General features: G+C 61.6%; 47 protein-coding genes and 1 pseudogene (1 of these 48 cut by a window edge). 40 read left to right on the forward strand and 8 right to left on the reverse strand.

Translation table 11 applies throughout. The annotated features are described in order from the left end of the window. The first annotated feature begins 14 nt into the window (after positions 1-14). Positions 15-677: a c-type cytochrome gene (locus RVM26_RS03170; RefSeq protein ID WP_498940743.1), complete on the forward strand. Its 663-nt coding sequence runs from the start codon at positions 15-17 to the stop codon at positions 675-677. Next, positions 674-1,693, forward strand: coding sequence for a c-type cytochrome (locus RVM26_RS03175; protein WP_167385723.1), 1,020 nt, complete (start codon positions 674-676; stop codon positions 1,691-1,693). Before RVM26_RS03170 ends, RVM26_RS03175 begins: the two co-directional genes overlap by 4 nt. 832 nt (positions 1,694-2,525) lie before the next feature. Here the strand turns inward: RVM26_RS03175 and dsbG are convergent. The 3 genes from dsbG to RVM26_RS03190 all read right to left on the reverse strand — a co-directional run bounded on the left by dsbG (position 2,526) and on the right by RVM26_RS03190 (position 6,053). Beyond that, positions 2,526-3,308 (reverse strand): thiol:disulfide interchange protein DsbG, encoded by a 783-nt coding sequence (dsbG, locus tag RVM26_RS03180; protein WP_498940745.1) that lies wholly within the window; start codon positions 3,306-3,308, stop codon positions 2,526-2,528. 64 nt (positions 3,309-3,372) lie between these two features. Next, entirely contained in the window at positions 3,373-4,188 is an 816-nt protein-coding gene (locus RVM26_RS03185; protein ID WP_287807771.1) for a TlpA family protein disulfide reductase, read from the reverse strand. A 101-nt stretch (positions 4,189-4,289) separates the two neighbouring features. Further along, the gene (locus RVM26_RS03190; protein WP_287807770.1) at positions 4,290-6,053 is read right to left on the reverse strand and encodes a sugar phosphorylase; all 1,764 of its coding nucleotides are present in this window, start codon (positions 6,051-6,053) and stop codon (positions 4,290-4,292) included. 281 nt (positions 6,054-6,334) lie between these two features. Between RVM26_RS03190 and nrdR the strand changes: the two genes are divergently transcribed. The 13 genes and pseudogenes from nrdR (at position 6,335) to RVM26_RS03255 (ending at position 23,370) form a co-directional block, all read left to right on the forward strand. Continuing rightward, positions 6,335-6,832, forward strand: coding sequence for a transcriptional regulator NrdR (nrdR, locus tag RVM26_RS03195; RefSeq protein WP_193461982.1), 498 nt, complete (start codon positions 6,335-6,337; stop codon positions 6,830-6,832). Then, positions 6,832-7,983, forward strand: a complete 1,152-nt coding sequence (gene ribD / locus RVM26_RS03200; protein ID WP_287807768.1) for a bifunctional diaminohydroxyphosphoribosylaminopyrimidine deaminase/5-amino-6-(5-phosphoribosylamino)uracil reductase RibD — start codon at positions 6,832-6,834, stop codon at positions 7,981-7,983. Before nrdR ends, ribD begins: the two co-directional genes overlap by 1 nt. A 72-nt stretch (positions 7,984-8,055) precedes the next feature. Further along, a complete protein-coding gene (gene ribBA / locus RVM26_RS03205) occupies positions 8,056-9,222 on the forward strand; it encodes a bifunctional 3,4-dihydroxy-2-butanone-4-phosphate synthase/GTP cyclohydrolase II (protein ID WP_287807766.1) in 1,167 nt (388 codons plus the stop codon). 4 nt (positions 9,223-9,226) lie between these two features. Continuing rightward, positions 9,227-9,715, forward strand: a complete 489-nt coding sequence (ribH, locus tag RVM26_RS03210; RefSeq protein ID WP_039183684.1) for a 6,7-dimethyl-8-ribityllumazine synthase — start codon at positions 9,227-9,229, stop codon at positions 9,713-9,715. Beyond that, positions 9,712-10,215 carry a transcription antitermination factor NusB gene (nusB, locus tag RVM26_RS03215; RefSeq protein ID WP_016913295.1) on the forward strand — a complete coding sequence of 168 codons (504 nt, stop codon included), beginning with the start codon at positions 9,712-9,714 and terminating at the stop codon, positions 10,213-10,215. The genes ribH and nusB overlap by 4 nt, the downstream gene beginning before the upstream one ends. A gap of 34 nt (positions 10,216-10,249) precedes the next feature. After that, on the forward strand, positions 10,250-11,227 hold the full coding sequence (gene thiL, locus RVM26_RS03220) for a thiamine-phosphate kinase (protein WP_287807762.1): 978 nt from the start codon (positions 10,250-10,252) through the stop codon (positions 11,225-11,227). Beyond that, positions 11,224-11,697 carry a phosphatidylglycerophosphatase A family protein gene (locus tag RVM26_RS03225; RefSeq protein ID WP_039183688.1) on the forward strand — a complete coding sequence of 158 codons (474 nt, stop codon included), beginning with the start codon at positions 11,224-11,226 and terminating at the stop codon, positions 11,695-11,697. The genes thiL and RVM26_RS03225 overlap by 4 nt, the downstream gene beginning before the upstream one ends. 55 nt (positions 11,698-11,752) lie before the next feature. Further along, positions 11,753-13,006: a YdgA family protein gene (locus RVM26_RS03230; protein ID WP_498940750.1), complete on the forward strand. Its 1,254-nt coding sequence runs from the start codon at positions 11,753-11,755 to the stop codon at positions 13,004-13,006. A gap of 149 nt (positions 13,007-13,155) precedes the next feature. Continuing rightward, positions 13,156-15,615, forward strand: a complete 2,460-nt coding sequence (gene lon / locus RVM26_RS03235; RefSeq protein WP_498940752.1) for an endopeptidase La — start codon at positions 13,156-13,158, stop codon at positions 15,613-15,615. Positions 15,616-15,789: 174 nt separating this feature from the next. Then, positions 15,790-17,933 (forward strand): annotated as a pseudogene (locus tag RVM26_RS03240) (methyl-accepting chemotaxis protein). 181 nt (positions 17,934-18,114) lie between these two features. Next, on the forward strand, positions 18,115-20,265 hold the full coding sequence (locus RVM26_RS03245) for a methyl-accepting chemotaxis protein (protein ID WP_498940754.1): 2,151 nt from the start codon (positions 18,115-18,117) through the stop codon (positions 20,263-20,265). A 130-nt stretch (positions 20,266-20,395) separates the two neighbouring features. Next, entirely contained in the window at positions 20,396-22,240 is a 1,845-nt protein-coding gene (gene ilvD, locus RVM26_RS03250; protein WP_287807751.1) for a dihydroxy-acid dehydratase, read from the forward strand. A gap of 74 nt (positions 22,241-22,314) precedes the next feature. Continuing rightward, a complete protein-coding gene (locus tag RVM26_RS03255; protein ID WP_498940756.1) occupies positions 22,315-23,370 on the forward strand; it encodes an oxidoreductase in 1,056 nt (351 codons plus the stop codon). An 896-nt stretch (positions 23,371-24,266) separates the two neighbouring features. Here the strand turns inward: RVM26_RS03255 and nudE are convergent. Further along, positions 24,267-24,881 carry an ADP compounds hydrolase NudE gene (gene nudE / locus RVM26_RS03260; protein ID WP_498940758.1) on the reverse strand — a complete coding sequence of 205 codons (615 nt, stop codon included), beginning with the start codon at positions 24,879-24,881 and terminating at the stop codon, positions 24,267-24,269. Positions 24,882-24,951: 70 nt separating this feature from the next. Here nudE and yrfG point away from each other — a divergent pair, with 70 nt between their 5' ends. The 10 genes from yrfG (at position 24,952) to rsd (ending at position 36,377) form a co-directional block, all read left to right on the forward strand. Continuing rightward, positions 24,952-25,599 carry an HAD family hydrolase gene (yrfG, locus tag RVM26_RS03265; protein WP_498940760.1) on the forward strand — a complete coding sequence of 216 codons (648 nt, stop codon included), beginning with the start codon at positions 24,952-24,954 and terminating at the stop codon, positions 25,597-25,599. Between the two features lie 79 nt (positions 25,600-25,678). After that, positions 25,679-26,068, forward strand: a complete 390-nt coding sequence (hslR, locus tag RVM26_RS03270; RefSeq protein WP_016913307.1) for a ribosome-associated heat shock protein Hsp15 — start codon at positions 25,679-25,681, stop codon at positions 26,066-26,068. A 54-nt stretch (positions 26,069-26,122) separates the two neighbouring features. Then, positions 26,123-26,998, forward strand: coding sequence for an Hsp33 family molecular chaperone HslO (gene hslO / locus RVM26_RS03275; protein WP_287807742.1), 876 nt, complete (start codon positions 26,123-26,125; stop codon positions 26,996-26,998). A 313-nt stretch (positions 26,999-27,311) separates the two neighbouring features. Next, entirely contained in the window at positions 27,312-28,868 is a 1,557-nt protein-coding gene (locus RVM26_RS03280) for a phosphoenolpyruvate carboxykinase (RefSeq protein WP_193461988.1), read from the forward strand. A 263-nt stretch (positions 28,869-29,131) separates the two neighbouring features. Beyond that, a complete protein-coding gene (gdhA, locus tag RVM26_RS03285) occupies positions 29,132-30,484 on the forward strand; it encodes a glutamate dehydrogenase (RefSeq protein WP_498940763.1) in 1,353 nt (450 codons plus the stop codon). A 134-nt stretch (positions 30,485-30,618) separates the two neighbouring features. Beyond that, positions 30,619-31,032, forward strand: a complete 414-nt coding sequence (rnk, locus tag RVM26_RS03290) for a GreA/GreB family elongation factor (RefSeq protein ID WP_498940765.1) — start codon at positions 30,619-30,621, stop codon at positions 31,030-31,032. An 89-nt stretch (positions 31,033-31,121) separates the two neighbouring features. Continuing rightward, positions 31,122-33,476, forward strand: a complete 2,355-nt coding sequence (locus tag RVM26_RS03295; protein WP_498941702.1) for a Tex family protein — start codon at positions 31,122-31,124, stop codon at positions 33,474-33,476. A gap of 138 nt (positions 33,477-33,614) precedes the next feature. Next, positions 33,615-35,255 (forward strand): glutamate--cysteine ligase, encoded by a 1,641-nt coding sequence (gene gshA, locus RVM26_RS03300; protein ID WP_498940767.1) that lies wholly within the window; start codon positions 33,615-33,617, stop codon positions 35,253-35,255. After that, positions 35,252-35,773, forward strand: a complete 522-nt coding sequence (locus tag RVM26_RS03305; protein ID WP_498940768.1) for a disulfide bond formation protein B — start codon at positions 35,252-35,254, stop codon at positions 35,771-35,773. Before gshA ends, RVM26_RS03305 begins: the two co-directional genes overlap by 4 nt. A 115-nt stretch (positions 35,774-35,888) precedes the next feature. Next, entirely contained in the window at positions 35,889-36,377 is a 489-nt protein-coding gene (gene rsd / locus RVM26_RS03310; protein WP_498940770.1) for a sigma D regulator, read from the forward strand. 273 nt (positions 36,378-36,650) lie between these two features. On the opposite strand, the gene RVM26_RS03315 is transcribed toward rsd, so the two are convergent. Further along, positions 36,651-39,734: an efflux RND transporter permease subunit gene (locus tag RVM26_RS03315; RefSeq protein ID WP_498940772.1), complete on the reverse strand. Its 3,084-nt coding sequence runs from the start codon at positions 39,732-39,734 to the stop codon at positions 36,651-36,653. After that, positions 39,718-40,809 carry an efflux RND transporter periplasmic adaptor subunit gene (locus RVM26_RS03320; protein ID WP_287807723.1) on the reverse strand — a complete coding sequence of 364 codons (1,092 nt, stop codon included), beginning with the start codon at positions 40,807-40,809 and terminating at the stop codon, positions 39,718-39,720. The genes RVM26_RS03315 and RVM26_RS03320 overlap by 17 nt, the downstream gene beginning before the upstream one ends. Before the next feature lie 201 nt (positions 40,810-41,010). Here RVM26_RS03320 and RVM26_RS03325 point away from each other — a divergent pair, with 201 nt between their 5' ends. The 3 genes from RVM26_RS03325 (at position 41,011) to RVM26_RS03335 (ending at position 42,807) form a co-directional block, all read left to right on the forward strand. Continuing rightward, positions 41,011-41,985 carry a malate dehydrogenase gene (locus RVM26_RS03325; protein WP_498940775.1) on the forward strand — a complete coding sequence of 325 codons (975 nt, stop codon included), beginning with the start codon at positions 41,011-41,013 and terminating at the stop codon, positions 41,983-41,985. A 230-nt stretch (positions 41,986-42,215) separates the two neighbouring features. Continuing rightward, a complete protein-coding gene (locus RVM26_RS03330; RefSeq protein ID WP_498940777.1) occupies positions 42,216-42,449 on the forward strand; it encodes a hypothetical protein in 234 nt (77 codons plus the stop codon). Then, positions 42,439-42,807 (forward strand): PIN domain-containing protein, encoded by a 369-nt coding sequence (locus RVM26_RS03335; protein WP_498940779.1) that lies wholly within the window; start codon positions 42,439-42,441, stop codon positions 42,805-42,807. Before RVM26_RS03330 ends, RVM26_RS03335 begins: the two co-directional genes overlap by 11 nt. Positions 42,808-43,088: 281 nt before the next feature. Here the strand turns inward: RVM26_RS03335 and RVM26_RS03340 are convergent, their stop codons facing one another. Beyond that, a complete protein-coding gene (locus RVM26_RS03340; RefSeq protein WP_287807717.1) occupies positions 43,089-43,745 on the reverse strand; it encodes a histidinol-phosphatase in 657 nt (218 codons plus the stop codon). Between the two features lie 163 nt (positions 43,746-43,908). Between RVM26_RS03340 and RVM26_RS03345 the strand changes: the two genes are divergently transcribed. Both RVM26_RS03345 and ptsP read left to right on the forward strand, forming a co-directional pair. Next, positions 43,909-44,403: an RNA pyrophosphohydrolase gene (locus RVM26_RS03345; protein WP_193462006.1), complete on the forward strand. Its 495-nt coding sequence runs from the start codon at positions 43,909-43,911 to the stop codon at positions 44,401-44,403. An 86-nt stretch (positions 44,404-44,489) separates the two neighbouring features. Beyond that, a complete protein-coding gene (gene ptsP, locus RVM26_RS03350) occupies positions 44,490-46,751 on the forward strand; it encodes a phosphoenolpyruvate--protein phosphotransferase (protein WP_498940782.1) in 2,262 nt (753 codons plus the stop codon). Here the strand turns inward: ptsP and RVM26_RS03355 are convergent. Continuing rightward, positions 46,748-47,521: an NRDE family protein gene (locus RVM26_RS03355; RefSeq protein ID WP_498940783.1), complete on the reverse strand. Its 774-nt coding sequence runs from the start codon at positions 47,519-47,521 to the stop codon at positions 46,748-46,750. The genes ptsP and RVM26_RS03355 overlap by 4 nt on opposite strands. A gap of 148 nt (positions 47,522-47,669) precedes the next feature. Here RVM26_RS03355 and RVM26_RS03360 point away from each other — a divergent pair, with 148 nt between their 5' ends. The 10 genes from RVM26_RS03360 to RVM26_RS03405 all read left to right on the forward strand — a co-directional run. Continuing rightward, positions 47,670-48,824, forward strand: coding sequence for a response regulator (locus RVM26_RS03360; protein WP_498940784.1), 1,155 nt, complete (start codon positions 47,670-47,672; stop codon positions 48,822-48,824). After that, positions 48,821-49,618 carry a sulfite exporter TauE/SafE family protein gene (locus RVM26_RS03365; RefSeq protein ID WP_498940785.1) on the forward strand — a complete coding sequence of 266 codons (798 nt, stop codon included), beginning with the start codon at positions 48,821-48,823 and terminating at the stop codon, positions 49,616-49,618. Before RVM26_RS03360 ends, RVM26_RS03365 begins: the two co-directional genes overlap by 4 nt. Positions 49,619-49,666: 48 nt before the next feature. Further along, complete coding sequence (lgt, locus tag RVM26_RS03370; protein ID WP_498940787.1) at positions 49,667-50,455, forward strand: prolipoprotein diacylglyceryl transferase; 789 nt, start codon at positions 49,667-49,669, stop codon at positions 50,453-50,455. A gap of 1,280 nt (positions 50,456-51,735) precedes the next feature. Further along, positions 51,736-52,581 (forward strand): thymidylate synthase, encoded by an 846-nt coding sequence (locus RVM26_RS03375; RefSeq protein ID WP_096923279.1) that lies wholly within the window; start codon positions 51,736-51,738, stop codon positions 52,579-52,581. Continuing rightward, positions 52,578-53,117: a dihydrofolate reductase gene (locus RVM26_RS03380; protein WP_498940790.1), complete on the forward strand. Its 540-nt coding sequence runs from the start codon at positions 52,578-52,580 to the stop codon at positions 53,115-53,117. The genes RVM26_RS03375 and RVM26_RS03380 overlap by 4 nt, the downstream gene beginning before the upstream one ends. 19 nt (positions 53,118-53,136) lie before the next feature. Beyond that, entirely contained in the window at positions 53,137-53,910 is a 774-nt protein-coding gene (locus RVM26_RS03385) for a ProQ/FINO family protein (RefSeq protein WP_498940792.1), read from the forward strand. A 263-nt stretch (positions 53,911-54,173) separates the two neighbouring features. After that, the gene (locus RVM26_RS03390; protein ID WP_498940794.1) at positions 54,174-55,211 is read left to right on the forward strand and encodes a porin; all 1,038 of its coding nucleotides are present in this window, start codon (positions 54,174-54,176) and stop codon (positions 55,209-55,211) included. Between the two features lie 381 nt (positions 55,212-55,592). Continuing rightward, positions 55,593-56,912, forward strand: coding sequence for an MATE family efflux transporter (locus RVM26_RS03395; protein ID WP_498940796.1), 1,320 nt, complete (start codon positions 55,593-55,595; stop codon positions 56,910-56,912). Between the two features lie 18 nt (positions 56,913-56,930). Next, a complete protein-coding gene (locus RVM26_RS03400; protein WP_498940798.1) occupies positions 56,931-57,605 on the forward strand; it encodes a WecB/TagA/CpsF family glycosyltransferase in 675 nt (224 codons plus the stop codon). Between the two features lie 3 nt (positions 57,606-57,608). After that, positions 57,609-57,671 carry the 5' end (the start) of a glycosyltransferase family 32 protein gene (locus tag RVM26_RS03405; RefSeq protein ID WP_193462017.1) on the forward strand. The gene runs 588 nt beyond the window's last position, so only the first 63 of its 651 coding nucleotides appear in the window; the start codon lies at positions 57,609-57,611; the stop codon falls past the right edge of the window.

Raw genomic sequence — 57,671 nt, forward strand, 5'->3', positions numbered from 1 at the left:
GCCAAGGGGGAAGAATGCCATACATCCAATCGACGCACGTCGGCCTGCTGGCGGGGGCCTGCCTGCTGGCAAGTGCTGCCATGGCCCAGACGGGAGACCCGGAACGGGGGCAAACCGCCGCCGCCACCTGTGTTGCCTGCCACCAGGCAGACGGCAGCGGCATGAACATTCCGGGCGGCGAGTCCTGGCCGCGCCTGGCGGGGCTGGATGCCGACTATCTGGCCAAGCAACTGCATGACTTTCAGTCCGGTGAGCGGCAAAACGCCACCATGCTGACCTTTGCCAACATGCTCAATGACCAGCAAATCGCCGATGTGGCTGCCTATTACAGCCAGCTGCCCGCGACACCAGGCCAAGGCGGCGACGTGGAAGACAGCCTGCTGGCGCGTGGCCAGCAGCTGGCCGAACGTGGCGACTGGAATGCCTACATCGTGTCGTGCCAGAGCTGCCATGGGCCCGGCGGCTACGGAGTGGGCAGCGACTTTCCCGGGATCGCCGGGCAGCATGCAGGCTATATCAGTGCCCAATTGCACGCATGGAAAAACGATACCCGTCATAACGATCCACAACATCTGATGGGCGCCGTGGCCAAGCGCATGAACGATGACGACATTGCCGCCGTCTCGGCCTGGTACGCCGCTCAACCCTCTCAACGCCAGCAGGAGGCTAGCCAATGATGACGCGTCCAACGACCTTGACGTTCACCTTGTCGGGCGGCCTGCTGGCCTCGGCAGCCGCGTTGGCGCTCTATGCAGGCGCGGTGTCGGCCCAGCAGCCGCGTGCCGATGACGCCCTGGACATGCTGGTCCACGAGCCGCCCACCATGGACGACCTGGAAGCCTCCGATCTGCACCCGGAGCTAAAGAAAGTCATTCGCTACGGCTACGACCTGTTCACGGATACCCAGCAGCTGCGCGGTGAGTACGTGTACAACGATATGAACTGCTCCAGCTGCCACCTGGGAGAAGGGCGTGTGCCGTTCAGCGCGCCGGTATGGGCCGCCGCCATCACGCTACCGGATTTTCGTGGCAAGAATCAGCACGTCAACAATCTGGAAGAGCGCATTGCCGGATGTTTTGCCTACTCCATGAACGGCACACCGCCGGCATATGGCAGCGATGAAATGCTGGCGTTGAGCGCCTACCACCAGTGGCTGGCCACGGGGGCGCCCATGTACCCCGACAAGCCCATCTATGGGCGAGGCTTTCCAGCCCCCGAGCATGAAGAAGCGCCCAGCTATGCCCGAGGGGAAACGGCCTACCTGGAAAATTGCGCTCTGTGCCATCAGTCCGACGGCTCAGGCCACTACGAAAACGGGGAATACGTCTTTCCACCGCCCTGGGGCGATGGCTCCAACAACTGGGGGGCCGGCATTGTTCGGGTGGAAACCATGGCAGGCTTCATCTATCAGAATATGCCGCTGGGCCAGCCACGCTCGCTCACCGGCCAGCAAGCCTGGGACATCGCCTATTACATCAGTAGTCAGGAGCGCCCCCAGGATCCACGCTACACCGGCGATATCGCCGAAACCGCCGAGCGCTTTGGCCCCACCTTCCACAACCGTTCGCTCTACGGCCACACCCGTGAGCATGACGGTCACGTCCTCGGCGACCACGACAACTACGGCGAAAACGGCAACATCCAACCTTGGAACGTCGGCGCCCCGCGTTTTCAGCACCTTTCGGAGGAGTAGCGGCTGTGTGGTGGGAGGTTGCCGCCAGTAACGATGAGGCCGCCGCCACGTTCGTTGGCTCCATCGGCAACGCTGGCGCGTTGCTTCGCGGGTGCGCTCCGCTTACGCCGCGCTACGGTATGTCGCCAACATCAATCCCAATACGTCACCACGTCAAATCGCGGCACCCCTGTAGCGCGGCGTAACGATTGAGCGAGAGCAACGAGCGAGTGAGGCACCCGCGGAGGCGGCGCCAGCCGCCCTGATGGTGCCACAGCACCCACAGCATCCTCGAATGACAACATACCACCGCCACCCCCGGTGCCCTCATCGGCAACGCTCTCGCGTTGCTTCGCGGGTGCGCTCCGCTTACGCCGCGCTACGGTATGCGCCCACATCACCCCGATACGTCACCACGTCAAATCGCGGCACCCCCGTAGCGCGGCGTAACGATTGAGCGAGAGCAACGAGCGAGTGAGGCACCCGCGGAGGCGGCGCCAGCCGCCTCGATGGCGCCACAGCACCCACAGCATCCTCGAATGACAACATGCCACCGCCACCCCCGGTGCCCTCATCGGCAACGCTCTCCGCGTTGCTTCGCGGGTGCGCTCCGCTTACACCGCGCTACGGTATGCGCCCACATCACCCCAATACGTCACCACGTTAAATCGCGGCACCCCTGTAGCGCGGCGTAACGATTGAGCGAGAGCAACGAGCGAAAGAGGCACCCGCAGCGGCGGCCCGGCGCGAAGGCGGCGCCAGCCGCCCCGGTGGCGCCGAAGTCATTACCCCAACACGAAATCTCTAAAAGCCACAGCCACGTTGGGCGTGGTGGCTAGTCTGGCCTCGATGCTCACGGTGCTTCGCTACCCATCATGTCCAGAAGGCGGGCTTCGTTGGGCATGCCCTGGATGCGGTCGATGCGTAGCAGGCCTGTGTCGGTTTCGCGTTGGTAGGCGCTGGTGGGGGTGGCGTACAGTCCCAGCTCATCGAAAAGCTGGTTATTGGCATAGACCTGTTCTTCGATATCGCGAGGTTGCGCACTGGCGCTCAGGGATTCGCCGTCGCTATGGCGGTGCAGGGCCTCGGCGGGGTCGTCGGCACCGAGGAGGGTGGCGGCGAGGGCGGGGCTATTCGGCGCCAGAATGCCTACCATGATGTGGCGTAACTGAACTTCGCCTGCTTCCACCCAAGGGCGCGTCTGTTGCCATAGCTGGCGGCAGTAAGGGCAGTTGGCGTCGGTGAAGGTGTAAATCACGCGGGGGGCGTCCGAGTTGCCGTCCTGAATCCAGTGGCTCTCTTCCAGCAGTTGCCAGGTTTCGGCTTCGAGCGGGACGCGCACATGTTCGTCCAGCTGCGCTTCGGTCAGGTCATTGCCCGCGCTGTCCATCAGTGTGCCGACAATGGCGTGTTCGCCGTCGGCGGTGAGGTAGATGGCCATGTCCTGGCCTTGCACGCTGGCACCATAGCCGCGCATGCCGCCGGGGGCCTCGAACTGCCCGTGAATGCTGATGCCTTGGTCGGCCAAGGCTTGCACCGGGGCGGGTAGAGCATCGGCCTGACTGGTAATGGCAAAGCCGCTCAGCGCAGCCAGCAGTGCCAGACGGCCCGTCTGAATGGGAAACATCCGTTGCATCACTTTATCCTCAAATAGGCCGCTATTGCGGCAGCGGGTAACTCATGATCACGCTGTAGAAGGCTCAACGAATACGTGATAGCCCATCGTTCAGGGTGGCCCGGGAAAGCTCGCCAAAATGGGTGCTGACCAATTGGCCCTGGGCGTCATAATAAAGCGTGGTGGGCATGGCATGGGCACCTGTCACTTGACCCAGCGCATTGCGCGGGTCTTGCCAGACGTTGTCGAGCTGAAAGCCATGTTCTGCCATGAAGCGGTTGATCTGTGGAAGACTCTCCCCCTGATTGACGAACACGAACGTCACGTCCTGCTCCTGCTGCTGAGCCGCTTCGAAGACCGGCATTTCGCGAATGCAGGGCGGGCACCAGCTGGCCCACAGGTTCACTACCATGGGTTGGCCCTGTTGCTGAGCCAGCTCCGGCAGGCTGATGGGAGTGTCTTCCAGGGTGCTGAGCGGGGTGGTGGGCAGCGGCCGGGTCTGCTGTTCGATGAGCAGGGTGCTGCCCAGCGTCACGCCCCACACCAGACCGCCGGTGAGCATGGCCGCGCCCAGCGGCGCGCGTTGACGCGGCGAGCGCCACAGTGCCCAGACGCCATACCCCATCCCGGCCAATGCACCGGCCAGCAGATCAAAACCACCGTCACGAATATCCAGCCGCGCGAGCAGGCCGTCGTATTCCCCCCAGTAACGCACGACGAACACCAGCCTGGCCGCCAGCAGGGCGACCATCAGCAGGGTAAACAGGGTGTCGCTGACCGAAACCTGCTGGCGCCTGCCCAGCAGGGCGCCTACCAACAGGGCGAGTAAGAAGGCAAAACCGATGATCAACTGATGCAGGCTGAACCCCATGGGGCCAATGGCCAGGCTTTGTTGCAACATAAACGCTCACGTATCCACCGTAGAATTGGATGGACAGTGTCGCAGGACAGGATTATTAAAGGATTATCTTGTCCTGTCCTGAGACGTTATGTCGCAAGGGGTCAGGCGTTAGCCACCAGCCAGAGCACGGCATAGGGAGGCAGGGGTGCCGGCGGGTGAAGCGAAGACGAGGTATCCAGCGGCTGCCAGGCGTGCTGCTGCAGCCGCTGAGTCAATGCCTCGCCGCCCTGGTCGAGGGCGACGCGGCGGTCGGTGACGTTGAACAGGGCCAGCAAGCGTCGGCCATTGGCCAGCGGGCCGCGCTCGATGGCCAGCAGCTCCGCGGGCGTGCTGATGACCTGCTGGGGAACGTTGGGATGAAAGCAGGGCTCCTGGCGGCGAAGGTCCAGCAGCCGACGCAGGGCATGGAAGACATCGTGGGTGGGGGTGGAGGGGCTTTCCAGCAGCAGCTCCAGTTCGTCCAGCGGCCAGCGACGCCGGTTGATGGAGCGCAGCCGACCGCTGCGCTCGACACCTTCGACATCGTTGAGCGTGCCGGTCAAGGTGTGCAGGTAAAGCGCAGGAATGCCTTGCAGGCTGAGCATGATGGCCTGACTGCACAGGAAGCGCGCAATTTGCCAAGGGTCGGGGCCGCGCCGGGTGCCGCGCATGGCCTCGAACCAGGTAATGTTGATTTCGTAGGGTGTGTCGCTGCCGTCCGGGTTGCTGCGCATGCTGACGAAACCACCGAAACGATGCATCAGCTCCAGCAGGGCGTCGCGTTCGTGATCCGGCAGCAGGCCCTCCAGCGGGCGCACCCCGATGCCGTCGTGGCTGGCGGTAAAGTTGAGGTAAGTGCAGTGTTCAGGCAGCACCGGCAGGCTGGCTAGCCAGCTTTGCAGCGTGCTGGCCTCCCCACGGGTGAGGGTGTGCAGCAGCAGCGGGGGCAGCGCGAACTGGTACACCATGTGCGCTTCGTCCGGCGGGCCTTCCGCCAGGCGTTCGAGGCCGAAATAGCTGATGTTTTCGGCATGGGGCACGTTGGTTTCGGTGATGATCAAGGTGCCGGGAGCGATCTCATCGACGATGGCGCGTAGCAGGCGTACCACAGTATGGGTTTCGGGCAGGTGAATACAGGCCGTGCCCAGCCGCTTCCATAGGAATGCCACGGCATCGAGGCGGATGATTCGCACTCCCTGCTGCAGGTAAAACAGCAGGATGCCGACGAATTCCAGCAGGACATCCGGATTCTCGAAATTCAGGTCGATCTGGTCTTCCGAAAACGTGGCCCACAGGTGGCGGGTGCCCCGGCGGGTGGAAACAGGCACGAGCAGCGGACTGCTGCGTGGCCGCGTGACCTGGGAAACATCAGTATCTGGGTCCACCTCGATAAAGTAATCCCGCCCCGGCAGGCTGCCGGTCAGATAATCCACGAACCACAGCGATTCGCGGGAAACATGGTTGAGCACCAGATCGCCCATCACGTCATAGTGGCTGGCCAGGTCACGAATATGCGACCAGTCCCCCAGTTCGGGGTTGACCTCCCGGTAATGGATGACCGAAAAACCGTCGTCGCTGCTCCAGGGGAAAAAGGGCAGCACGTGCACCCCGCTGATCGTCTCCCCCAGGTGGCGCTGCAGAAAGTGGTTCAGTACGCCCAGTGGGGGCGTGCCGTCTGCCACGATGGCGTCACCATAGCTGATGACCCACTGATCCTTTTCGCTCCATGTTGGTGCGCCGTCGCTGGGCGTGCCTGTGGAGGGGGCGGAGGGGAGTAGCGGCCGGAAGTGGGCCAAGTGCTGTTCGAGGCGTCGCTGTACCTCTCCTGCGCGCTCGCCGTACAGGTGGGTCAAGTAACGCTGTAGCCTGAGCTCAAATACCGTCATGGATGCCTCCCTTTCAATCAACCTTCGACAAACGCTGCAGCTTGTGTGCCAAATCGTTACAATATAGGTGAATAGTGTGCGAAATGACGTACAAGTCATGCCTCTGCCGCTTTTGCAGGCATGACAAGCGGTAATGGGACGGTTTACCCAACGATCCTGGGATGGATCTTAAAATAGCTTACAAAACAGTGGATACCTGGAGGCCCGCTGGCCTGGCGGGTATCCATGGGCTGACACGCTGAGCGCACTTGCAGGTGCGTACCGACAATAGGTTGACTGCCATGCATTGTCCTTTTTGTGGTGCAAACGATACACGAGTGACGGACTCACGCCTGGTGGCAGAAGGTGATCAGGTGCGTCGTCGCCGCCAGTGTGCAAGCTGCCACGAGCGCTTCACGACGTACGAAACGGCAGAGCTGATCATGCCCAGGGTGGTGAAGTCGGATGGCTCCCGGGAGACCTTCAATGAAGCCAAGCTGCGGGCAGGCATGTTGCGGGCGCTGGAAAAACGGCCAGTAAGTGCCGAAGCCATCGAGGCGGCCGTGGAGCGTATCCGTCAGACCTTGCGGGCACGAGGCGATCGAGAGGTGAATGCCCGTGAAGTGGGCGAGGCGGTGATGAAGGCGCTGCGTAGCCTGGATCAGGTGGCGTACATTCGCTTTGCATCGGTGTACCGCAAATTCCAGGATCTGGAAGAGTTTCGGGCTGAAATCGACCGGTTGGCTCAAGAGCCGGGTGACGATGCTTCCTCCGGTGCCGCCTCTTCCGAGGTCAAGTGATGAGCCTGTTCTCGATTGCCGACCACGGGTTCATGGCGCGCGCCTTGCAGTTGGCTCGCCAGGGCCTCTATACCACGGACCCCAACCCGCGCGTGGGGTGCGTCATCGTTCGCTATGATCGTTCGGCCGAGGGCCAGGTGGTGGGGGAAGGCTACCACCTGCGCGCCGGTGAGCCTCATGCCGAAGTGCATGCGTTGGCAGCCGCTGGGGAGCAGGCCCGGGGGGGCACGGCCTATGTGACGCTGGAGCCCTGTTCCCATACCGGGCGTACCGGCCCCTGTGCCGTGGCGCTGGCCAATGCCGGTGTCGGGCGCGTGGTGGTGGCCATGGAAGACCCCAATCCGCAAGTGAGTGGGCGGGGGATTGCCCACTTGAAGGCTGCCGGTATCGAGGTCCAGGTAGGCCTGCTGGAACAGGATGCTCGGGCGCTCAATCCTGGGTTCGTGTCGCGCATGCAGTCACGGCGACCGTTCGTGCGCTTGAAAATGGCGATGAGCCTCGATGGTCGAACGGCCATGGGATCGGGAGAGTCTCAGTGGATCACCGGCCCGCAGGCGCGCACCCAGGTGCAGCGCCTGCGAGCACGCTCCAGCGCGATTCTCAGTGGCGTGGAGTCCATGATCATGGACGATGCGCGGCTGACGGTGCGTGCCGAACAGCTGGCGCTGCCCCAGGCCGATGAGATCGTGCTGCGCCAACCGCTGCGGGTCATTCTGGATTCTCGGTTGCGGCTGCCGCTGGCGGCGGCCTGCCTGCGCGAGCCGGGGCGCACGCTGATCATCACCACCGACCAGCACAGCCCCGACAAGCGTCAGCGGCTGGAAGCGGCCGGTGCCGAGATCCAGGTCCTGCCCAGCGCCGCCGACGGGCGTGTCGAGCTTGCTGACATGCTGCGCTGGTTAGCCGATAATGAGCAGGTAAACGAGCTGTTGGTAGAGACCGGTGCGACGCTGGCCGGGGCGCTGCTGGATGCGCAGCTGGTCGATGAGTTGCAGCTGTTCGTCGCCCCCACGCTGCTGGGAGGCGACGCCCGCCCGCTGTTCGAGCTGCCAGGGATCACCCGAATGGCGGATCAAAAGCGCCTGGTGATCAAGGAGTCCCGCCAGGTAGGCCAGGACTGGCAGATTATCGCGACCCCGGTGATCGACTAGCGCAAGCGGCCATAGCAAGGTACCCTGACGCCCGAAATCGCATCCCATGCGACCACTTTTTTTGGAGATTCCATGGCGCACTCCGCTTCTGAGGGCCTGTCCCCTATCGCCGAGCTGGTAGAAGACATTCGCCAGGGCAAAATGGTGATCCTCATGGACGATGAGGATCGCGAAAACGAAGGCGATATCATCATGGCGGCCGAACTGGTCAAGCCAGAGCATATCAACTTCATGGCGCGTTACGCCTGCGGTCTGATCTGCATGCCCATGACCCGGGAACGCTGCGAGCAGCTCAACCTGCCGCTCATGGTGCGTGACAACGGGTCCGGTTTTGGCACCAAGTTCACGCTGTCCATCGAGGCGACCGAAGGCGTGACCACCGGCATCTCTGCCGCGGACCGTGCGCGTACGGTGCAGGCCGCCGCCGCACCCAATGCCAAGCCCACGGATATCGTGCAGCCGGGTCATATCTTTCCGCTGATGGCCGAGCCGGGTGGCGTACTGCGCCGGGCAGGGCACACCGAAGCGGCCTGCGACCTGGCGGCGCTGGCAGGGCTCGACCCCAGCGGTGTGATCTGTGAAATCATGAACGACGATGGCAGCATGGCGCGTCGTCCCGAGCTGGAAGCCTTCGCCAAGGCCCATGGCATCAAGATCGGCACCATTGCCGATTTGATCCACTACCGGATCGTCAACGAACAGACCGTCGATGCCATCGAGACCAGCCGTGTGTCCACGGTGCATGGCGAGCTGACGCTTCATGTGTTCCGTGACCGCATTCAGGGCGCTCACCACCTGGCGCTGGTGAAAGGCCAGCCCACCGCCGAGCAGCCCACCACGGTTCGTGTACACTTGGCCGATACGCTGCGCGACGTGCTGGGGCTGATGAAAGGCGAACAGTGCCGCTGGGATTCCCACCGCGCCCTGCGTGAAATCGCCGAAGCGCCCGCCGGTGTGTTCGTCCTGATCGATGACGGACGTCCGCATCAGGATCTCAAAGACCAGCTGGACATCTTCCTGGATCGGGTACGCCAACCGCGTACCAATGACTCGGACGGAGCCGGCAACTATTTAACCATTGGTACGGGTTCGCAAATTCTGCGCCATCTGGGCGTCGGCAAGATGCGGCTACTCAGCTCCCCGTGGAAATTCTCGGCGCTTTCCGGGTTCGATCTTGAAGTGGTCGAGCGCCTGGGGCCCAACGACACGGCGTATGAGCCAACTACTCAGCAGGAATAAATCGATGCAATCCCTTTCGCAAGTTGAAGGCACTTTTGTCGACGTAGATGGCCGTTATGTCATCGTGGTGGGGCGTTTCAACCACCATGTGGTCGATAGCCTGGTAGAAGGCGCAGTGGACAGCCTGACCCGCCACGGCGTCGATGCCGAGCAAATCCATATCGTGCACGTGCCGGGAGCCTGGGAACTGCCGTTGGCAGTCAAGCGCGTGCTCCGCGTCATGAAGCCGGATGCCGTCATCGCGCTGGGCGCGGTCATTCGTGGCGGCACGCCGCACTTCGAATACGTGGCGGGTGGCTGCAACACGGCCATCAATCACCTGCAGCTGGAGTTCGACACGCCGGTTGCCAACGGCGTGCTGACCGTGGAATCCATCGAACAGGCCATCGAACGAGCGGGCACCAAAGCAGGCAATAAAGGCACCGAAGCCGCCATGGCCGCCATGGAAATGGTATCGCTGCTGCGCGCACTGCCCGCAGGAGATGACCAATGAGCGAGCGACGTGAGCGCAAGTCCTCTGCGGCACAGCAGGGACGCCACGCCGCAAGGGAGTTGGCGGTACAAGGGTTATATCAATGGCACATGACCGGCAAATCGATCTCGACCATCGAAGCCGAGTTTCGTAGCCAGAAGGCGGACGACGACCTGGAAGACCACGAGAACTGGGTCAAGGTCATGGAAATCGCCGACAAAGCGCTGTTTCATGAGCTGCTGCATAACACGGTGCGCTTCAAAGCCGAGCTGGATCGTGACATTGCACCGCTGCTGGATCGTCGTCTGGAAGACCTGGACGCGGTAGAACTGGCCATTCTGCGCCTGGGCGCTTACGAGCTCTCGCGCCGCATGGAAGTGCCTTACCGCGTGGTCATTAACGAAGGCGTTGAGCTGGCAAAATCGTTTGGCGCCACCGACGGCCATAAGTACGTGAATGGCATTCTCGACAAGCTGGCCAACCGCTTGCGAAGTGCCGAAGTCAGCGCCCGCCGCTTGTAAGCGGGCGACCTGATCAAGCGTTTAAGGGGCCTTTGTGCTTGCCGAATTTGATTTGATTCGACGTTTCTTCATGTCGCCGCAGGAGGCGAAAGCGACGGATGGCGTTGCCCTGGGATGCGGCGATGACGCCACCTTACTGCTGCCCCAATCGGGGCAGCAGCTCGTGGTCAGTGTGGATACCTCCGTGGTAGACGTGCACTTTCCCCATGATGCGCCTGCCCATGCGGTCGGCCATCGCGCCCTGGCCGTGGCGCTCAGCGACCTGGCGGCCATGGGGGCACGCTCCCGCTGGTGCTTGATGGCGCTGACCCTCGACCAGCGTGCGTTCCCCGGCAGTGCGGCTGCCGAGGCATGGCTAACGGGCTATGCCGATGGCTTCCATGACCTGTGCCGTCGGCATGAGACCACGCTGGCGGGGGGCGATGTCACCGCAGGAGCGCTGAGCATTGCCGTGACGGTGATGGGAGAAGTGCCCTCCGGTGAAGCATTGACCCGCTCCGGGGCTCGTGCCGGCGATGTGATTGCCGTCACGGGCGCTTTGGGCGGTGGTGCGGGCGGGCTAGCGCTGTGGCAACAGGGTGAAAGAGACATGCAGCACCCGTTGCTCCAGCGCTATCTGTTGCCCCAGCCTCGCCTGGCGGCAGGTGTTGCCTTGCGTGGCCTGGCCAGCGCGGCGCTGGATATCTCCGATGGCCTGCTGGCGGATCTCACGCATCTTTGTGAGGCTTCCCAGGTGGGGGCTGCGCTGGAAGCAGAGCAACTGCCGCTGGCGGAAGGGCTGGAAGCCTGTCTGGGCGCGCAAGAAGCCCAGCGGGCAGCGCTTTCCGGAGGCGACGACTACGAGCTGCTGGTCACGCTCCCCCCGTCGCATGTTTCCCTGGCCAGGCAACGGCTGGCAGAGCAGGGGATCGCGCTCAGCGTGATTGGCCAGTGCACCGATACGCCTGGCATCACCGGCGTGGCGCCGTTGGCCGAGTCTGGCTGGCAGCACTTTCGTGGGGGTGTCCAATGAACCGTGCACCGGCCAGCGTCTGGCGACGCCCCACTCACTTCTTCGCCTTTGGCCTGGGGAGTGGCACCGTGCCCTGGGCGCCTGGCACCTTCGGCACGCTGGCGGCGATTCCCTTCTATTGGATGATGGCGGACCTGCCGCTGGTCTGGTATCTCAGTATCGTGTTCGTGGCCTTCATCGTCGGTGTCTGGCTATGCGATAAAACCTCCCATGACCTGGGGGTGCACGACCACTCCGGCATCGTCTGGGACGAGTTCGTCGGTTACTGGATCACCATGGCCGCCGTGCCCTTTTCCTGGGAAGCTGCCATCTGGGGGTTCATCGTCTTTCGTATTTTCGATGTGTTCAAGCCCTGGCCCATCCGTTGGGCCGACCGCCGAGTGGCGGGGGGCTTTGGCATCATGATCGACGACGTCATGGCAGGCATCTACGCTTGGAGTACCATGCACTTATGGTTCTGGCTCCACTAGTCGACGCCCGATAGCAGGCGCTGCGCTTTGTCAGGAGGCCATACAAGGAGATAGCATGCGCAAGGAACGTCTGATCGTGCCTATCCTCTCGGTGATTGCCGTGATATGGATGGTCGCGCAACTGCTATCGAGCATCCTGTTCGAACGGAGCCTGCGTCAGGCGCTGGAAGACCTGGAAGCCCGAGGTGAATGGCGGGTAGAGCGCCTGGATAGCCGTCAGGGCTGGTTGACCTCCCGTGGTCAGCTCGTGCTGTCGCCCTTGCTGGGCCGCCCCTGGCGGCTGGAGTTGACCTACCACGCCCGCCACGGCCTGCTCTCCACCGATGTGCAGGGCACGCTGTTGCCTCGCCTGGACAGCGTGCTGCAAAAGGCCGTGGGCGATGTATCTGCCCCCTCCGTGCCGCGCTGGCAGGGTCGCTATCAGACGCTGAGTGGTCGCACCGAGCTGCGTTTGGCGCTGGCGCCCTTCGTGATCCAGCAGAATGGTCGGGAACTGGATGTTCGGGGGGCTCGGGTTCGCCTGGAAGGCATGTTTGGCGATTGGCGCCTGCGGGGATTGTTCGACCAGTTGACGCTGACCGATGGCTTGTCTCAATTGACACTGGGACCCACCACCCTGGAAAGCCGCTATACCTACATCGACGATGCCTACCATTTCACCCAGCGTGACCACCTGCGCATCGACCGCCTGTCGATGCACTACCCCGCCTACGATATCCAGATCACCCCTCTGGATCTCTACAGCCAGATGACGCTGGATGAAACCGAGCTGAGCATTCAGGGAGAGCTGGTGCTGGGCGAGGTGCTGGTGCCCAGCGAAGCGCCGGAGACACCGCTGCTGAGCGGCCGTGTCGCGGCCGAACTGTCGCGGCTGAACGGTGATGCCGTGCGACAGGTGATCCGTCGGCTGCGCCAGGAAGCTGCCTGGGGGGATGCCGCGCTGCCCATGGCCGAAGGGCTGCTGGCGCGGCTGGAACCTGATCTGCTGCAAGTATTGAGCGACTCTCCGCGGCTCGATGTGACCACCATCGAGCTCGATAGCCCGCTGCTCGGCCTGCAAGTTGCCGCAGACGGGGCGCTGTTTTTCGACGGTCGACAGCTGGATAGATTGCGCGTCGTCTCGCTGAACAAGCCCGAGGAGCAAGCGCGCTGGCGGGCACGTATCGACGGCGACTTCATCTGGCACGACGCCCCTACCGTAGCGGCCCTGTGGCTGGGGTTGCCCCTCGGTACCCGGGAGCTGCAATTCGACGTGGTGCGCGGCGTCTGGCGCGTCAATGGTCGTCCCATGCCGACACTGTGGCCGTAACGTTCCACCAATAAGTACGCTGTCAAATGGCGCTCAGGGTTGAAGTTTTCCCTGGCTGCCCACATCCCAGTAACCATACGAAGCGGCGACAGTGGCAGGCAAACCGCTTGCTGGCCACTGCTGCTGGTTACTGTGGATGGGGAGGGCGCATGAGCGACCAGGATTACGACCGCGATCACGAACACCTCGATTGGCTCGCCGCAGGCGAGCATTCGGACCGTCACGAAGAACACCACAACGAAAACGACCACCGCTCGGATGGTGAGCGCACCCATTCACTGGTGCCTGCCAGCGACATGCTGCCCGAGCGCATCTATCTGCTGCCAATTCACAACCGCCCGTTCTTTCCCGCCCAGGTACAGCCTCTGGTGATCAATCGTGAGCGCTGGGAAGAGACCATGCGCCGCGTTGGCAATACGCCACATCACACCATTGGAGTAGCGTTCGTCGGAGAACAAGGGGTGCACTCCCTGGATCATGACGGCTTCCCCGAGATCGGAACGGCCGTCAAGGTGCACAAGCTGAAAAACGAAGAGCAGCAGATTCAGTTCATTGCTCAGGGCCTGCAGCGTTTCAAGATTCAGCGCTGGCTCTCCAAGGAACCGCCCTATCTGGTGGAAGTGACCTACCCGAAAGAGCCGGTCAATGCCGAAGATGAAGAAACCCGGGCCTACGCCATGGCGATCATCAACGGCATCAAGGAACTGCTGCCCATCAACCCGCTGTATGGGGAGGAGCTGAAGCACTACCTCAATCGATTCAGCCCCCATCAGCCTGGGCCGCTCACCGATTTTGCCGCGGCCATCACCTCGGCCAAAGGCCCTGAATTGCAGGACGTGCTGGCCACACTGCCCGTGGCGGAGCGCATGCACAAGGTGCTGCCGCTGCTGCGCAAGGAGATCGACGTTGCCCAGCTGCAAAGCGAAATCAGCGAGCAGGTCAACGCGCAGATGCAGGAGCGCCAGCGTGAATTCTTCCTGCGTGAACAGTTGAAGGTGATACAGCGTGAGCTGGGCATCTCCAAGGGCGACCGCGAGAACGACGTGGATACGTTCAGGAACCGTCTGGAGTCTCTGGTGGTGCCGGAGCGTGTTCAGGCCCGCATCGACGAAGAGCTCAACAAGCTCAGCGTGCTGGAAACCGGCTCGCCGGAGTATGGCACCACGCGCAACTATCTGGACTGGCTGACATCGCTGCCCTGGGGCGTCACCAGCCAGGACAAGCTGGACCTTGGCCATGCGCGCGCGGTGCTGGACCGAGACCACGATGGCCTGAAAGACGTCAAGGAGCGCATCATCGAGTTCCTGGCCGAAGGCACGTTCAAAGGCGATGTGGGGGGCTCCATCGTGCTGCTGGTGGGGCCGCCGGGGGTGGGCAAGACCTCCATCGGCCGCTCCATTGCCGAGGCGCTGGGGCGTGAGTTCTATCGTTTCTCGGTGGGTGGCATGCGCGACGAAGCCGAGATCAAAGGCCACCGACGCACCTACATCGGTGCCATGCCCGGCAAGCTGGTGCAGGCGTTCAAGGAAGTGGAGGTTGAAAACCCGGTCATCATGCTCGATGAGATCGACAAGCTGGGCCAGTCCTTCCAGGGCGACCCCGCCTCGGCGCTGCTCGAAGTGCTGGACCCCGAGCAGAACGTGGATTTTCTGGACCACTATCTGGACGTACGCATGGACCTCTCCAAGGTGCTGTTCGTGTGTACGGCCAATACCCTGGACAGCATCCCCGGCCCGCTGCTGGACCGCATGGAGCAGATTCGCCTGTCCGGCTACATCGCCGAAGAGAAGCTGGAGATCGCCAAGCACCACCTGTGGCCCAAGCTTCTCAAGCGTGACAACCTGCCGAAAAAACGCATCAACCTGACCGATGCCGCCCTCAAGCAGGTCATCGACGGCTACGCCCGCGAAGCGGGGGTACGTCAGCTGGAAAAACAGCTGCACCGCATCGTGCGCAAGGCGGCGGTCAAGTTGCTGGAAGAGCAGGTGGAAACAGTCAAGATTTCGGTCAAGAACCTGGAAGAGTTCCTGGGCGCGCCGCTTTTCCGCAAGGAAAAAGTGCTCAAGGGTGAAGGGGTCGTGACCGGCCTGGCCTGGACCTCCATGGGGGGCGCCACGCTGCCCATCGAAGCGGGCAAGATCCACTCCCTGGACCGAGGCTTCAAGCTCACCGGCAAGTTGGGGGAGGTCATGAAGGAGTCGGCCAATATCGCCTACAGCTACACCTTGGGGCACTTGGCCGAGTTCGGTGCCGATGCCGACTTCTTTGATTCTGCGTTCGTGCATCTGCACGTACCCGAAGGGGCAACACCCAAGGATGGCCCATCGGCGGGGGTCACCATGACTACGGCGCTACTGTCACTGGCCAAGCACCAGGCCATCAATCGCCCGCTGGCCATGACCGGAGAGCTGACCCTGACCGGGCAGGTTCTGCCGGTGGGCGGGATACGCGAAAAAGTCATTGCTGCCCGGCGCAGTGACATCTTCGAAGTGATCCTGCCGGAAGCCAACCGTCGCGATTACGACGAGCTGCCGGAGTACCTGAAAGAAGGCATGACGGTTCACTTCGCCAGCCGTTACCGAGATGTGGCCAACGTGGTGTTCAAGTAACGTCGGGTAAGCCCTGGTAACCAGTAAAGGGCTTAGTAGGTTATCGGTCTCTCCTTTTGGCGCCGCTCTTTGAATAGCGGCGTTTTTTATATGGCTATCTGAGGATTAACGCGACTTAATACGTTGGATAATGAGAGAACTCAAAAAAATCGAATAACACCCCTGGGGGCCGCGATGCGTAACAACCAGCCCGTGACACAGCGCGAATATGTGCTGGACGAAGAAACCGTTCTGATTTCTCGCTCCGACCTGAAAGGCAACGTGACTTATGCCAACGCAGCCTTCGTGGAGGTCAGCGGATACAGCCGTGAGGAGTTGGTGGGGCACCCCACAACATGATCCGACACCCGGACATGCCCGAGGCCGCCTACGCCGACTTCTGGAAAACCATCCAGGCAGGCGGCACCTGGCAGGGCACGGTCAAGAACCGTCGCAAGAACGGCGATCACTACTGGGTCAATGCCACCGTGGCACCGCTGCGCGACGGCGAGCGGATCGTGGGCTACACCTCGCTGCGCCGTAAGGCGTCTGCCAAGCGTATCGCCCGGGCCGAGCAGGTGTATGCCGAGATTCGTGCCAAGGGCAAATCACGCCGCTACCGGTTGCACCAGGGCGCACTGATTCGGCGTGGCCTGGGCGGGCTTGTGGCGCGCTTTCAGTTCAGTAGTTTAAGGGCCAAGCTGACGGGGATGGTCGTTACCGCGCTGTTGCTGCTGGGCATGGCGGGGGGACTTGGCGTTTATGGGTTGATGGTATCGGGGGAGCGGTTGGATACGCTGAACCGCTCGGGGCTCGAGGCGATTGCCAACCTGCAGCTGATGGAGCGCCAGGTAGGGCTCACCGTCGACCAGCTGGAGCCCGCGGTGCGCAACCCGCGCCGGGTAGACTTGGTGGCCCTTGAATCGCGGCTGCAAGAAGTCACACAGTCGGTCCAGACCCTGTGGGATGAGTATGAGTCGGATAGCGCAGCCGCTCCTGACGTGCTGCAAGTGGTCGAGGCGTCGTTGAATGCCTGGATCACTGGCGTGACCAGCGCCATGACGGCGGTCAGTCAGGCCAACGGCTTTGCCGCGTTCGAAGCTTTCAATGATGCCGTGCAGCCCGCCACCGAGCAGTTGCGACAGTTGAGTGACCAGCTCGTCGATGCCGAGCGGGAAGGCGCCCATGCGCTGGTGGCTCAGGCGCATCAGGGCCGTCAGCAGATGCTGGTGGCGCAACTGGTGCTGATGGCCGTAGGGCTACTGGTGATGATCGGCTTGAGCGTGATGATCCTGCGCTCGGTGATGCGCAGCCTGGCGGGCGCGCGCTACATGACCTTCCAGATTGCCGCAGGCAACCTGGCCGCCCGTGAGCGTCGGCAAAGCAACGATGAGCTGGGAGAGCTGCTCTATTCGCTGGACACCATGCGTTTCAGCCTTTCCAGTATCGTCAGCGAGGTCGAAAACCGGGTGGCGGTGGTGACGCCTGCGATTCAGCAGATCGCCGCCGAGAACGAGGAGCTGGCATCGCGTACCGAGCAACAGGCCTCCTCGCTGCAGCAAACGGCCTCCAGCATGGAAGAGATGACCTCTACCGTGCAGCAGAATACCGACAACGCGCGCCAGGCCACCGAGCTCGCGCAGCAGAACGCCCACAGCACTCAGGAAACCCGCCAGCAAATGGAGCAGTTGGTAGAGCGCATGCAGCGCATTGCCCAGCGCGCCGAGAAGATGACCGAGATGATCGGCGTGATTGATGGCATTGCCTTCCAGACCAATATCCTGGCGCTGAACGCCTCCGTCGAGGCCGCTCGGGCCGGGGAGCATGGCCGCGGCTTTGCCGTGGTGGCCAGCGAAGTGCGCACCTTGGCCAGCCGCAGTGCTGATGCTGCCCAGGAAATCCGCAAGATGATCGACAGCACCACTCAGGAAGTCAGCGGTGGGCGCAGCGCCGTGGAGCAGGCCGAAAGCGCCATCGAGAACGTCGTGCGTCAGGTCAATCAGGTGAGCGAACTGATGGCCTCGATCAGCACCGCTTCCAGCGAGCAGAGCAGTGGAATCGGCCAGATCAACTCGGCGATTGCGGAGATGGACAACGTCACACAGCAAAATGCCACCAAGGTTCAGTCCATTGCCGCCTCCGCAGACAACCTGACCCTGGAAGCCTTCGAACTGGCCAACGTGGTCGATGCTTTCCGTTTGGAGGGTGCCCAGGACGAGAGCGTAGCGGCGGCTCGGGAGAAGCTGGCGCGGGGCAAGAAAGCCGTGCCTCAGCAAGCAGCCGCGTCATCCCGTCACGCGCTTGGCCACCAGCAGGACGAGCCATGGGAGACCTTCTGATCGGTGCGTTTAATCAGCATTGACGAAAAACCATGATCTGCTTTGCCTATGCCACCTTCGGGTGGCATATTTTTTGCATATTCTTGCTGCGCGTCATCGCGTGCCATCACGTCGGCTTGGTAATAAGGAAGCGCTGGGTCATCGGGCGAAACATGGCTTTCATAAAAACACAGGGGACTTCATGAGCACATCTAGCCAGGCAACCCTTGAGCTGACAGACGATCAGGTGCTGATTTCACGCTCTGATCGTCAGGGAAACATCACCTACGTCAATCAGACGTTCATTGAAGTAAGCGGCTACTCACAAGCCGAGCTACTGGGCGAACCCCATCGTATTTTCCGTGATCCCGAGATGCCTGCTCAGGTCTTCAAGAACATGTGGGCCACCATCGAGCAAGGCAAAACCTGGCAGGGGGTGCTCAAGAACCGCTGCAAGAATGGCGAGACCTATTGGGTGCATACCACCGTGGCGCCGCTGCTGGATGGTGAGCGGGTGGCGGGCTATACCGCCATACGTCGCCGGGCGGCGAACAAGGCCATCGCGCGGGCGGCCAATGCCTACCATGCCATGCAGCAGGGGCGAGCGCGGGGCTATACGCTTCATTATGGTGCATTGCGTCGCACGGGGGTGCGTGGATGGGTGCAACGCTTCAGTTTCAGTAGCATGCAGGCCAAATTGATGGGCATGGTGGTGGCTGCCATTCTCTTGCTGACGGTGGCGGGGGCCGCCGGTGTCTATGGCTTGACCAGCTCTGCCGAGCGGCTACGCACCCTCAACCAGACCGGCCTGGAAGGCATTGCCGACCTGCAGCAGATCGAGCAGCGCAGTGCCCAGCTACTGCAGGTGCTGGAGCCTGCGGTGCGCAATCCTCGTCGTGCCGATCTCGACCAGCTCGATGAACAGCTGGCATCGCTGCAGAGCCAGATCGAACAGACCTGGCAGACCTATACCGAACAGCGTCAGCAGGCCAGCGGTGTACAGCAAGGATTGACTGCCCATCTGGCGACGTTTCTTGGCGGTTCGACCACGGCCATGACGGCGATTCGCCAAGGCAATGGCTTTGCGGCTTTCGAAGCCTTCAATGATGTGGTCAGGCCCACCTCCGAGAGCATCAGCGCCACCATCAATCTGCTGGTCGATAACGAGCGCGCGGCAGCTCACAGCCTGATGGCCGATGCCGAGCGGCAGCAGCAATGGCTGCTATGGGGGCAAGTGGGCGTGCTGCTGTTCGGTATTGCGCTCATGGTCGGGCTCAGCGTGGCGGTGTTGAAATCACTGCTGAAGTCGCTCAGTGAGGCGCGGCGTGTCACCTTTCAAATCGCTGCGGGCAACCTGGCCAACCGTGTCACCTTGAAGCGAGACGACGAACTGGGCGAACTGCTGGCCTCGCTGGAAACCATGCGGGCCAGCCTCTCAGGGCTGATTACCGAAGTGGGCAACAAGGTCGAAGTGGTCACGCCTGCGTCCGAGCAGATCAAGCAGGAAAACGAAGACCTCGCCTCACGTACCGAGCAGCAGGCTTCGTCGCTTCAGCAGACGGCGTCCAGCATGGATCAGATCACCGCCACGGTGCAGCAGAATACCGAAAATGCCCGCCAGGCCAACCAACTGGCCATGCAGAATGCCGCCACCAGCCGTGAAACCGGCGAGCACATGCAGGCACTGGTGGAGCGCATGGAGCGCATTGCGGCCAGCGCCGACAAGATGAACGACATCATCAGCGTCATCGATGGCATTGCCTTCCAGACCAATATCCTCGCGCTGAATGCCTCGGTGGAGGCTGCCCGTGCCGGAGAGCAGGGGCGTGGTTTTGCCGTGGTGGCCAACGAGGTGCGCAACCTGGCGGGCCGCAGTGCCGACGCAGCAGGCGAAATTCGCCGCTTGATCGACACCTCTACCCAGGAAATCGCGGGTGGGACCAGTGCGGTGAAGCAAGCCGAGCAGGCCATCGAGCAGGTAGTCAATCAGGTCATGCGTGTCAGCGACATCATGGAGGAGATCAGCACTGCGTCCGACGAGCAGAGCAGCGGTATTGCCCAGATCAACATGGCCGTCTCCGAGATGGATCACGTGACCCAGCAAAATGCCACCAAGGTGCAGTCCATTTCCAGCGCTGCTCAGCGGTTGACCAATGAAGCCTTGGACCTTGCCAATGTGATCGCGGCTTTCCGCCTGGAAGGGGCCGAGGAGGAGAGCAGCGAAATGGCGCGGATTCGCGTGGCGCGTGCTGGGCAGTCGGCCAGCTTGCCGTCACCCTCGGCCTCTTCGTCAGCGCCGTCGAAGCGTCCGCTGGTGAAGGCTCGTGCCGCGGAGGAGTGGGAGACGTTCTGAAGCGGGTGGGGTATTGGATGTCGTCTACGTCTAGTCTCAGCGGTTCGCTCATGCCACAATCGAAGACCGCTGGATTCACCCGCCCGCCACCTCGTATGTGGCGGGCCATGATAAAGACGTAGAGGACACCATGCCCCAGTATCGCTCCCGTACCACTACCGCTGGCCGCAACATGGCAGGCGCTCGTGCCCTTTGGCGTGCCACCGGCATGAAGGATGACGACTTTCACAAACCGATCATCGCGGTAGCCAACTCGTTCACCCAGTTCGTGCCCGGCCATGTGCACCTGAAAGACATGGGGCAACTGGTTGCCCGCGAAATCGAAAAAGCGGGTGGTGTTGCCAAAGAGTTCAATACCATCGCCGTGGATGACGGTATCGCCATGGGCCACGACGGCATGCTCTACTCGCTGCCCAGCCGCGATATCATTGCCGACAGCGTCGAGTACATGTGCAACGCTCACTGTGCCGATGCGCTGGTGTGCATTTCCAACTGCGACAAGATCACCCCCGGAATGCTGATGGCCGCCATGCGGCTCAACATTCCCGTCATTTTCGTCTCCGGCGGCCCCATGGAAGCCGGCAAGACCAAGCTTCTGGATCACGGCCTGGATCTGGTCGATGCCATGGTCATGGCCGCAGACGACAGCGTCGATGACGAAACCCTGGCAGAAGTCGAGCGCAGCGCCTGCCCCACCTGTGGCAGCTGCTCGGGCATGTTTACCGCCAACTCCATGAACTGTCTGATGGAGGCGCTGGGCCTGGCACTTCCCGGTAACGGCACCGTGCTGGCGACCCATGCCGATCGCCGTCGCCTGTTCGAAACGGCGGGCCATCGTATCGTCGAGCTGGCCAAGCGTTATTACGAAGGCGAAGAGGCACACCTGCTGCCCCGCGCCATTGGCAACAAGGCCGCCTTCAAGAATGCCATGACCCTGGACATCGCCATGGGCGGTTCCACCAATACCATCCTGCACCTGCTGGCGGCGGCTCAAGAGGCAGAAGTCGACTTCACCATGGCGGATATCGACCGCCTTTCCCGTGAAGTACCGCAACTGTGCAAAGTGGCGCCCAATACTCAGAAATACCATATCGAAGACGTGCACCGCGCGGGTGGCATCATGGCCATTCTGGGCGAGCTGGATCGGGCGGGAGTGTTGGATACCTCGGTGCCCACCGTGTACGGCGACAGCCTGAAAGCCGCGCTGGACGAGTGGGATATCATGCGTTCGCCCAGTTCGGAAGTGGTCGAATTCTTCAAGGCTGGCCCGGGAGGCATCCCGACCCAAACCGCGTTCTCCCAGAGCGCCCGTTGGCCAAGCCTGGATGGCGACCGTGCCACCGGCTGTATCCGCGACCTGAAGCACGCCTTCTCCCGTGAGGGCGGACTCGCCGTGCTCTACGGCAACATCGCCCTGGATGGCTGTGTGGTCAAGACCGCTGGTGTAGACGACTCCATTCTGGTATTCGAGGGCAAGGCTCACGTGGTGGAGTCCCAGGATCAGGCAGTGGCCAACGTGCTGGATGGCAAAGTCAAAGAGGGCGATGTGGTGGTCATCCGCTACGAAGGCCCCAAAGGTGGCCCCGGTATGCAAGAGATGCTGTACCCCACCTCCTACCTGAAATCCAAAGGGCTGGGCAAAGCGTGCGCACTGCTGACCGACGGCCGTTTCTCCGGGGGCACCTCGGGCTTGTCGATTGGTCACGTATCACCTGAGGCTGCCGCCGGAGGCGCCATCGGGCTGGTCGAGCAGGGCGATACCATTCTGATCGACATCCCCAACCGCACCATCAACGTGCAGCTGAGCGATGCCGAGCTGGCCAAGCGCCGCGAGGCCATGGAGTCGCGTGGCAAGGACGCCTGGAAGCCCGTCGAACAGCGCCCGCGCAAAGTCACGCCTGCTCTCAAGGCCTATGCCCTGCTGGCCACCTCCGCCGACAAGGGCGCGGTACGCGACCTCTCCAAACTGGATTGATCGGCGTATCTCACAGCCCGCGAAAGCGGGCTGTTTTTTTGTGGTATATCACCCAACACGTATCGAGGAGCGTCATGAAGGCGACGATCAATGTGGGCCTGGTCGGCTATGGTTTTGCGAGTAAAACGTTTCATGCGCCGCTGATTCAGGCGGTACCGGGGTTGGAGCTGGTGGCGGTGTCTTCCAGCGATGCCAGCAAGGTGACTGCCGACTTGCCCCAGGTGGCGGTCGAGCGCGAGGCTCTGGCGCTGTGTCAACGCAAGGATCTGGATCTGATCGTTATCCCAACGCCCAATGATACTCACTTTCCTCTGGCCAAGGCCGCGCTGGCGGCAGGCAAGCATGTGGTGGTCGACAAACCCTTCTCCGTCACGCTGTCGGAGGCCAGGCAGCTCAAGGCCCTGGCGGCGGATAAAGAGTGCCTGCTCTCGGTATTTCACAATCGCCGTTGGGACAGCGACTTCTTGACCGTCAAGGCACTGCTGGCCGAAGGCACGCTGGGGCGAGTGACGGGCTTCGAATCCCGCTTCGATCGTTTTCGTCCGGAGGTGCGCGACCGCTGGCGCGAAAAAGCCGCGCCCGGGGGCGGCATCTGGTACGACCTGGGGCCTCACCTGCTGGACCAGGCCTGCGAGCTGTTTGGCATGCCCCACGCCATCCTGCTGGAGATCGGCGCGCGCCGAGACGCCGCCCATGCCGACGATGACTTCCTGGCCCTGCTGGAGTACGACGACTGCCGTGTCAGCCTGAGTGCAGGCACCCTGGTGGCCGAACCCACTCCCCGCTACCGCCTGCATGGCACGCTGGGCAGCTATGTGAAGATGGGGCTCGACCCACAGGAAGCGCGCTTGAAAGCAGGCGAGACCCCCACCCCGCACTGGGGGCAGGACATTCCCGGCACGCTCACCCTACGCAAAGGGCAAGGCGAAGATGCCCCGCTGGTCAGTCACGAACACCCCACGCTACCCGGCGACTACCTCGCCTATTACCAGGGCGTTGCCGACGCCATCCGCCAACAAGCCCCCCTCCCGGTCTCCGTCGAGGACGCCCTGCGCAGCATGACCTTGCTCGAAGCCGGCCTCGACAGCCACCGCCAACGCCGCTGGATAGCGTTGAAGCACCACTCATAAAGCCGACCGTGTATTGAATGCCTGCCTGAATGTGGAGCGGCAGGGTGGTTTCGTGGCCTCATCGGGGCGGCTGGCCGCCGCCCTTCGCGGGTGCCTCATTTGCTCGTGCCTCGCAAGATTCGTTACGCCGCGCTACGGGGTGTTGCTGGCACTTGGAGAGGCGGGACACCCGTAGCGCGGCGTAAGCGGAGCGCACCCGCGAAGCAGCGCGAGGAGCGCTGCCGGTGGGGGCTCGGGGGCGGGCGGTGGCGCGGTTGGTTGTGGTGGCCTCATCGGGGCGGCTGGCGCCGCCTTCGCGCCGGGCCGCCGCTGCGGGTGCCTCTTTCGCTCGTTGCTCTCGCTCAAGCGTTACGCCGCGCTACGGGGGCCGGAATTTGGAGGGTCGGGGTACCCGTAGCGCGGCGTAAGCGGAGCGCACCCGCGAAGCAGCGCGAGGAGCGCTGCTGATGGGGGCTCGGGGGTGGGCGGTGGCACGGTGGGGGATGGTGGCGTGATCGGGGCGGCTGGCCGCCGCCCTTCGCGGGTGCCTCTTTCGCTCGTTGCTCTCGCTCAATCGTTACGCCGCGCTACGGGGTGTTGCTGGCACTTGGAGAGGCGGGACACCCGTAGCGCGGCGTAAGCGGAGCGCACCCGCGAAGCAGCGCGAGGAGCGCTGCTGATGGGGGCTCGGGGGTGGGCGGTGGCACGGTGGGGGATGGTGGCGTGATCGGGGCGGCTGGCCGCCGCCCTTCGCGGGTGCCTCTTTCGCTCGTTGCTCTCGCTCAATCGTTACGCCGCGCTACGGGGGTTGCCGGAATTTGGAGGGTCGGGGTACCCGTAGCGCGGCGTAAGCGGAGCGCACCTGCGAAGCAGCGCGAGGAGCGCTGCCGATGATGGCGCAGGGGGGTAATACGGCACTAGAGCAAATCAATGCTGTTGCTGCGCTGCTCTTCGCGTAATCGGTCGCGTGCGATGTAGAGGGCGGCGATGGCGCGTGCTTCGTGGAAGTCTTCTCGAAGCAGCAGTGCGGGGAGCTCTTCGATGGCGTGGGTTTCCACGATCAGCGGCTCGGGCTCGTCGCCGGGCAGGCGTTTGGGGTAGAGGTCGGTGGCGATCAGTACCTGCATGCGGTGTCGCATGTAGTTGGGGGCCAGCGAGAGTTCTACCAGCGGCTCGATACGGTGGGCGCCAAAGCCGCACTCTTCCATCAGTTCACGGTTGGCGGCGGCCACGACATCCTCGCCGGGGTCCACCAGGCCTTTGGGCAGGGTCAGCACGTAGTCCTCGAAACCGGCCGCGTACTCGCGAATCAGCAAGACGTGTTCCGGGTCCGGCATGGCGATGATCATCACGGCGCCACGGTCGGCGCCGGTGAGGCGCTCGAACTGGCGCTCCTCGCCGTTCGAAAAGCGCAGGTCCAGCGCCTCGATCTGAAACAAGCGGCTTTGGGCCACGGGGTGACGAGCCAGAATCGTGGGCTTGCGCGGGTAGCGCTCAGTGACGTCGCTGGTGGGGGAATCGTCGCGGTCCATCATGCCTCCGTGGCTGCAAAAAACGGGTTACGCTACAATAGCACGCTTACTCTCAAAGACTGGAGTGGCCATGATTGATTGGTGCGAGATCGACACGGTGCTGTTGGACATGGACGGCACGCTGCTGGACCTTCACTTCGATAGCCACTTCTGGCTGGAGCACCTGCCACGCCGCTACGTCGAGCTGCATCAACTGGATCAGGCCAGCCAGGAGGAGCTCAAGAGCCGCATCATCGGTGAGCAGGGCACTCTGAACTGGTACAGCCTGGCCTATTGGAGCCGCGAGCTGAACGTCGATATCGTGGCCCTCAAGCGTGAAGTGCAGCATCTGATTGGCCTGCGTAGCGACGCGCTGGACTTGCTCACCTGGCTCAAGCAAGCCCACCCCCGAGTAGTGCTGGCCACCAATGCCGACCGAGCCAGTCTGGCACTGAAATTGCCGCTCACCGGGTTGGAAAACTACCTGGATGCCATCATCTCCTCGGAAGACGTTGGCGCTGCCAAGGAGGAGCAGGCCTTCTGGTTTGCGCTGCAGGAGCGAGAGCCCTTCGACCCCGCACGCACCCTGTTCATCGATGACAACGCCCGGGTACTGGAAAGCGCCAGGGAGTTCGGAATCAAGTACCTGTTGGGCATCAAGCAGCCCGATAGCCAGCGGCCCGAAAAAGAGCTGCAGGAGTTCGTGGCCCTGGACCGATTTGCCCAACTGCTGCCATGAGTGCGGCCTGGGCATCGGCCACTGACTGATCCGCCAGGGGCGACCTTCGCGGGGCAGCCAATAGATTAGGAGAGTGCCAATGAGCGACAGCGTTCGCCTGGACAAGTGGCTATGGGCTGCACGGTTTTTCAAGACCCGCGCCCTGGCCAAGAAAGCGATAGAAGGCGGCAAGGTTCACTACAACGGTGAGCGTGCCAAGACCAGCAAGAACGTCGAGCTGGGGGCGCTGATTCGCGTGCCCCAGGGCTGGGATATTTACGAGGTGGAAGTCACAGCGCTTTCAGACCAGCGCAGGGGCGCACCCGAAGCGCGCACCCTGTACGCCGAAACCGAGGCCAGCGCCCAGCGTCGTGCCAAGGAAGCCGAGGCGCGTCGGCTCACCAACGAAGCGATGCAGCACCCCCTCAAGCGCCCCGACAAGAAGCAGCGCCGCGATATACACCGATTTCAACGCCAGCAGGGCGAGTAGCGTCGCTGACGCCTGCCTTGTCGACGTTCCCCTTTCTCTCTTCATGGTTGCACTATGTCTGATCAGATCCAGCGTTTCCTGTTTGACCAAACCAACGTGCGTGGCGAAATCGTCACGCTGAGTACCGCCTATCAGGAAGTGCTCGATCGTCATGCCTACCCACCGGCGGTCAATGCCCTGCTGGGCGAGCTGCTGGCAGCGGTGGCCCTGCTGACCGATACGGTCAAGCTGGACGGTACGCTCAGCATCGAAGTGCGCGGCCAGGGCGCGCTGGCGCTGCTGATGGCAGAGTCCAATCCGGGCGGTGAGCTGCGCGCCATTGCACGTATCGCCGAAGAGGCCGCGCTGCCCAGCGAGCAGGCCAGCTTCCGTGAGCTGGTCGGTGACGGCCAGATCATGATCACCCTGGACCCCAACGAGGGGCACCGCTACCAGGGCATCGTGGCACTGGATCACGATACGCTGAGTGGCTGCCTGGAAGCCTATTTCGGCCAGTCCGAACAGCTACCTACCCGGCTGTGGCTGGCCGCCGATGGTCAGCGAGCGGGTGGGCTGCTGCTGCAGCGCTTGCCGGATGCCTCGCAAAACCAGGACGTGGATGCCTGGGAGCGCAGCGTGCACCTTGCCGAAACGATCAAGAACGAAGAGCTGCTGGGGCTGGAGCAGCGTGAGGTACTGTATCGGCTCTATCACGAAGAGACCGTCAGGGTCTTCGAACCCAAGGCGCTGCGCTTTGGCTGCACCTGTTCACGGGAGCGTATGAGCCATGCGCTGTACACCCTGGGCAAGGAAGAGTTGATGGATATTCTCCAGGAGCAGGGCGCCATCGACACCCAATGCCACTTTTGCCACACGAAATATCACTACACCGCCGCAGATATTGAAATTTTGTTGGAAGACCCGGGCGCACCACCGCCAGTCATTCACTGATTGTGTAGTCGGCTCCTGATGGGGTGGGCTTTCAGGCGGCCTGGCGCCACCCCAGAGGAGACAATGCGCTCGGCGCGCCCAGCAAACGGTTGTTTGAAAATATACTGCGCTGCAACACAAAATGTAGTGTCATTGTAGTAGTTTAACTACAAGATATTTGCGAGAAGCCCCCGTTTCCCGGGGGCTTTCTTTTTGCCATAATGCGCCGGACTTCAGCGCGCCCAGCCCGTTTGCGAGTGGTTGGGATGACTTTTAAAGGCGTCGTACGACGCCCGGTAAACGAGATAAACGGCCGCAAGGCCCAGGAATCGACATGACCACGACTCAAGCCGCTCCTCAAGCCCACGTCAATCTCAGCAGCGCCGAACTGATCGAGCGCGCCGTGGCCCGTGGTGAAGGTCGCCTCTCGGCGAACGGAGCCCTGGTAGTCAACACCGGCGCACGCACCGGGCGTTCACCGAAAGACCGTTTTATCGTCGATGAGCCCTCCACCCGTGACAGCATCGATTGGGGCAGCGTCAACCGCCCGTTCGACGCCGAGAAGTTCTCGGCGCTGTGGGCGCGTGTCGAAGACTACCTGGAAAGCCGTGAGCGCTTCGTGGCCGAGCTGCACGTGGGCAGCGACAACACCCACTACCTGCCGGTACGTGTCACCACGGAAACGGCCTGGCAAAACCTCTTTGGCCGCACCATGTTCGTGCGCCCGCTGGCCTACAACCAGGCCGCCAAGGAAGAGTGGACCATCCTCAACGCTGCAGGCTTCGAGTGCGACCCGAACCGTGATGGCACCAACTCCGACGGCTGCGTGATCATCAACTTTGCCGAGCGCAAGGTGCTGATCGCCGGCATGCGTTACGCCGGTGAAATGAAGAAAGCCATGTTCTCGGTGCAGAACTACCTGCTGCCCGCCGCCGACGTACTGCCGATGCACTGTTCTGCCAACGTGGGTGAAGATGGCGAAACCTGCCTGTTCTTCGGCCTCTCCGGCACCGGCAAGACCACGCTCTCCGCGGATCAGGCGCGCTTCTTGATTGGTGACGACGAGCACGCCTGGGGCGACGGCATCGTCTTCAACATGGAAGGCGGCTGCTACGCCAAGTGCATCGACCTTTCCGAGAAGAACGAACCGGTCATCTGGAACGCCATCAAGTTTGGCACCGTGCTGGAAAACGTCGTGCTGGATGACCGCCGCGAGCCGGACTACGCCGACGACAGCCTGACCCAGAACTCCCGTGCCGCCTACCCGCTGGAGCACGTCGAGAAGCGCGTGGCCGAAAACCTGGCGGGTGAGCCCAACGCCATCGTCTTCCTGACCTGCGATATGTCGGGCGTTCTGCCGCCGGTGTCCATCCTGTCCAAGGAAGCCGCAGCCTACCACTTCCTGTCGGGCTACACCGCCAAGGTCGGCTCCACGGAAATGGGCTCTTCCGAAGGCCTGGCGGCAACGTTCTCTACCTGCTTCGGCGCACCGTTCTTCCCGCGTCCGGCCCGTGAATACGCCGACCTGCTGATCAAGCGTGTCGAAAAGAAAGACGCCCAGGTGTACCTGGTGAATACGGGCTGGACCGGTGGTGCCTACGGTGAAGGCGGCTCGCGCTTCTCGATCCCCACCACGCGCGCCATCATCAGCGCGATTCAGTCAGGCATCCTGCGTGATGTCGAGACCAAGCACATCGACGGCCTGAACCTGCAAGTGCCGCTGGCCGTGCCGGGCGTGGACTCCAGCCTGCTGGACCCCCGCGACACCTGGGCCGACCGCGACGCCTACGACCGTCACCTGCAAGACCTGGCCACCAAGTTCGTTGACAACTTCAAGAAGTTCGAAGGCGTCAACGAAGCGATCATCAAAGCTGGCCCGCAACTGACCTGATACTCGCTGTTTCATCGCTTCAAGGGAGGGTGCCTGGCACCCTCCCTTTTTTATTTTCCGCGGCGCTTCGTTAAATCATCGTTTGTCAAATTTGGTTAATGCACCAATAGTGGGCAAAAAAATTGCGACTTTAGTCGAGTTGCGGCCGGTTTTTTGCCCATACCGAACCGGCATAGGGTATGCAGAAAAACGCCGTCACAGTTAAATACCGTCATGCGCTGGCCAGCATAACGACAGTCTCATTACGGTAACGGTACGACGCCATGCCCTACGTTCATGACACCCTTGCGCGGCTAGCCAAGAGTAGCCCTGCTCAAACCGAGTTCTATCAAGCCACCGAGGAAGTGCTCGAGTGCTTGCGCCCCCTGTTCGAGCGTTCGCCGCATTATCACCAGCACAGTATCATCGAGCGTATGATCGAGCCTGAACGGCAGATCATGTTCCGCGTCAGCTGGCTGGATGACAAGGGTCGGGTACAGGTCAACAAAGGGTATCGAGTGCAGTTCAACTCGGCCCTGGGGCCTTATAAAGGGGGGCTGCGGTTTCATCCCAGCGTGACCGCAGGCACCATCAAGTTTCTGGGGTTCGAGCAAATTTTCAAGAACGCGCTGACCGGCCTGGCGATTGGCGGCGGCAAGGGCGGCGCGGACTTCGACCCCAAGGGCAAGTCGGACAACGAGATCATGCGCTTCTGCCAGTCGTTCATGACCGAGCTGTACCGCCACGTGGGGCCCCATAGCGATGTGCCCGCCGGCGATATCGGCGTGGGTGCCCGCGAGATTGGCTATCTGTTTGGCCAGTACAAGCGGCTGACAGGGCGTTACGAAGGGGTGCTGACCGGTAAAGGGCTGAATTGGGGCGGCTCGCTCGGGCGCAAGGAGGCCACCGGCTACGGCGCGGTCTACTTTGCCCAGAACATGCTGAACGCCCAGGGGGAGAGTCTGGCAGGCAAGACTTGCCTGGTGTCCGGCGCGGGCAACGTTGCCATCTATACCATCGAAAAGCTGCTGGAACTCGGTGCGCTACCGGTGACCTGCAGTGATTCCAAGGGCATGATTCATGATCCTAAAGGCATCGACCTGGAGCTGCTCAAGCGTCTGAAGGAAGTGGAGCGGGTTTCCCTGGAGGCTTACCTTCACGAGCATCCTGAGGCACACTATGTGGCGGCACGGGATTACCCCGCCGATGGCCATGCCGTATGGCGGCTACCGGCGCAGGTAGCGTTTCCTTGTGCCACCCAGAACGAACTGACCGAACAGGATGCCCAGGCGCTGATCGCCAACGGGGTGAGCTGTATCAGTGAAGGGGCCAACATGCCCTCTACCAAGGCGGCAGTGGAGCGCTTTATTGCCGCCAGGCTCGCCTACGGCCCCGGCAAGGCCGCCAACGCCGGTGGCGTGGCCACGAGCCAGCTGGAAATGGCCCAGAACAGCAGCATGGAGCAGTGGTCGCTAGAGAAGGTCGATGACAAGCTCAAGCGCATCATGGCCGATATCTATCAGCAGTGTGCTGACACGGCAGAAGAGTTCGGCGAACCCGGTAACCTGGTGCTCGGTGCCAACATCGCAGGCTTCCGCAAGGTGGCCGATGCCATGATCGAGCAGGGCGTTACCTGATCATGTCAGTGGCCTGGTTCAGTGAGTTACCGGGCCACTTTAAATAAGTTATCCTGCGTATGGCAGATATCCACAGTCCTTTCCCTTTGGGGAAGGGCTGTTTTTTATGGTCGGTATCATCAAGGAGAGAGACCATGGGGCAGCGTCCTCCAATCATCATCAACCGTCTCGATGCAGAGCGTCTGCAGCGACTGATCGATCAAGCACCGGAAAAGGATCAGATGGTGGCGGAATTGCTCGAAGAAGAGCTGCTGCGCGGTGAGGTGCTCGACCCGCAGGACATGCCCGATAACGTCGTGAGCATGAATAGCCAGATCCGCTTCACCGACCTGACCCGTGGGCGGCAAATGATCCGCACGCTGGTCTATCCCCATGCGCTGGCCAGCGTGGAAGACGGTATTTCCGTCATGGCGCCGATCGGGGCTGCGCTGATTGGCTTGAAGGTGGGCGATGTCATCGAATGGCCGCTACCCAATGCCACCGAAGTGAAGCTGCGGGTGGATGCCATCTTCTGGCAACCCGAGCGGGAGAAGCAATTCCACCGCTAAGGCGGTCTCGGGCGCGCAAGCCATGCCAGCACAGGTGCTTTGTGGTACCGTGTCGGCACCTCGAATGCTGCATGAGCTGGTTGCACGTTATGGATGTCAAACAACGGATTATTGCGCGCCTGGCGTCAGAGCTGGGCGTACGACCTGAACAAGTCCTGGCCACGGTGGAATTGCTGGATGGCGGCGCCACCGTGCCCTTCATCGCCCGCTACCGCAAGGAAGTGACCGGCGCGCTGGACGATACTCAACTGCGCCAGTTGGATGAGCGCCTGCGTTACCTGCGCGAACTGGAAGAGCGGCGCGAAGCCGTGCTGGCGGCCATCGATGAACAAGGCAAGCTGGACCCCGCGCTCAAGGCCACCATCGAGGCCGCTGACACCAAGCAGCGCCTGGAAGACCTCTACCTCCCGTTCAAGAAAAAGCGCCGCACCAAAGCCCAGATTGCCCGGGAAGCCGGTCTCGAACCTCTGGCGGATGCGCTGCTGGCCGACCCCACCCTCGACCCGGAAAACGAAGCAGCACGCTACCTGCGCCCGGCAGAAGGGGAAGTACCGGCCATCGAAGATGCCAAGGCCGCCCTCGACGGTGCCAAGCAGATTCTGATGGAGCGCTTTGCCGAAGACCCCGAGCTGATCGGCCAGCTGCGTGAGCGGCTCTGGCAGGAAGGCGAGCTGAGCGCCCGGGTGCTGGAAGGCAAGCAGCAGGAAGGCGCCAAGTTTTCGGATTACTTCGAGCACGACGAAAAGCTCGCCAAGGTGCCCTCGCACCGTGCACTGGCCATGTTCCGTGGCCGCAACGAAGGGATTCTGGGGCTGGCCATTCGTTTGCCCGGTGAAGAAGATGCCCCGGTGCATCCTGCCCAGGTGGCCATTGCCCGTCAGGTCGGTATTCGCGATGAAGGGCGCCCGGCCGACAAGTGGCTGGGCGAAGTGGTGCGCTGGACCTGGCGTGTCAAACTCTACACCGCACTGGAAACCGAGCTGCTGGGCCGCCTGCGCGAACAGGCCGAGCAGACCGCCATCGATGTCTTTGCTGCCAACCTGAAAGATCTGCTGCTGGCGGCCCCGGCGGGGCAGAAAGTCACCCTGGCGCTGGACCCCGGCCTGCGTACCGGCTGCAAGGTAGCGGTCATCGATGCCACCGGTCAGTTCATCGACCAGGCCACCATTTACCCCCACGCTCCCCAGAACCGCTGGAACGAATCGCTGGAGGTGCTGGCGCGGCTGGTCAAGCAGCATCGCGTGCAGCTGATTGCCGTAGGCAACGGAACCGCCAGCCGTGAAACCGACAAGCTGGCCGGGGAACTGGTGAAGGCGCTGGCGCCCGCGCTGCCGCTGAGCAAGGTCATGGTGTCGGAGGCCGGGGCATCGGTGTACTCGGCGTCGGAATACGCGGCCCGTGAGCTGCCCGACCTCGACGTCACCATCCGGGGGGCGGTCTCGATTGCCCGCCGCCTGCAGGACCCGCTGGCCGAGCTGGTGAAGATCGAGCCCAAATCCATCGGGGTAGGCCAGTACCAGCACGACGTCTCCCAGGTGCAGCTCTCGCGCAGCCTGGAAGCCGTCATCGAAGATTGTGTGAACGCGGTGGGCGTGGACCTCAACACGGCCTCCAGCGCACTGCTCTCCCGAGTGGCTGGCTTGAGCGCCGCGATGGCCGAAAACATCGTCGCGCAGCGCAACCTGCAGGGTGCCTTCAAAAGCCGCAAGGAACTGCTCGGCGTCAGCCGTCTGGGGCCCAAGACGTTCGAACAGTGCGCCGGTTTCCTGCGCATCAGCAATGGCGACAACCCGCTGGATGCCAGCGCCGTCCACCCAGAGGCCTATACCCTGGTCGAGCGCATCGCCAAGCAGAGCGGGCGTGACCTCAAGGGCCTGATAGGCGACAGTGCCACCCTCAAGGCGCTGAAGCCCGCCGATTTCGCCGATGAGCGCTTCGGGGTGCCCACCGTCAGTGACATTCTCAAGGAGCTGGACAAGCCAGGCCGAGACCCGCGCCCGGAGTTCAAGGCGGCGGAGTTCCGCGAAGGCGTGGAAACGCTCAAGGACCTCACTCTGGGCATGGTGTTGGAAGGCACGGTGACCAACGTGACGCACTTCGGCGCGTTCGTGGATATCGGGGTTCATCAGGATGGCCTGGTGCATATCTCGGCCTTGTCGGAGCGTTTTATCGACGACCCGCGCAGCGTGGTCAAGGCGGGCGACATCGTTACCGTCAAAGTGATGAGCGTCGATATTCCCCGCAAGCGAGTCGGGCTTTCCATGCGTCTCAGCGATGAACCAGAGCAGCCTGAGCAAAACGGCAGCCGCGCCGCTCAGGAGCCGCGCAAGCCTGCGCGAAGCAGCCGTCAGGCGGGTCAGCGCCAGGGGCAGCAACAGGGCAATGCACCAGCGGCCATGGGCGCCCTGGGTGCCGCGTTGTTGAAGGCCAAGCGGGGCAAATAGTCGCGTGTCTTGAAAACACAGGGTTGCCGCCATATCCTGCCCACTATTCCCTATCAGGTAGGATACAGCTCATGGTCACGCCCGCCGGTTTCCACAAGGCCTGCGTCATGCAGGCCTTATCAACAAGGAGTGTTCACCTTGTCTGAACCACTCACGGTGCCTACGTCGCTGACCGCTCAGGTCGAGCGTCTGCTCCCCAGCGCCCGTCTGGGGCGTTTGGGGCGGCTGCGTCGCGGGCTAGAAAAAGAGGGGCTGAGGGTCGATGCGCAGGGCCATATCGCACAGACCCCACACCCCCAGGCGCTGGGCTCCAAGCTGACCCACCCGCACATCACCACCGACTACTCCGAAGCGCTGCTGGAGTACATCACCCCGGTGTATTCGGAACCCAAGGAGGCGCTGGCCTTCTTGTCGGATCTGCATACCTTTACCTATCACCACCTTGATAACGAGTGGATCTGGCCTGGCAGCATGCCTTCCCGGCTCTCCGGTAACGACAGCGTGCCGATTGCCGACTACGGCAGCTCCAACGTGGGCACCATGAAGCACGTTTACCGCAAAGGGCTCGACGTGCGCTACGGGCGGATCATGCAAGCCATTGCCGGAGTGCACTACAACGTCTCGCTGCCTGAAGACATGTGGTACGCCCTGCGCGAGATGGAAAAAGCCACCCACGTACCGTTCAACGACTACCGTTCGACGCGCTACTTTGGCTTGATTCGTCACTTCCGCCGCCATAGCTGGCTGCTGCTCTATCTATTCGGTGCGTCCCCCGCCGTGGACAAGAGCTTCCTGCCCAGCGGGCAGGTGCCGGACAAGCTGCAGCCGCTCGGTGACGATACTTATATCGCCCCCTACGCTACCACGCTGCGCATGTCCGACCTGGGGTATCAGAACAAGGTCCAGTCGCAGCTGAAAATCTGCTTCAACTCGCTCTCCAACTACGTCAACACCCTGCGCCATGCGATTTCCACACCGTGGCCCGATTATGAAGCGCTGGGCGTTCGGCAAGGCGATGAGTGGCAGCAGCTCAATGCCAATATCCTGCAGATCGAGAACGAGTACTACAGCGATATTCGCCCCAAACGCGTGGCTCGGCACAACGAAACCCCGAGCCAGGCACTCGAAGCTCGTGGCGTCGAGTACATCGAAGTGCGCTGTCTGGACCTCAACCCCTTCGATCCGTTGGGCGTCACGGAAGTGCAGATGCGCTTCGTCGACACCTTCCTGATGTGGTGTCTGCTCAGCGACAGCCCCTGGATTTCCGATGAAGAGTGTGACCGCCTGGATGACAACCGTCGGCTGGTGGTGGAGCGTGGGCGTGACCCTGAGCTGCGTCTCGTGCGTCAGGGGGAATCGGTGACGCTACCTGAGTGGGGCGAGCAGATCTTCGCGGAAATGGCCGAGGTCGCTCGGCTGCTGGACGCCGTGGAAGACGACGCCCCCCATGCGGCCGCCCTGGCGGCGCTACAGCCCCGTTTGCGCCAGCCCGAGCTGACGCCCTCTGCGCAACTGCTGGCGAAGCTGCAATCCGGCAACGGCTCGCTCAGCGAGACTCTGCTGGGCATGGCCCAGGAGCAGGCAGAGGCCCTGAAGAGTACCCCCATGCTGCGCTCACGGGAAGCGCTGCTGGCACAGCTCATCGACACCTCGCACCAGCAGCAGCGTGATATCGAAGTCGCGGATCAAGAAAGCTTCAGTACCTTCCTGGAAAACTACTTCGCCAAGGCGCGGGAATCGCGAGTGCTATCGGCCATTACACCTGAGGATGGGCAATGACCTCATCAGCTATTCGTCCGGTCGCGCTACTCGGCGTTGCCTTCTGTATCCTGATGATGGCCGTGGCGCTAGGACTGGAGCACATTGGCGGGCTGGAGCCTTGCCCGCTGTGCATCTTCCAGCGCGTCGCGGTCATCGCCGCCGGGCTGGTGTTGGCCGTGGCTGCCATCCACAACCCCCGCGGCCGTTTCGGCAAGGGGCTATATGGCGTGCTCAGCCTGGCGGCGGTGGGGGCCGGGGCGTTCATTGCAGGCCGCCATGTCTGGCTACAGGGCCTGCCCGCCGATGAAGTGCCCAGCTGTGGCCCCGGCCTGGAATACATGATGGATATTCTGCCCATGCAGGACGTCGTGGCCATGGTGCTCACCGGCTCCGGCGAGTGCGCGGAAATCGACTTCATGCTGCTGGGGCTGTCGCTGCCTGGCTGGACGCTGGTCGGGTTCCTCATTCTCGCCCTGGTACCGTTACGTATGTTATGGCTGGCCGTGACGGGGCAGGGTACGTTAGCCAAGCGTTGATTATTCAAGGCACACTCGGCAGTATCAAGGAAATCGTGCCCGCCTGCATTGACAGGGCTAGAAGGAACAGCGAGTCTAGCCCTGATGAAGGCGGCTATCAGCAAGGAGAAGCCCCATGCTCGAAGATTGCAAAAACGCCCTGGAGCGCTGGGGGGGCGTACACAGCCTGATCGACCGCTGGCTGGATCAACGGCGCGCACTACTGGTCAGCTTCATTGAGCTCAAGGAAGCCTGCGATGCGGAACTCGAGGCCGTCAGCAAGGCGCGCATCGACACCTTCAGCGAGCTGCTGATGGATTACATCAGCGCGGGCCACTTCGAGATCTACCCCCAGTTGGCCGAAGAAGCCAAGGCCTTCGAAGATGAAGGAGCCTTGCAAATCGCGGCCCTGTTGCTGGAAAGGCTCGAAATGTCTACCGCCATGGTGCTGGAGTTCGACGAAGACTTCGCCACCCCGTTACGCTGCCAGCAAAACCTGGCCCGGCTGCCCGCCTGGATCGACCGGCTCGCCAAAGGGCTCACCGAACGCTTCGCCCTGGAGGATCAGCTCATCGCACGCCTCCACGCAGCCCACAGCCCCCAACAGATCAAATCTCCCGCTTAATGCCGCGCCCCTGTAGCGCGGCGTAACGAAAGAGCGAGAGTAACGAGCGAAAGAGGCACCTGCGGAGCCGGCCCGGCGCGAAGGCGGTGCCAGCCGCCCCGGTAACGCCACCGAACCCACCGCGCCCTCGAATCACAAACGCCATCGCCACCCCCGGCGCCCCCATCGGCAACGCTCTGCGCGTTGCTTCGCGGGTGCGCTCCGCTTACGCCGCGCTACGGGTGCGGCGCCAACGATGCAAATGGGGTTGCCCGTAGCGGGGTGGGGCGTGTTTCATCCGAGATCTTTCTCCCGCCGTAAGCGGCCGCCGATCACCAGCATGCAGGGGGTGAGCAGGAGGGTGAGGAAGGTGGCGAACGTCAATCCACCGGCGATGGCGCTGGACATTTGCGTCCACCACTGGGCGGAGGGGGCGTTGAACCCGAGCGCGGGGGTGAAGAGGTTGACGTTGACTCCCAGCACCATGGGCATCAGCCCCAGCACGGTGGTGATGGCGGTCAGCAGGACGGGGCGCAGGCGCAGGCAGCCTGCTTCCAGGGCTGCCTGAGGAGGTGGCATGCCGTCGCGGCGCAGCTCGTTGTAGGTATCGATCAAGACGATATTGTTGTTGACCACGATGCCCGCCAGCGCGATCACCCCCATGCCTACCATGACGATGCCAAAGGCCTGGCCGGTGATCAGCAGGCCCATGAGTACGCCCGCCGTGGAGAACACGATGGCGGACAACACCAGCGCGGCCTGGTAATAGCTGTTGAACTGGGTCACCAGAATCAGCGCCATCAATCCTACGGCAATCAGGAAGGCACTGATCAGAAACTGCATCGACTCCTGCTGATCCTCCTGCTCGCCAGCCACATTGACCATCAGGCCATCCGGCAGTTGGTCTTGGCCAGCGGCCAGCAGGGCTCTCAGGCGCTCATCGGCCAGGTAGCCGGGCGCCAGATCCGCTTCCAGCGTAATCGCGCGGCGGCCATCGATGCGGTTCAATGTTCCCACCTTGGGCGCCGGGGCGATTTCCACGAAATGAGAAATCGGCACCTGCCCACGGGAGGTGTTGATGGTGAGCCGCTCCAACTGGTCCAGCGTGCGCCAGTGTTCCGGGAAGCGTACGCGAATATCGACCTCGTCACTCACCGTGGGCGGGCGGTAGCTGGCCACCTGCAGGCCGGTGGTGAGCAGTTGAACCGCGCTGCCAATGGTGGTGATGTCGGTGCCCATGCGGGCGGCGGCCTCACGATCCACGGTGATCTGCCACTCCACCCCTGGCAGGCTGCGGTTGTCCTGAATATCCACGAAGCCGCCCAGCTCGCGCATCAACCGAGTGAGCTGATCGACCCCCGCATCGGCAACGTCCGGGTCCGTGGCGCTGACTTCCAGCACGATGGGTTTGCCGCCGCCGGGGCCCATTTCCTGCTCGCGGAATTCCAGGGTGATCCCTGGAATATCCGCCGTGCGCTCGGCCATGTCCGCCAGAATGGTGCGTGCCGGACGGCGCTGATACCAATCAATGAACTGGAACTGCAGCATGCCGACCACGTCGCTGCCCATCTGCTGGTCGGGCACTGCAAAAGAGCGTGCGTAGAGAGCCTCCACTTCACCCAGGCCGCCCAGGCGCTGCTCCACGCGGCGCAAAATGGCGTCGGTTTCCTGAGCGGAAAAATCGCCCCGGGCGCGCACCAGCACCTGGGCGCTATCGGGTTCGACGTTGGGGAAGAAATCCACGCCGTGGTTGAACCGCGCATAGCCGATATACAGCAGCGCGATCAGCAGCAGGGCGAAGGCCAGCACCCAGCCGGGGTAGCGCAGCAATCGGCTCAGCAAATGGCGGTAGCCTCGGCCCATCGCCGTGCTTTCATCCAGAGGGCCAGTGCCTGCACCGCTGGCCTTGGCGGTACGGGTAAACAGCCGCCCAAGTGTGGGCAGGAAGATGAGCGCCATGACCAGCGAGGCCAGCAGGCACAGAATTACCGTGGCGGGCAGGTACTTCATGAACTGGCCGACGACGCCGGGCCAGAACAGTAGCGGTAGAAACACCGCCAATGTGGTTGCCGTGGAGGCAATCACCGGCCAGCTCATCCGCGACGCGGCGTTCAGCCACGCCTGATGAGCCGTCTGCCCCTCGTGCAGATGGCGGTCGGCGAGCTCGCTGACCACGATGGCACCGTCCACCAGCATGCCCGCCACCAGTATCAGCGCAAACAGCACCACGATGTTGAGAGTGAAGCCAAAGGCCCAGACCAGCAGAATGCCGGTCAGGAAAGCTCCTGGAATGGTCAGTCCGACCAGTAGTGCCATACGCCAGCCCATTACGGCGACCACCACGACCAGTACCAGCACCACCGCGGTCAGCACGTTGTTGAGCAGCTCGGAGAGCATGTTCTGCACGGTGACCGACTCGTCCAGGATGGTCGTCACCCGTAGCTGCTCGGGTAACAGCGTTTGCGCCTCCGCAAAGCGGTCCCGCACGGCGTCGATGGTGGCGATGATGTTGGCCCCGGCGCGTTTGGAGATTTCCAGCACCACGGCAGGCTGGCCGTCGATACGGGCAAAGCCTTCGGGCTCTTTGTATGTGGGATGAATCCAGGCCACGTCACCGAACGTGACCACTTGCTCGCCCTCTACTTTCACGGGCATGTTCATCACGTCTTCCAGGGCGGCGATGATGCCGGGCACCTTCAGCGCCAGCCTGCCTGCGCCAGTATCCAGGCTGCCGGCGGCCACCAGCCGATTGTTACGCGAGACCTGGTTGAACAAGGCATCGAAATCGACCCCGTAACTCTCCAGCACCAGCGGGTCCACAACGATTTCCAGCAGGTCTTCACGGTCACCGGCAATGTCCACCTCCAGCACGTCGGCAATGCCTTCGATTTCCTCCTTCAGGCGGCGGGCGATGGCAATGCGTTCGCGGGTGTCCAGCTCCCCTGAAAGGCCGATGCTCAAGACCGGGAACTCCGAGACGTTGACCTCCATGACCCTCGGCTCGTCGGCTTCGGTGGGCAGGCTGCTACGCGCAATGTCTACCCGTTCCCGCACGTCGGAAAGCGCCGTGTCCGGATCGAAGCCCGGGTCGAACTCCAGCGTGACGGCGCCATGCCCCTCGCTGGACTGCGCCGTGAACTTGCGCAGCCCGGCAATGCCCCGCAGCTCCTGTTCCATCGGGCGAATCAGCAGCCGTTCGCCATCTTCCGGGCTGACCCCCTCCAGCGAGAGCGAGACATAAATGATCGGGATGGTGACGTCCGGGTTGGCTTCCTTGGGGATCACCTGCCAGGCCGTGAGCCCAGCCAGCAGCAGCCCTACCAGTAGCAGCAGGGTAGTGCGCGTATGGGTCAGCGCGGCATTAATGAGTGATCGCATGACCACCTTCCTGGGCAGGCACGGGGGTGACTTCCTCGCCAGGGCTGACCAGGCCAGCCCCCAATGTAATCAGCGTGACCGGGTCGGGCAGGCCGCTGACATAGGCGCGCTGGGTGTCGGCACTGACCAGCTCCACGGCAGACTGCACCACGCGGTTTTCGGCATCCAGGTGCCGAATGGCCAGCTGGCCCCGCTCATCCAGGCTGAACAGCGCAGGCGAAAGCGTATGCACGGCGCGAGGGGGCAGGGTGATGGTCAGCTCGGCGCTACCGCCTGCCAGCCGCTGGCGCTCGGGGTTGTCGAGGATGACTTCCACATAGAACGTCCGCGTCGCTTCATCGGCACGGCGGCTGATATAGCTCACTTCGCCGGTCAGCTCACCGCCATTCAACAAGCGGGCCGTCACCGGCAGCCCTTCGCTCAAAGCGCCTACCTGCTGCTGGGACACCCAGGCTTCCCCTTTCAGGCGACGGTCATCGACCAGGCGCGCCCACTCTTCTCCGGGCTGCAGCAGGTCGCCGATTTCCACCTGTACCCGCCCCAGCACGCCATCGAACGGCGCGCTGGGGCGGGTATCGCGTAGCTGCTTCTCCAGTTGAGCCACCTGGGCCGCGCTGGCGCTGAGTGCGCTTTGCAAGCGCAGCAGCTCAGGCTGGGAGATCAGCTCGCGACGGCGCAGGTTCTGGGCCCCCGCGTACTCGGCCTGCGCCAGGGCCAGCTCATCGCGTGCCTGCTGCAGGCGCTCAGGCAGGGCATCGCTCTCCAGTACCAGCAGCGTCTCGCCCGGTTGAACGCGCTCGCCTTGGGTGATGGGGGCTTCCGCCACCAGGCCCGCCACGTTGGCGCGCAATACCGCCTCGCGAGCGGCCGCCAGCTGGCCTTGAACGACCACCTGAGGAATGTAGAGCGTGCTGGGCTGGGTCGAGACCTCCACCCGAGCCAAGGTCTCGCCGTTGCTCTCGCGGTTTTCTACAGGGGTGGACTGAAAACGCTGAAAGTCGCCCAGGGCAAGCCATACCACCAGGGCCAGCACCAGCAGGCTAGCCAGTGCATAAGAGGGGGGGATTCTTCGCATGAGGAGTCACTGTTCCAAATAAAGAGGGGCTCGCAACCCGTCACACCATAGCGCAAGTGCTGCCGCTCAGCGAGTACCAAGCCGCCGCGCGAATGGGTAGTAGTCTCAAGTCTGATTGAGTTTTTGGGCGTGTGGGCATAACATCGGAGCGCGAATCTTTACCAGGCGAACCTTCACTAGGCGAACCATCAAGGAGCAATGATGAAAGATCCAGTACGTATTGCGATTACCGGCGGTGCCGGCCAGATCAGCTACTCCCTTATTTTCCGCATTGCCGCTGGCGACATGCTGGGGCCGGATCAGCCCGTCATTCTCCAGCTTCTCGAAATTCCCCAAGCCATGGGCGCGCTGAACGGCGTGGTCATGGAAGTGAACGACTGTGCGTTCCCGCTGGTGCAAGATATCGTCGCCACCGACGATCCCAACGTGGCGTTCAAGGATGCCGACTTCGCTCTGCTGGTAGGTGCTCGTCCGCGTGGCCCCGGCATGGAGCGTAAAGACCTGCTGGAAGCCAACGCCGCCATCTTCTCCGTACAAGGTAAAGCGCTGAACGACCACGCCAGCCGCGACGTGAAAGTGCTGGCCGTCGGCAACCCGGCCAACACCAACGCGCTGATCGCCTCCTGCAACGCGCCGGACCTGGACGCTGGCCAGTTCACCGCCATGACCCGTCTGGACCACAACCGCGCCCTGACGCAGCTGGCACAGAAGACCGGCAAGCACGTCACCGACGTCGAAAACATGATCATCTGGGGCAACCACAGTGCCACCCAGTACCCGGACCTGGCCCAGTGCAAGGTAGACGGCAAAGCCGCTTTCGATCTGGTCGAGCGCGACTGGTACGAGAACGACTTCATCCCGACCGTACAGCAGCGCGGTGCCGCCATCATCAAGGCGCGCGGCGCCTCGTCTGCCGCCTCTGCTGCGTCTTCCGCCATCGACCACATGCGTGATTGGGCGCTGGGCTGCGACGGTATCGTCAGCATGGCCATCCCCTCCGACGGCAGCTACGGCATCGCCGAAGGCATCATCTACTCCTACCCGGTGCGCTGCCAGGGTGGCAAGTACGAAATCGTACAAGGTTTCGAACTCGATGCGTTCAGCAAAGAGAAGATGCAGGCCACGGAAAAAGAACTGCGCGAAGAGCGCGCTGCCGTCGAGCACCTGCTCGGCTAAACGTGCCTGTTAAGCGCTTTTTATAAGCGCTTAGTCACGCAAAACCCCGCAAGATTTCTTGCGGGGTTTTTTGTCGGTATTGGCTGCGCAGGTACGACCCTCCAATAGGGTGAGCGCCACGAGTCAATGTGCGCCTCGAATTTTTGATAAAAAGAGTGTCAAATAGAGCAGCGGTAGATAAAGACGTAAGAACGCTGGGTCACTCATCGGCACCGTTAGAGGAGAAGGGTATGCAGGCGATTGAATTCGAGGCAGACATTCAAGACGGTATGGTTAAAATCCCGGACGAATATGGAGACTTAAAAAACAGGCATGCCCGGATCGTGGTGCTGTACGAAAACAGCACAGCAGCGCCGAGCGAGCCCGAGGCGTCATCCGGTCTTGATTTCTCGTCTGTAAAAGCGCCCACGCTGACAGCGCAGGAAGGGCTCGAGTATCAACGGAGCATGCGGGATGAGTGGTGATTATCTGCTCGACACGAATGTTTTTATTAACGCGATCAAGCGACAGCTATGCCTCCCGCCTGCTCATTACGCTTATTCCGTGATCACTGAGCTTGAACTGTTGGGATTCCCAGGTCTACCCCTTCAAGAAGAACAGGCTATTTCAGCTTTATTAGCCAAGCTGACACGCGTCGAGCTCAACCACTCGGTAAAAATAGAGACGATCAACACACGTCGTCATACTCAGATGAAATTACCTGACAGCATCATTTCTGCATCTGCCACGGTGACGCAAACAACATTGGTCACAGACGATGCCAAATTGGCAGCTAAGCACCCAGGCAACGCTATATCATTGAATATGCTCTTGAGTTCTTAAGAGTAGATGTTGTCACCGAGATTGAATGATTCAGGGTGGCCGAATCCAGGCGGCTCGCCGCCGCCCCCGCGGGTGCCTCATTTGCTCGTTACCTCGCAAGATTCGTTACGCCGCGCTACGGGTGTCACGTACTTGAGGTGGGCTAATTTGTAGCGCGGCGTAAGCGGAGCGCACCCGCGAAGCACCCCGCCAGGGGTGCCGATGGTGGCATTAGGTTGGATGAATTACGGTGGTAATATCGAGGCGGCTGTCGCCATCTCACGAAATGCGTGACACTTACCTTAATCCCGCAGGCTCATAATCCGCCAGTTCCGTTCTGCAGCCACTTGGCGAAGAGTATCATCAGGGTCTACGGCAACGGGGTTGTCGACCACTTCCAGTAGCGGCAGGTCGTTATGGGAGTCGCTGTAGAACCACGCGTCATCGAGGGTGCAATCCTGGTCTTCCAGCCACGCTTCCAGACGGGCGACCTTGCCTTCCCGGAAGCTGGGCACCCCGGCCACACGTCCGGTGTAGCGGCCATCGACCATCTCGGGGTCGACGGCAATCAGGTCATCCACGCCCAGCCGCTCGGCAATCGGGCCGGTGATGAAGCGGTTGGTGGCCGTGATGATCAGCAGCGTATCGCCCTTGGTGCGGTGGCGGGCCAGCAGCTCTTCGGCCTTGGGCAGAATATGTGGCTCGATCTTGCTAATCATAAACTGTTGGTGCCAGGCAGCAAGCTGTTCCGGGCTGTTGTCAGCCAACGGTTTCAGTGCCAGTGCCAGAAACGCCATCATGTCCAGCGTACCGGCGTTGTAATCGGCCAGGAAGCGCTCATTGGCCTCGCGGTAGGCCACCGGGTCCACGGCTCCTTGCTCTACCAGGAACTCCCCCCAGGCATGATCGCTATCGATGGATAGCAGCGTATTATCCAGGTCGAAAATGGCCAGACTCACGGCGCTCCCCTTGGTGGTTGATGTTGGTGAGATGTTCGCGGCACAAAGCGCCGGATTATCGCAGAGTCGCCTGGCTTTCACCACTTGGCGTTATATTGTATTGATACGGTTGACTCCCTTGTGGAAAAATGGGGACAACTGAAAATTTATGAAGGTGATGTCCGTGATCGACGTTGACGGCTTTCGCCCCAATGTTGGCATCATTATTGCCAATAGCCAGGGGCAACTGCTTTGGGCGCGTCGTGTAGGACAAAATGCGTGGCAATTCCCCCAGGGAGGCATCAAGGCAAGCGAGACTCCACAACAAGCACTTTTTCGTGAGCTTCACGAAGAAATCGGCCTGACCGCCGACGATGTTGATATTGTCGCCTGCACCCGGGGCTGGCTGCGCTACCGTCTGCCACGACGCATGATTCGTACCCACTCCAGGCCAGTCTGCATTGGCCAGAAACAGAAGTGGTTTTTATTGCAAATTCGCTGCCAGGAAAACCGGATTTGTATGACGGCGACACCCAAGCCGGAATTCGATGGTTGGCGATGGGTCAGCTACTGGTACCCGCTGGGTCAGGTGGTGCCCTTTAAACGAGAGGTTTATCGACGCGCGTTACGAGAGCTGTCTCCCCGCGTTCAACGGTTGGCACAAGATAATGAAGGATGACGTGCGCGTCACTGCTGGAAGTCGGCAGTGGGCTATAGCCGGACACTTCCTCAGCGAGGCAAACAACAGTGAATAGTAAAACGTCGATGCTTGAGGTGCTACGACGCGTGATTCAGGAAGTGAATGGCGCGCGCAACCTCGATGCCGCGCTGTCCACCATGGTACGTCGCATCCGTAAAGCCATGCAGACGGATGTCTGCTCGTTCTATCTTTACGATAAAGAGCTGGAGTCACTGGTGCTGATGGAAACCATCGGCCTGCGCACCCAGGCCGTGGGCCGTGTGGTGCTGCCGCTGGGCGAAGGCCTGGTGGGGTTGGTGGCCAAGCGCAGTGAACCTCTCAACCTGGAAGATGCGCAGTCGCACTCGCACTTCCGCTATTTCGAGGCTACCGGAGAAGAGCGCTACTGCAGCTTTCTCGGCGTGCCAATCATCCACCAGCGTCACATGCTCGGCGTGCTGGTAGTGCAGCAGGCGGAAAAACGCCGCTACGATGACGAAGACGAAGCCTTTCTGGTCACCATGGCAGCCCAGTTGGCCGGCGTGCTGGCCCATGCCCTGGCCACGGGCCACCTGACCCGCCCTGCGCTGCCCGGCGGCCAAGCCATGTTCAAAGGCGTGGCCGCGTCGCCTGGCATGGCCATGGGCGAAGCGGTGGTCATCACCCCGCCCGCCGACCTCAACAGCGTGCCAGACCTGATCCCCAGCAATCAGGAGTATGAAATCGCCCGCCTGAAAGAAGCCATCGGCAAGACCCGCGACGAAATCCGCGCGGCGGCCGAGCGGCTGGTCAACCGTATCTCTTCCCAGGAGCTGGCGTTGTTCGATGTCTACCAGCAGATGCTGGGCGAAGCGGCGCTTTCGGAAGAGGTCGAAAAACGCATCCGCGAAGGGCAGTGGGCGCCAGGGGCGTTGGCCGATGTGGTGCGCCGTCACGTGCAATATCTGGAGCGGGTCGATGACGACTACCTGCGCGAGCGGGCGGCGGACATCCGCGACCTGGGCCGCCGCGTGCTGGCGCATCTTCAGGAAGACACGCCCGCCACCCCGGAAACCTACCCGGACGACGCCATTCTGGTGGGCGATGAAATCAGCGTGGCCATGCTGGGCGAAGTGCCCCGTGACAAGCTCAAGGGGCTGGTCTCGGTGCGTGGCTCCAGCACCTCGCATGTGGCCATTGTCGCCCGCGCCATGGGCATCCCCACCGTGCTGGGCATGATGGACTTGCCGCTGCCCCGCCTCAACGGCGCCCCCGTGGTGCTGGACGGCCACCGTGGGCGGCTGTTCGTGCGGCCCATGGCGGAGCTCAAGGCTCGCTACGCTAGCCTGATTGCCGAAGAGAAAGTGCTCAGTGAGGTGTTGGCCCACGAGCAGGACTTGCCCAGCGAAACCCCGGATGGCCACGGCATCCCGCTGATGGTGAACACCGGCCTGGCGGTGGATGCGTCTGCCATGCTGAAAAGCCGGATTGGCGGGGTAGGGCTCTACCGCACCGAAGTGCCGTTCATGATCACCGAGCGCTTCCCCGGCGAGAAAGAGCAAATGCGCATGTACCGAGAGCAGTTGGCAGGCTTTGCGCCCCTGCCGGTGGTCATGCGCACGCTGGATATCGGCGGCGACAAGGATTTGCCCTACTTCCCCATCGAAGAGGCCAACCCCTTTTTGGGCTGGCGCGGCATGCGCGTCACCCTCGACCATCCTGAAGTGCTGATGGTGCAGCTGCGCGCCATGCTCAAGGCCTCTCAGGATCTGAACAATCTCCACGTTCTGTTCCCGATGATTACCAACGTCGAAGAGGTGGATGAAGCCATTCGCTTGCTCGACCGTGCCATCATCGAGCTGGGCGAAGAGGGCATCCAGGTGGCGCGGCCCAGCGTCGGGGTCATGATCGAAGTGCCCGCCACCATCTATCAGATGGATGCGCTGGCCAAGCGGGTGGACTTCTTCTCGGTGGGCAGTAACGATCTCACCCAGTACCTGCTGGCGGTAGACCGCAACAATGCGCGGGTATCCAGCTTGTACGATGCCCTGCACCCGGCACTGCTGGGTGCGCTGGTCGAGCTATCCCAGGATGCCAAGCGGCTGAACAAACCCATTTCGCTGTGTGGTGAACTGGCAGGAGACCCCGCAGGGGCGCTGCTGCTGATGGCCATGGGCTTCAATAGCCTCTCCATGAACGCTCCCAGCCTGCCCAAGGTGCGAGCAGCCATTCGGCGTGTCACCCTGGCTGATGCGCAAACGCTGCTCAGTGAAATCATGCAGCTGGATACACCTTCCCAGGTACATGCCCATCTCAACCAGCGCTTCGACGAGTGGCAGCTTTCCCACCTGCTTCCCCCTAGGGATTAATACCCCCTGTAGGCGGGCGTTGCCAAGGTGGTCTCACCCTGAAAACGGCCGAGGGGCCCAAAACGCTGCTCGGTCAAGGTGACGCTCCCTGCGTGGCTCAATGAGAGCCACGTAGTGGCTCGTGTGCCGTAGGTCTCGCCCACGATGAACGCCGCAGAGAGCTGACGCTCCAGCGTCAGCCCCACGCCGGTATCGGGTAGCGCCGCGTCATCGGCAAGGCGGGCATCGTGAAGCGCCTGGCGGGTGGCCTGACGCCAGTGGCCCGCTTCATGCTGGCGTAGGGCATGGCGCACCGCCTGGAGCTTGGGCCATGCGGTGTTCAGACTGGCATTCGATAACCCGTGAACCCCCTCGGCCACTTCGTTCAGCGTCACGCCGTTGCGCCCCCGGTGCAGGTGCCAGCAGTGGGTGGGCGTCGCCACCAGCAGGTTGAACCCGGCATAGCGGGCTGCGCCGTGCTCGGCCATGTCCCTTAACCACTGGGCAGGGTCGCTACTGGTGAGTGCGTTGGCCACCAGTTCGCCCCGGCTGGGCGGGTGAGCGGGGGGCGACAGCCGCGTATCCCGCACGTTGGTCAATGCGGCTACCATTCCTTTCCGGTTGGCCGCCAGCCAGGTGCCCCCGGCCTCCAGGTCGCGGCCGCCCAGCAGCGGCTTGTCGTCCCAGCGGGCCAGTGGTGCCGTGGGGCGGGCATGAAATTCATCCCGATTACCGGCCAGACGCAGCGGGAAACGACTCCCTGGGCGCCATGAAAAGGTGATCAAACACATAAACGACCCCTGTTGGTCACGAAATCCGACTCCTTGCGGTGTGCTGCATGACAGCATCCAAGAGTGGACGTACACTTAGCAAAGCTAAAGCAATAAGGCGGTTCACCTGCCGCGACAGAGCCTCATATCAACGAGGAAGACGCACACTATGCAACGTGATCAGCGAGAGCACTTCTGGAACGCCATCATCTGGCCCGTTCTGTGGCCGCTGCTGTTAGTGCAAGCCGCACTCGTACTGCTCTGCCTGTTGATGGGAGTGGTGATCTGGGTGATGTCGCCAGGCCAGGCCTCCTGGTCGACCACGTTATGGCTTACCCTGGCCCTGCTGCTGGGCAGTTGCATGAATGTAGGCGCTTTCTTGATGTTAATCAAAGCCCGGGCCAGATATAAGGATGCCCGTTTCATGCAGTGCCTGGTCGAGCTGGAGTGCCGTGTCGCCTCCTTGGGGCAGAAGGTCGCTCCCAGCCAGCCATGGGCGGCGGAAGAAGACACCCATCAGCGCCCCCTCAAGCGCCTTACCCATGCCAACGATCGGCTGGCCGCCATGCTGGAACAGCTGGAAAAAATACCCACGGCGACGCAAGAGAGCGCGGGCCGGGCCGACCAGGCGCTGCTCGAAGACCTGCATCACCAGCAGAAGCAGCTGAAGCACCTGATGGCAGGCAGGGAGCGGGCACGGGAAGAGTCGCGGCTGAAGTCAGGCTACCTGACCTTGATGCAGCGTGAAGCCGACAGCCTGTTCGAACACCTGGGCAGCATGATCAAGGACGACACTACCGAGGCGTGTCGCCAGAACGTCACCCATGTGCGCGAGCGGCTGGCCGACATACGCTCGCTGCTGGCCAATTTCGTGCAGCAGAGCGTCAACGAAGCCACCACCTGCGACGTGCTGAAAACCGAAGGGTATCAGCCCCGTGTACTGGTCGTGGATGACGGCCCCGTTAACCTGATGCTGGCACGGCAAATGCTTGAATCTCAAGGGCTTCAGGTAGAAGGCGTCAGCAGTGGCGAGCAGGCGCTGGAGCGGCAACAGTCCACTTTTTACGATCTCGTGTTCATGGACATCTTCATGCCCACGCTGGATGGCCTGGAAACTACCCGCCGCTGGCGACAGTTCGAGCGGCATAACCCCGCCCATCGCAGTATCATCATTGCCCTCACCGCGAACGTGGACAACGCCGGGCGAGGCACCTGCGAAACGGCAGGCATGGATGATATCCTAGCCAAGCCCTATCAACCCGAAACGCTGCAGCGCATGCTCAAGAAATGGCTGCCTGACGCTTTGGAGAAGCCCGCACAATGACATTTGCCGCCATTTTGGCCAGTTATCTCGTACTCGGTGCCGCCGCAGGCACCATGGCAGGACTGTTTGGCGTAGGGGGCGGCATCATCATCGTACCGGTGCTGGTGTTCGCTTTTGGCCTGCAAGGCATCGCGCCAGAAATCACCATGCATCTGGCAGTGGGCACGTCGCTGGCCACCATCGTGGTCACCGGAGCCTCTTCGGCCCTTGGCCACGTGCGTCGCGGCAGCGTACACCGCCCCTGGTTCATGGCGCTGCTGCCGGGGCTCATGCTCGGCGCGATTGCCGGGGTCTTCATTGCAGGGAATCTCTCAGGCACCGTGCTGGGCACACTGTTCGGCGTGTTCGTGCTGCTGCTGGCCGCCAAGATGGTCATTGGCTTGAATCCCAAGCCGGGCAGCGTTGCGCCCGGTAAAGTGGCGATGTCGATGGCCGGAGGTGTCGTGGGCGCCATTTCGGCACTGTTCGGTATTGGCGGCGGGGCCATGACGGTGCCCTGGCTGTCTCGCTCCGGTGCCACCATGACTCAGGCCGTGGGCACCTCCGCCGCCTGCGGCCTGCCCATTGCCGTCGTGGGTGCCATCACCTTCATCATCGTCGGCTGGGGCAACCCTCTGTTGCCGCCGTGGGCCACTGGCTTCGTCATGTGGCCCGCGTTTATCGGCATCGTCGTCACCAGCGTACCCTTTGCACGGCTAGGGGTGCGGCTGGCGCACGTGTTGCCTGCCCACGTGCTGCGCTATGGTTTTGCCCTGCTGCTTACAGTGGTGGGGCTGCGCTTCATCCTGGCGTAATCGCCACCCGGCACGCTGTCACTTCTTTTGTTCACATAGAGAAACGAAATGATCAATTACCCCACGATAGACCCCGTCGCGATTTCGCTCGGCCCCCTGCAAGTGCACTGGTACGGTTTGATGTACGTGGTCGGTTTCGTTGCTGCCTGGTGGCTGGGCTGCCGCCGTGCTGCGCGGATCGGGCTCACCAAGGATGATATCAGCGACCTGCTGTTCTACTGCGCCATCGGCGTCGTGGCCGGTGGGCGATTGGGCTATGCGCTGTTTTACGGCCTGGGGCAGTGGTCTGCCGACCCGCTGTGGATCTTCCGCGTCTGGGATGGCGGCATGAGCTTCCACGGCGGGCTGATCGGCGTGCTGCTGGCGGCCTTGCTATTCGCCCGGCGCAAGCAGCTGGCCTTCTTCACCCTCACCGACTTCATCGCCCCGCTCGTGCCCATCGGCCTCGGGGCAGGGCGCATCGGCAACTTCATCAACCACGAGCTGCCCGGCCGCGTGACCTCGCTTCCCTGGGGCATGCCCTTTCCCGGGATGGGCCCAGAGCCGCGTCACCCCTCGGCACTCTACGAAGCCGTATTGGAAGGCGCCGTGCTGTTCGTCATCCTCTGGTGGGTCTCGGCCAAGCCTCGCGCGCGCGGGTTCATCTCCGGCCTGTTCCTGCTGGGCTACGGCGTCTTCCGCTTCATGGTCGAATTCGTCCGCATGCCCGACGCCCACATCGGCTACCTCGCCTTTGGCTGGTTCACCATGGGCATGCTCCTCACCCTACCCATGATTATTCTCGGACTCCTCCTGATGCTCTGGTCAAAAGGCAAGCCCATCGACGCCAAGGTATAGAAAGCAGTACACCCCGTAGCGCGGCGTAAGCGGAGCGCACCCGCGAAGCAACGCGAAAGCGTTGCCGACGAGGGCGCGGTGGGCGGCGGTGGCGTTTTCCCGTTTGGAGGCGTAATCGGGGCGGCTGGCGCCGCCTTCGCGGGTGCCTCCATCGCTCGTTTCTCTCGCTCTGTCGTTACGCCGCGCTACGGGGGCATAGCTTGCGGTGGAAAACGTAGCGCGGCGTAAGCGGAGCGCACCCGCGAAGCAACGCGAGAGCGTTGCCGACGAGGGCACGGTGGGCGGCGGTGGCGTTTTATTGTTCGATGCCGTAATCGGCATGCCCACATCGGGCGGCATATGCACATGCGGTTGCACGATATCGACGTTGGCGACATCCCCGTAGCGCGGCGTAAGCGGAGCGCACCCGCGAAGCAACGCGAGAGCGTTGCCGACGAGGGCACGTTGGGCGGCGGTGGCGTTTTCCCGTTTGAAGGCGTAATCGTGGTGCCCACATAGGGCGGCATATGCACATGCGGTTGCACAACATCGACGTTGTCGATATCCCCGTAGCGCGGCGTAAGCGGAGCGCACCCGCGAAGCAACGCGAGAGCGTTGCCGATGAGGGCGCGGTTGGCGGCGGTGGCGTTTTATTGGCCGGAGGCGAGGTGGTTACGGTGACATGATCGGGGCGGCTGGCGCCGCCTTCGCGGGTGCCTCCATCGCTCGTTGCTCTCGCTCTGTCGTTACGCCGCGCTACGTGGGGCATAGCTTGCGGTGGAAAACGTAGCGCGGCGTAAGCGGAGCGCACCCGCGAAGCAACGCGGAAGCGTTGCCGACGAGGGCACGGTGGGTGGCGGTGGCGTTTTCCCGTTTGGGGGCGTAATCGTGGTGCCCACATCGGGCGGGATATGCGTGTGCGGTTGCACAACATCGGCGTTGGCGTTATCCCCGTAGCGCGGCGTAAGCGGAGCGCACCCGCGAAGCAACGCGAGAGCGTTGCCGATGAGAGCACGGTGGGTGGCGGTGGCGTTTTCCCGTTTGGAGGCGTAATCGGGGCGGCTGGCGCCGCCTTCGCGGGTGCCTCCATCGCTCGTTGCTCTCGCTCTGTCGTTACGCCGCGCTACGGGGGGCATAGCTTTCGGTGGAAAACGTAGCGCGGCGTAAGCGGAGCGCACCCGCGAAGCAACGCGAGAGCGTTGCCGATGAGGGCTCGGTGGGCGGCGGTGGGCTTAACGTAGACGTTGCCTTTAGGGGAGCCTAGAATACAGCCTCATATTCGCTGTTAATCTGGAAACCTTGTGACTGCTACAACGCCTTCGCTTACCACGTCGAATGAATTGCCTGCGCTTGAGCAGCCTTACCTGGACTTGATGCGCACTGTGCTCGAACAGGGCGTTGATCGCGGTGACCGTACCGGTACAGGTACGCGCTCGGTGTTTGGCCACCAGATGCGCTTCGATCTTTCCCGTGGGTTTCCGCTGCTGACCACCAAGAAGCTGCACCTGCGCTCGATCATTCATGAGCTGCTGTGGTTTCTGAAGGGCGATACCAACATCGGTTACCTGAAAGAGCACGGCGTGCGTATCTGGGACGAATGGGCCGATGAAGCGGGCAATCTGGGGCCCGTATACGGCTACCAGTGGCGTAGCTGGCCACACCCCAAAGGCGGCAGCGTGGATCAGATTGCCAACCTGCTGGAGCAGATTCGTCATAACCCGCAGTCACGCCGCTTGATCGTCTCGGCCTGGAACCCGGGGCAGGTGGAGGAAATGAAGTTGCCGCCGTGCCACTGTCTGTTCCAGTTCTACGTGGCGAATGGTCGACTCTCCTGCCAGCTGTACCAGCGCAGTGCGGATATTTTCCTCGGTGTGCCGTTCAATATCGCCAGCTACGCGCTGCTGCTCAGCATGGTGGCGCAGGTGACCGGGCTGAAGCCGGGCGAGTTCATCCACACGCTGGGCGATGCCCATCTCTACAGCAACCACCTGGAGCAGGCGCAGGAGCAGCTGGCGCGTACGCCCATGGCGCCGCCAGCGCTGGTACTCAATCCGGCGGTCACGGATCTGTTCGACTTCACCTTCGATGATATTCATATAGAAGGTTACCAATCGCATCCTCACATCAAGGCAAAGGTCGCCGTATGAGCCAAACTCTCCCGACTGACGAACTGCTGGTGCCGGTGGCGATGATCGTCGCCATGGCGAAGAATCGTGTCATTGGCGTCGATGGCAAGTTGCCCTGGTACCTGCCGGAAGACCTGAAATTCTTCAAGCGCATGACCCAGGCCAAGCCGCTGGTCATGGGGCGCAAGACCTATGCATCCATCGGCAAGCCGTTGCCCAATCGGCTGAATATCGTGGTGACCCGAGACACGGCCTTCACCGCCGAAGGCACGCGTATCTGCCACGACCTGCCGTCTGCCCTGGCGCTGGCCGACCAGCACGCCACCATCGAAGCGGCGGAGGAGATCATGGTGATGGGAGGCGGCGAGATCTACCAGCAAGCCTTGCCCTTTGCTCAGCGGCTGTATATTACTGAAGTCGATATCGACGTTGCGGGGGACGCGACGTTTCCAGAATTCTCGGCAGACGAGTGGCGTGAAGTGCAGCGCGTACCCGGCCAGCCAGCGGAAGGGCAGCCACGTTATGATTTCGTGGTATATGAGCGTGTCAACGACTGAGCAAGGAAAGGAGGGGGTGATGGCTGCCAACGTACTGCAACTATTAGAACTACTCGAAACACGGCTCGACCAGAAAAACGCCGAGCTGGAAGCATTGCGTGCCGAAAACAGCCGCCTGAAGCAGCAGCTGGCACGTGGGGAAGCAGCGCCACCTCAGGTAGCGTCACCCCAGATAGCGCCAGCGCCGCTGCCCATGGAAGAGTGCCAGCCCCAGGCAGCGCGTCAGCACCAGGAAAAGCCCCCGGTGGTAGCCGAGCAAACGCCGCCGCAGGAAGAAATAAACGAAATGCCAGCGCCTGCCGTTGAACCTGCTGCTGAAGCGCCTCAGCCCCCCTCGCCCCACGCATTGTTGAAACAGTGGTATCAGCGCTATCCCAATGCTTTCTTCAAAGGGCATACCAAACCGCTGAAGGTAGGTATCCACCACGACCTGGCCGAGCGAGAGCCCTGGTCGGGGAAACTGGTGCGTCGTGCCTTGGCCAACTACGTCAATTTGCCGCGCTACATCAAATCCATGCGGGAAGGCGTAGAACGGGTCGATCTGGAAGGCAATCCGGCAGGCAAAGTCGACAAGGAAGCGGCACAGCACGCCAGTGCGCGGCGCCACGAAAGCCAGGCAACCACAGCAACAGAAACAGCGCCGACCCCGCGTGCCAAACCTGCTCAACGAACGCCGCCGCCGAGGAAGGAAAAACGTCAGGAAGTGCCCCGGCAGGAAAAAACCGAGCAGGCAAAACCGCTTAGCCTTGAAGAGAAGCTGAAAGGTTTGCAGCAGAAATTCGAAGGCCGCTGAGACCGGTTTGGGTTGGCTGGGTTCCATAAAAAAACACAAATCATAAAAAAACACTGTTTTTTTCTATTGCGTTCCTTGGAATCCCGGTATAGAGTTTGATCTGCGAGCATTGGACTATAACAAGGCTTTGTTGAGGACATGTCGCATACCACCGGGAAAAACCGGCGGATGAGAAAAAGAGCATGGCCCGCAAGCCACTTGCTGGCTTCTACGAAGGCCAGTAATAACGATCGAAACAGTAAGCTAGTTAAGGAACCTATATCATGAAAAAGACACTTTTAGCGACTGCTATTGTTGGCGCCCTGGGTGCCTCCGCTGCCGCTCAAGCAGCCACTGTCTATGACCAGGACGGCACTCGTCTGGACATTTACGGTCGTATCGCCATGGGTATCGCCGGTGGCGGCCCCGAGTTCAACGATGCTGGCCAAGAAATCGACAACGGCGCTGAGTTCGTAGACGTGTTCTCTCGTCTGGGTCTGCGCATGAGCCAGCAGGTTACTTCTGACCTGAGCGCCTTCGGTCACCTGGAATGGCGTTTCCGTGCTGACGAGCGTCGCAGCGACGAAGCTTTCCGTGAAACTCGTCAGAGCTACATCGGTCTGAAGAGCGAGCAGTACGGTACAGTTGTCGGCGGTAACTTCGACAGCTTCTACAGCCAGTTCGTTTCCAAGCCGTTCGACGTCTACATCGACCAAGGTCTTGAGTTTGCTGGTCACCCGACACAGTCTCGCGGCGACTCTATCGGTTACTACACGCCTGACCTGAGCGGTTTCACTGCATTCCTGCAGCTGAAGCACTACAGCGAGCGCGGCCTGCTGGAAGGTATCGAAACTACTGAGCAAGGCGAAGTTGTAGCCGCTCAGGGTGGTGTTCGTTACGCTGAAGGTCCTGTAACTGTTGCTCTGGGCTTCGTTGACGACGTAGTTCGTGGCGGCGGCAACGGCGAAATGCTGTACGGCCTGATCGGTTCTTACGCCATCACTGACCAGTTCTCTGCACGTCTGGGCTACGAAGGCCGTGACAACAGCACTGAATTCGGCGGTGGCTTCGACTCCGTAGGTCTGGGTGGTACTTTCACCACTGGTCCTTGGGCGTTCAACGTTGACTACTACAACATCGAGCGTGACAACGACTCTAACAGCAACGCATGGTCTGCTGGCGCATACTACAAAGTATCCAGCAACTTCGACGTGTTCGCTGAGCTGGCTGACGGCGATGCGCCGAGCGTCGATCGTGACACCACTCTGGGCGACCTGACCGACAACGTATACTGGCTGACTGGCGCTCGTTACCACTTCTAAGCCTGGCTATTGCCAACGCTTGAATGGATAACTGCCTAACAGCAGATAGAACCGGCCCCTTGGGGCCGGTTTTTTGTTTGATGGCCTATGGTCAGTTAGTGAACAGGTTGGCCAATCGCTTGGCCGTCTGAAGCAAGGTACAGTAGCTTTAACAGTATTTACTAAACACATCTCATTGCTGTTGACAATGGAGGAAATAGGCAAGATTTATGAATCCTGCTTCCACCTTGTTACATGCAGGCGCCGAAAAGGGTATGATTCATACCTTAGGCTAAGATCACTTATGTTAGTAATAACGTTTATCAGGCAGTGGCATTTGAAAGCCATGCTTTTATAAATTTACCTGAAAAGTCAAAGAGCTGACCTTCCCAAGAGTCACGGATGATTAAACGAATTCTGCAGAATCAGCTGCTCACCACGCTGGCTGCGCGCGGTATTGCCGCGGGTGGTACATTCCTGCTTTCCTACGTGCTGGCCACGTTCGTCACTATTCAGGCCTTTGGGGCCTTCATGCTGTGCCTGTCGATCATGATTGGCATGCAGGTGTTTGCCAGCCTGGGTACCGACCGGGCCACGCTCAAATACATGGGGGTAGCGACTTCCAATAATAGCCGCCGCGAAGTGGCGTGGATTTACAAGCATGCCATGGTGGTCAACGTGGTGGCAGGTGTGCTGCTGGGGGTAGGACTATGGGTAGCAGCACCCAGCGTGGCGCAAATGCTGCTTTCCTCGACAGACAATGCGGTCGAGACCCTACGAATGACCGCGCTGCTTTCGCCGGTCTACAGCATTATTTACCTGTGCAACTTTCTGATGAAAGGGTGGGGCAGGGCCAATGTCTCCTGTCTGTTCGAAATAGGCTGTATCTCCATCGTGTTGAGTGGTGTCGTGCTGGTGTATGCCTGGCTGGGGATCTCGCTGGGGGCGCTGGCGCTGATGACCGCGCTGGGTGTGATTCTAGGGCTCTACCTGCTGGTGGCGTTGTGGGCCGTCTGGTGGCTGTACCGCCGCAGCGCGCTGGTCGACAGTGACAGCGTCAGCTTTACCAAAGGCTTCTATCGTCATCTGCCCGATTTTTTGCTGGTAGGCATTATCTTCTACTACACCCAGTGGGGGGTTGGCCTGGTATTGGGCGCTTTCCATAGCGAAAGCGACGTTGCCCTGTTCAGCCTGGGGCTACGGCTGGCCATGATCATTGGCTTCATCCTGACCGTATACGACAGTATTCTGGGGCCGCGTTTCTCCCGGCTTCAGCACGAAGGCAATGGTGAAGGGCTCAAGCAGCTTGCCCAGAAAAGCGCTTTTCAAATGACCTGCTTTGCGCTGCTGCCTGCCCTGGTCTTCATCATTTGGCCCAACGCTGTGTTGGCTCTGTTTGGCAGTGATTACAGTGGTGCCGCCAGCGTTGTGAGAATCCTCGTGATTGGGCAACTGGTCAATGTGATGACCGGCTCGGTCATATTGCTGCTTTTAATGGCTGACCAGCAGCGCGCCGCGCGAAATATACTAATCTGGTCTGTGGTGGTAGGGGGCATCGCCTCGCTGCTGCTGATTCCTCGTTACAGCGCAGAGGGGGCGGCCTATGCGCTACTGCTGTGCCTGCTGATTCAGAATGGCGTGGCGGTTTACGTGGTCAAGAAAAAGTTCGGTTTCCTGATGACCGACTGGCGCTTTGTCTTAACGCCACGAAACCGAGCTTAACAATGATGGTGAATCAAGATGATTAGACTTGAAAGGGAGTTTCACCTGGAAGAAGGGATTGATTACAGCTTTATCAATCCGTTCTCTCTAGGCGTTGTGGCACAAAGTCTTAGCGAGCAAGAGTGCCGACAGATTCGCTTTTACGCCGATGGCATTGCCGTTGTGCTCTATACCCGGCTGTTCAAGGGCAAAAAAATCGAGCGCACCAGCTTCGACGATACTTCGATTGCCCCCGTGGTATTGGGGCATGCCCAGGCTGCCCAGAAGCGTGTAGCGCTGGTGGGTGGCACGGAGGAGAACATACGCCAGGCAGCGCAGCTGTTGGTAAACAAGTATCCGAGCCTGGAGCTTGGTTACGTACGCTCGGGCTTTTTCAGCAGCGACGAAGAGCGCCAGCAAAGCCTGGTGCAGGCAGCCAGTGCTGACATCGTCATCGTCGGCATGGGCGCGGGCAAGCAGGAGCGCCTGCTGCTGGACCTGAGGGCCGCGGGCTGGCAAGGCACCGGCTTTACCTGTGGCGGCTATCTGGATCAGTTCGTGGAGGCCAAGGGGCAAGACTACTACCCGGCCTGGGTAGACCGTCTCAACCTGCGCTGGCTGTACCGAATGATGAAAGAGCCGAACCGGCTGTTGAAGCGCTACCTGAAAGACTACCCCCGGTTTTTGATCAAATACGGCAACAAGATCGAGTAAATCATGATTCCTAAAAAGATCCATTTCTGCTGGTTTGGCGGTAACGCCATGACATCACTCTATAAA

Source organism: Halomonas sp. KM072 (genome assembly GCF_050710315.1).
Lineage (GTDB): Bacteria > Pseudomonadota > Gammaproteobacteria > Pseudomonadales > Halomonadaceae > Vreelandella > Vreelandella hamiltonii.

Bases quoted from the DNA above. Each gene is read 5' to 3' on its own strand.
- RVM26_RS03170 (WP_498940743.1), top strand. From the start codon at position 15: ATGCCATACATCCAATCGACGCACGTCGGCCTGCTGGCGGGGGCCTGC.
- RVM26_RS03175 (WP_167385723.1), top strand. From the start codon at position 674: ATGATGACGCGTCCAACGACCTTGACGTTCACCTTGTCGGGCGGCCTG.
- dsbG (WP_498940745.1), bottom strand. From the start codon at position 3,308: ATGCAACGGATGTTTCCCATTCAGACGGGCCGTCTGGCACTGCTGGCT.
- RVM26_RS03185 (WP_287807771.1), bottom strand. From the start codon at position 4,188: ATGTTGCAACAAAGCCTGGCCATTGGCCCCATGGGGTTCAGCCTGCAT.
- RVM26_RS03190 (WP_287807770.1), bottom strand. From the start codon at position 6,053: ATGACGGTATTTGAGCTCAGGCTACAGCGTTACTTGACCCACCTGTAC.
- nrdR (WP_193461982.1), top strand. From the start codon at position 6,335: ATGCATTGTCCTTTTTGTGGTGCAAACGATACACGAGTGACGGACTCA.
- ribD (WP_287807768.1), top strand. From the start codon at position 6,832: ATGAGCCTGTTCTCGATTGCCGACCACGGGTTCATGGCGCGCGCCTTG.
- ribBA (WP_287807766.1), top strand. From the start codon at position 8,056: ATGGCGCACTCCGCTTCTGAGGGCCTGTCCCCTATCGCCGAGCTGGTA.
- ribH (WP_039183684.1), top strand. From the start codon at position 9,227: ATGCAATCCCTTTCGCAAGTTGAAGGCACTTTTGTCGACGTAGATGGC.
- nusB (WP_016913295.1), top strand. From the start codon at position 9,712: ATGAGCGAGCGACGTGAGCGCAAGTCCTCTGCGGCACAGCAGGGACGC.
- RVM26_RS03225 (WP_039183688.1), top strand. From the start codon at position 11,224: ATGAACCGTGCACCGGCCAGCGTCTGGCGACGCCCCACTCACTTCTTC.
- RVM26_RS03230 (WP_498940750.1), top strand. From the start codon at position 11,753: ATGCGCAAGGAACGTCTGATCGTGCCTATCCTCTCGGTGATTGCCGTG.
- lon (WP_498940752.1), top strand. From the start codon at position 13,156: ATGAGCGACCAGGATTACGACCGCGATCACGAACACCTCGATTGGCTC.
- RVM26_RS03245 (WP_498940754.1), top strand. From the start codon at position 18,115: ATGAGCACATCTAGCCAGGCAACCCTTGAGCTGACAGACGATCAGGTG.
- ilvD (WP_287807751.1), top strand. From the start codon at position 20,396: ATGCCCCAGTATCGCTCCCGTACCACTACCGCTGGCCGCAACATGGCA.
- RVM26_RS03255 (WP_498940756.1), top strand. From the start codon at position 22,315: ATGAAGGCGACGATCAATGTGGGCCTGGTCGGCTATGGTTTTGCGAGT.
- nudE (WP_498940758.1), bottom strand. From the start codon at position 24,881: ATGGACCGCGACGATTCCCCCACCAGCGACGTCACTGAGCGCTACCCG.
- yrfG (WP_498940760.1), top strand. From the start codon at position 24,952: ATGATTGATTGGTGCGAGATCGACACGGTGCTGTTGGACATGGACGGC.
- hslR (WP_016913307.1), top strand. From the start codon at position 25,679: ATGAGCGACAGCGTTCGCCTGGACAAGTGGCTATGGGCTGCACGGTTT.
- hslO (WP_287807742.1), top strand. From the start codon at position 26,123: ATGTCTGATCAGATCCAGCGTTTCCTGTTTGACCAAACCAACGTGCGT.
- RVM26_RS03280 (WP_193461988.1), top strand. From the start codon at position 27,312: ATGACCACGACTCAAGCCGCTCCTCAAGCCCACGTCAATCTCAGCAGC.
- gdhA (WP_498940763.1), top strand. From the start codon at position 29,132: ATGCCCTACGTTCATGACACCCTTGCGCGGCTAGCCAAGAGTAGCCCT.
- rnk (WP_498940765.1), top strand. From the start codon at position 30,619: ATGGGGCAGCGTCCTCCAATCATCATCAACCGTCTCGATGCAGAGCGT.
- RVM26_RS03295 (WP_498941702.1), top strand. From the start codon at position 31,122: ATGGATGTCAAACAACGGATTATTGCGCGCCTGGCGTCAGAGCTGGGC.
- RVM26_RS03305 (WP_498940768.1), top strand. From the start codon at position 35,252: ATGACCTCATCAGCTATTCGTCCGGTCGCGCTACTCGGCGTTGCCTTC.
- rsd (WP_498940770.1), top strand. From the start codon at position 35,889: ATGCTCGAAGATTGCAAAAACGCCCTGGAGCGCTGGGGGGGCGTACAC.
- RVM26_RS03315 (WP_498940772.1), bottom strand. From the start codon at position 39,734: ATGCGATCACTCATTAATGCCGCGCTGACCCATACGCGCACTACCCTG.
- RVM26_RS03320 (WP_287807723.1), bottom strand. From the start codon at position 40,809: ATGCGAAGAATCCCCCCCTCTTATGCACTGGCTAGCCTGCTGGTGCTG.
- RVM26_RS03325 (WP_498940775.1), top strand. From the start codon at position 41,011: ATGAAAGATCCAGTACGTATTGCGATTACCGGCGGTGCCGGCCAGATC.
- RVM26_RS03330 (WP_498940777.1), top strand. From the start codon at position 42,216: ATGCAGGCGATTGAATTCGAGGCAGACATTCAAGACGGTATGGTTAAA.
- RVM26_RS03335 (WP_498940779.1), top strand. From the start codon at position 42,439: ATGAGTGGTGATTATCTGCTCGACACGAATGTTTTTATTAACGCGATC.
- ptsP (WP_498940782.1), top strand. From the start codon at position 44,490: ATGCTTGAGGTGCTACGACGCGTGATTCAGGAAGTGAATGGCGCGCGC.
- RVM26_RS03355 (WP_498940783.1), bottom strand. From the start codon at position 47,521: ATGTGTTTGATCACCTTTTCATGGCGCCCAGGGAGTCGTTTCCCGCTG.
- RVM26_RS03360 (WP_498940784.1), top strand. From the start codon at position 47,670: ATGCAACGTGATCAGCGAGAGCACTTCTGGAACGCCATCATCTGGCCC.
- RVM26_RS03365 (WP_498940785.1), top strand. From the start codon at position 48,821: ATGACATTTGCCGCCATTTTGGCCAGTTATCTCGTACTCGGTGCCGCC.
- lgt (WP_498940787.1), top strand. From the start codon at position 49,667: ATGATCAATTACCCCACGATAGACCCCGTCGCGATTTCGCTCGGCCCC.
- RVM26_RS03380 (WP_498940790.1), top strand. From the start codon at position 52,578: ATGAGCCAAACTCTCCCGACTGACGAACTGCTGGTGCCGGTGGCGATG.
- RVM26_RS03385 (WP_498940792.1), top strand. From the start codon at position 53,137: ATGGCTGCCAACGTACTGCAACTATTAGAACTACTCGAAACACGGCTC.
- RVM26_RS03390 (WP_498940794.1), top strand. From the start codon at position 54,174: ATGAAAAAGACACTTTTAGCGACTGCTATTGTTGGCGCCCTGGGTGCC.
- RVM26_RS03395 (WP_498940796.1), top strand. From the start codon at position 55,593: ATGATTAAACGAATTCTGCAGAATCAGCTGCTCACCACGCTGGCTGCG.
- RVM26_RS03400 (WP_498940798.1), top strand. From the start codon at position 56,931: ATGATTAGACTTGAAAGGGAGTTTCACCTGGAAGAAGGGATTGATTAC.